The organism is Shewanella kaireitica (genome assembly GCF_023284045.1).
Classification (GTDB): domain Bacteria; phylum Pseudomonadota; class Gammaproteobacteria; order Enterobacterales; family Shewanellaceae; genus Shewanella; species Shewanella kaireitica.
In genome coordinates this window covers 1-57,671 of the sequence record NZ_JAKIKQ010000019.1, presented here as the reverse complement: position 1 = coordinate 57,671, position 57,671 = coordinate 1, and the positions used below count along the sequence as shown (strand labels likewise).

The 57,671-nt window shown below is 41.5% G+C and carries 43 protein-coding genes and 2 pseudogenes (1 of these 45 running past the window's edge); 18 read left to right on the top strand and 27 right to left on the bottom strand.

Annotation, left to right across the window (positions count from 1 at the left end; genetic code table 11):
• From L2730_RS18700 to L2730_RS18680, 5 genes are all read left to right on the top strand, one after another.
• On the top strand, positions 1-265 hold the end of the coding sequence (locus L2730_RS18700) for a cupin-like domain-containing protein (protein WP_248975978.1). The gene continues 752 nt to the left of window position 1, outside the view; the window shows 265 of its 1,017 coding nt (coding positions 753-1,017); the start codon falls outside the window, past its left edge; the stop codon is at positions 263-265.
• A gap of 31 nt (positions 266-296) precedes the next feature.
• Positions 297-1,790 carry a tryptophan halogenase family protein gene (locus L2730_RS18695; protein ID WP_248975998.1) on the top strand — a complete coding sequence of 498 codons (1,494 nt, stop codon included), beginning with the start codon at positions 297-299 and terminating at the stop codon, positions 1,788-1,790.
• 93 nt (positions 1,791-1,883) lie between these two features.
• The gene (locus L2730_RS18690; protein ID WP_248975977.1) at positions 1,884-2,597 is read left to right on the top strand and encodes a DUF6445 family protein; all 714 of its coding nucleotides are present in this window, start codon (positions 1,884-1,886) and stop codon (positions 2,595-2,597) included.
• A gap of 65 nt (positions 2,598-2,662) precedes the next feature.
• The gene (locus L2730_RS18685) at positions 2,663-5,263 is read left to right on the top strand and encodes a glycoside hydrolase family 3 C-terminal domain-containing protein (RefSeq protein WP_248975976.1); all 2,601 of its coding nucleotides are present in this window, start codon (positions 2,663-2,665) and stop codon (positions 5,261-5,263) included.
• A gap of 238 nt (positions 5,264-5,501) precedes the next feature.
• On the top strand, positions 5,502-6,968 hold the full coding sequence (locus L2730_RS18680) for a capsule assembly Wzi family protein (RefSeq protein ID WP_248975975.1): 1,467 nt from the start codon (positions 5,502-5,504) through the stop codon (positions 6,966-6,968).
• 151 nt (positions 6,969-7,119) lie between these two features.
• Here L2730_RS18680 and rfbD (L2730_RS18675) read toward each other — a convergent pair whose 3' ends face one another.
• The 5 genes from rfbD (L2730_RS18675) to L2730_RS18655 form a co-directional block, all read right to left on the bottom strand.
• Positions 7,120-8,235, bottom strand: coding sequence for a dTDP-4-dehydrorhamnose reductase (rfbD, locus tag L2730_RS18675; RefSeq protein ID WP_248975974.1), 1,116 nt, complete (start codon positions 8,233-8,235; stop codon positions 7,120-7,122).
• A gap of 43 nt (positions 8,236-8,278) precedes the next feature.
• Positions 8,279-9,022, bottom strand: a complete 744-nt coding sequence (locus L2730_RS18670) for a phosphatase (protein WP_248975973.1) — start codon at positions 9,020-9,022, stop codon at positions 8,279-8,281.
• Positions 9,023-9,114: 92 nt separating this feature from the next.
• A complete protein-coding gene (locus L2730_RS18665) occupies positions 9,115-10,614 on the bottom strand; it encodes a sigma-54-dependent transcriptional regulator (protein ID WP_248975972.1) in 1,500 nt (499 codons plus the stop codon).
• A gap of 179 nt (positions 10,615-10,793) precedes the next feature.
• Positions 10,794-14,372 carry a PAS domain S-box protein gene (locus tag L2730_RS18660; protein WP_248975971.1) on the bottom strand — a complete coding sequence of 1,193 codons (3,579 nt, stop codon included), beginning with the start codon at positions 14,370-14,372 and terminating at the stop codon, positions 10,794-10,796.
• Positions 14,372-15,301, bottom strand: coding sequence for a phosphate/phosphite/phosphonate ABC transporter substrate-binding protein (locus tag L2730_RS18655; protein ID WP_248975970.1), 930 nt, complete (start codon positions 15,299-15,301; stop codon positions 14,372-14,374). Before L2730_RS18655 ends, L2730_RS18660 begins: the two co-directional genes overlap by 1 nt.
• Before the next feature lie 326 nt (positions 15,302-15,627).
• Between L2730_RS18655 and L2730_RS18650 the strand changes: the two genes are divergently transcribed.
• The 12 genes from L2730_RS18650 to L2730_RS18595 all read left to right on the top strand — a co-directional run bounded on the left by L2730_RS18650 (position 15,628) and on the right by L2730_RS18595 (position 30,612).
• Positions 15,628-16,869 (top strand): SpoIIE family protein phosphatase, encoded by a 1,242-nt coding sequence (locus L2730_RS18650; RefSeq protein ID WP_248975969.1) that lies wholly within the window; start codon positions 15,628-15,630, stop codon positions 16,867-16,869.
• A 46-nt stretch (positions 16,870-16,915) separates the two neighbouring features.
• A complete protein-coding gene (locus L2730_RS18645) occupies positions 16,916-17,308 on the top strand; it encodes an ATP-binding protein (protein WP_248975968.1) in 393 nt (130 codons plus the stop codon).
• A gap of 428 nt (positions 17,309-17,736) precedes the next feature.
• The gene (locus tag L2730_RS18640) at positions 17,737-18,087 is read left to right on the top strand and encodes an STAS domain-containing protein (RefSeq protein ID WP_248975967.1); all 351 of its coding nucleotides are present in this window, start codon (positions 17,737-17,739) and stop codon (positions 18,085-18,087) included.
• A gap of 25 nt (positions 18,088-18,112) precedes the next feature.
• The gene (locus tag L2730_RS18635; protein ID WP_248975966.1) at positions 18,113-19,444 is read left to right on the top strand and encodes a polysaccharide biosynthesis/export family protein; all 1,332 of its coding nucleotides are present in this window, start codon (positions 18,113-18,115) and stop codon (positions 19,442-19,444) included.
• Between the two features lie 25 nt (positions 19,445-19,469).
• Positions 19,470-20,879, top strand: a complete 1,410-nt coding sequence (locus L2730_RS18630) for a GumC domain-containing protein (protein WP_248975965.1) — start codon at positions 19,470-19,472, stop codon at positions 20,877-20,879.
• Positions 20,834-22,093 carry an O-antigen ligase family protein gene (locus L2730_RS18625; protein ID WP_248975964.1) on the top strand — a complete coding sequence of 420 codons (1,260 nt, stop codon included), beginning with the start codon at positions 20,834-20,836 and terminating at the stop codon, positions 22,091-22,093. The genes L2730_RS18630 and L2730_RS18625 overlap by 46 nt, the downstream gene beginning before the upstream one ends.
• Before the next feature lie 357 nt (positions 22,094-22,450).
• Positions 22,451-23,878 carry an oligosaccharide flippase family protein gene (locus tag L2730_RS18620; protein WP_248975963.1) on the top strand — a complete coding sequence of 476 codons (1,428 nt, stop codon included), beginning with the start codon at positions 22,451-22,453 and terminating at the stop codon, positions 23,876-23,878.
• Positions 23,875-24,954 (top strand): glycosyltransferase family 2 protein, encoded by a 1,080-nt coding sequence (locus L2730_RS18615; protein ID WP_248975962.1) that lies wholly within the window; start codon positions 23,875-23,877, stop codon positions 24,952-24,954. The genes L2730_RS18620 and L2730_RS18615 overlap by 4 nt, the downstream gene beginning before the upstream one ends.
• 316 nt (positions 24,955-25,270) lie before the next feature.
• Positions 25,271-27,301 carry a WecB/TagA/CpsF family glycosyltransferase gene (locus L2730_RS18610; protein WP_248975961.1) on the top strand — a complete coding sequence of 677 codons (2,031 nt, stop codon included), beginning with the start codon at positions 25,271-25,273 and terminating at the stop codon, positions 27,299-27,301.
• Between the two features lie 9 nt (positions 27,302-27,310).
• A complete protein-coding gene (locus L2730_RS18605) occupies positions 27,311-28,801 on the top strand; it encodes a sugar phosphate nucleotidyltransferase (protein ID WP_248975960.1) in 1,491 nt (496 codons plus the stop codon).
• 93 nt (positions 28,802-28,894) lie between these two features.
• A complete protein-coding gene (locus L2730_RS18600) occupies positions 28,895-29,359 on the top strand; it encodes an adenylyltransferase/cytidyltransferase family protein (RefSeq protein WP_248975959.1) in 465 nt (154 codons plus the stop codon).
• Positions 29,359-30,612, top strand: a complete 1,254-nt coding sequence (locus L2730_RS18595; protein WP_248975958.1) for a CDP-glycerol glycerophosphotransferase family protein — start codon at positions 29,359-29,361, stop codon at positions 30,610-30,612. The genes L2730_RS18600 and L2730_RS18595 overlap by 1 nt, the downstream gene beginning before the upstream one ends.
• A 27-nt stretch (positions 30,613-30,639) precedes the next feature.
• Here L2730_RS18595 and rfbC (L2730_RS18590) read toward each other — a convergent pair whose 3' ends face one another.
• A complete protein-coding gene (gene rfbC / locus L2730_RS18590; protein WP_248975957.1) occupies positions 30,640-31,188 on the bottom strand; it encodes a dTDP-4-dehydrorhamnose 3,5-epimerase in 549 nt (182 codons plus the stop codon).
• A 169-nt stretch (positions 31,189-31,357) separates the two neighbouring features.
• Here rfbC (L2730_RS18590) and L2730_RS18585 point away from each other — a divergent pair, with 169 nt between their 5' ends.
• Positions 31,358-32,851: an MBL fold metallo-hydrolase RNA specificity domain-containing protein gene (locus tag L2730_RS18585; protein ID WP_248975956.1), complete on the top strand. Its 1,494-nt coding sequence runs from the start codon at positions 31,358-31,360 to the stop codon at positions 32,849-32,851.
• Positions 32,852-33,003: 152 nt separating this feature from the next.
• On the opposite strand, the gene rfbB (L2730_RS18580) is transcribed toward L2730_RS18585, so the two are convergent.
• From rfbB (L2730_RS18580) to L2730_RS18480, 21 genes and pseudogenes are all read right to left on the bottom strand, one after another.
• On the bottom strand, positions 33,004-34,068 hold the full coding sequence (rfbB, locus tag L2730_RS18580; protein ID WP_248975955.1) for a dTDP-glucose 4,6-dehydratase: 1,065 nt from the start codon (positions 34,066-34,068) through the stop codon (positions 33,004-33,006).
• 260 nt (positions 34,069-34,328) lie between these two features.
• A complete protein-coding gene (locus L2730_RS18575; RefSeq protein ID WP_248975954.1) occupies positions 34,329-36,278 on the bottom strand; it encodes a nucleoside-diphosphate sugar epimerase/dehydratase in 1,950 nt (649 codons plus the stop codon).
• An 819-nt stretch (positions 36,279-37,097) separates the two neighbouring features.
• Entirely contained in the window at positions 37,098-37,646 is a 549-nt protein-coding gene (locus L2730_RS18570; RefSeq protein WP_248975953.1) for a sugar transferase, read from the bottom strand.
• Between the two features lie 9 nt (positions 37,647-37,655).
• Positions 37,656-38,600, bottom strand: a complete 945-nt coding sequence (locus L2730_RS18565) for a UDP-glucose 4-epimerase family protein (RefSeq protein ID WP_248975952.1) — start codon at positions 38,598-38,600, stop codon at positions 37,656-37,658.
• On the bottom strand, positions 38,597-39,337 hold the full coding sequence (locus tag L2730_RS18560) for a glycosyltransferase family 2 protein (RefSeq protein ID WP_248975951.1): 741 nt from the start codon (positions 39,335-39,337) through the stop codon (positions 38,597-38,599). Before L2730_RS18560 ends, L2730_RS18565 begins: the two co-directional genes overlap by 4 nt.
• Before the next feature lie 46 nt (positions 39,338-39,383).
• Positions 39,384-40,808: a mannose-1-phosphate guanylyltransferase/mannose-6-phosphate isomerase gene (locus L2730_RS18555; RefSeq protein WP_248975950.1), complete on the bottom strand. Its 1,425-nt coding sequence runs from the start codon at positions 40,806-40,808 to the stop codon at positions 39,384-39,386.
• Between the two features lie 47 nt (positions 40,809-40,855).
• The gene (locus tag L2730_RS18550) at positions 40,856-42,268 is read right to left on the bottom strand and encodes a phosphomannomutase (RefSeq protein WP_283105790.1); all 1,413 of its coding nucleotides are present in this window, start codon (positions 42,266-42,268) and stop codon (positions 40,856-40,858) included.
• A gap of 28 nt (positions 42,269-42,296) precedes the next feature.
• Positions 42,297-42,767 carry a GDP-mannose mannosyl hydrolase gene (locus tag L2730_RS18545; RefSeq protein ID WP_248975948.1) on the bottom strand — a complete coding sequence of 157 codons (471 nt, stop codon included), beginning with the start codon at positions 42,765-42,767 and terminating at the stop codon, positions 42,297-42,299.
• 59 nt (positions 42,768-42,826) lie between these two features.
• The gene (gene fcl, locus L2730_RS18540) at positions 42,827-43,792 is read right to left on the bottom strand and encodes a GDP-L-fucose synthase (RefSeq protein WP_248975947.1); all 966 of its coding nucleotides are present in this window, start codon (positions 43,790-43,792) and stop codon (positions 42,827-42,829) included.
• Positions 43,793-43,794: 2 nt separating this feature from the next.
• Positions 43,795-44,901 (bottom strand): GDP-mannose 4,6-dehydratase, encoded by a 1,107-nt coding sequence (gene gmd / locus L2730_RS18535; RefSeq protein ID WP_248975946.1) that lies wholly within the window; start codon positions 44,899-44,901, stop codon positions 43,795-43,797.
• Positions 44,902-45,166: 265 nt separating this feature from the next.
• Entirely contained in the window at positions 45,167-45,703 is a 537-nt protein-coding gene (gene rfbC, locus L2730_RS18530; protein ID WP_248975945.1) for a dTDP-4-dehydrorhamnose 3,5-epimerase, read from the bottom strand.
• Positions 45,704-45,705: 2 nt separating this feature from the next.
• The gene (gene rfbD / locus L2730_RS18525) at positions 45,706-46,602 is read right to left on the bottom strand and encodes a dTDP-4-dehydrorhamnose reductase (protein WP_248975944.1); all 897 of its coding nucleotides are present in this window, start codon (positions 46,600-46,602) and stop codon (positions 45,706-45,708) included.
• Positions 46,577-47,491 (bottom strand): glucose-1-phosphate thymidylyltransferase RfbA, encoded by a 915-nt coding sequence (gene rfbA / locus L2730_RS18520; protein ID WP_248975943.1) that lies wholly within the window; start codon positions 47,489-47,491, stop codon positions 46,577-46,579. The genes rfbD (L2730_RS18525) and rfbA overlap by 26 nt, the downstream gene beginning before the upstream one ends.
• The gene (gene rfbB, locus L2730_RS18515) at positions 47,491-48,585 is read right to left on the bottom strand and encodes a dTDP-glucose 4,6-dehydratase (RefSeq protein ID WP_248975942.1); all 1,095 of its coding nucleotides are present in this window, start codon (positions 48,583-48,585) and stop codon (positions 47,491-47,493) included. The genes rfbA and rfbB (L2730_RS18515) overlap by 1 nt, the downstream gene beginning before the upstream one ends.
• Before the next feature lie 631 nt (positions 48,586-49,216).
• Positions 49,217-50,123: pseudogene (locus tag L2730_RS18510) on the bottom strand (IS5 family transposase).
• A gap of 134 nt (positions 50,124-50,257) precedes the next feature.
• Positions 50,258-51,702 (bottom strand): annotated as a pseudogene (locus tag L2730_RS18505) (IS4 family transposase).
• 316 nt (positions 51,703-52,018) lie between these two features.
• Positions 52,019-53,074 carry an EpsG family protein gene (locus L2730_RS18500; RefSeq protein WP_248975941.1) on the bottom strand — a complete coding sequence of 352 codons (1,056 nt, stop codon included), beginning with the start codon at positions 53,072-53,074 and terminating at the stop codon, positions 52,019-52,021.
• Entirely contained in the window at positions 53,064-53,939 is an 876-nt protein-coding gene (locus L2730_RS18495) for a hypothetical protein (protein ID WP_248975940.1), read from the bottom strand. The genes L2730_RS18500 and L2730_RS18495 overlap by 11 nt, the downstream gene beginning before the upstream one ends.
• Positions 53,939-55,135, bottom strand: coding sequence for a hypothetical protein (locus tag L2730_RS18490; protein WP_248975939.1), 1,197 nt, complete (start codon positions 55,133-55,135; stop codon positions 53,939-53,941). Before L2730_RS18490 ends, L2730_RS18495 begins: the two co-directional genes overlap by 1 nt.
• Positions 55,136-55,163: 28 nt before the next feature.
• Positions 55,164-56,570 (bottom strand): lipopolysaccharide biosynthesis protein, encoded by a 1,407-nt coding sequence (locus tag L2730_RS18485; protein WP_248975938.1) that lies wholly within the window; start codon positions 56,568-56,570, stop codon positions 55,164-55,166.
• Positions 56,567-57,511: a glycosyltransferase family 2 protein gene (locus tag L2730_RS18480; protein ID WP_248975937.1), complete on the bottom strand. Its 945-nt coding sequence runs from the start codon at positions 57,509-57,511 to the stop codon at positions 56,567-56,569. Before L2730_RS18480 ends, L2730_RS18485 begins: the two co-directional genes overlap by 4 nt.
• Between the last annotated feature and the right edge of the window lie 160 nt (positions 57,512-57,671).

The following is a 57,671-nucleotide window of genomic DNA, read 5'->3' as shown; positions in this document are numbered from 1 at the left end:
GCTAGTCACTCACTGGTGGCGAGACTCAGCAGCGTATATGGGCAGGCCAACTAATGCATTGCAGCACGCTATTTTAAGCTTGCGAAGCTTACCAATAGCCCAACGTAAAGCGTGGCAAGCGATGTTTAACCACTATGTTTTTGAACATGAACTGCACGACACTGACCATATTGCTGAGCATGCCCAAGGAATGCTGTCGCTGCCTATTGATGAATTATCAGCACGCAAATTACGTGCTGAATTACAGAATAAATTAAAGCGCTGAGCCATTCGTTTACGCTGATAGAGGACATATGATGAATACAAATAAACCGATTAAAAATGTCGTCATTGCCGGTGGCGGCACCGCAGGTTGGATGGCTGCGGCGGCGCTGTCAAAACTACTAGGTAAAAACCTTAATATCAGCCTAATTGAATCCGACGATATTCCAACCGTCGGTGTGGGTGAGGCCACTATCCCTACATTGCATGTATTTCATCGCTTACTGGGGATTAACGAGCAAGAGTTTATGGCGGCGACCAACGCCACCTTTAAATTGGCGATATCTTTTGAAAACTGGCGCGATGAGCAACAAGACTACCTACACTCTTTTGGTTTTTTAGGTAAGGATTGTTGGGCAGCTGGATTTCAACATTTTTGGCTAAAAGGCCGTAAAAAGGGCTTTGCCAGTGAAATTGGTGACTATTGTGCGGAACATCTTGGCTCTCGCACAGGCAAATTTGCAGTACTGCCGAATCAAGACTTAAACCATGCTTATCACCTTGATGCGGGGCTATACGCAAAATTCCTTAGAAAAATTGCTGAGCAACATGGGAGCAACCGCATTGAAGGTAAGATCACGGAGGTAAACCTCAATCAACAAGATGGCCAAATCGAGAGCCTATTGTTGGCCTCTGGTCAGTTAGTTGAAGGCGATCTCTTTATCGATTGTACCGGTTTTAGAGGCTTGTTGATTGAAGATGCATTGCATACTGGCTTTGAAGATTGGTCCCATTGGCTGCCTTGTGACAGCGCCATTGCCGTGCAAACAACCACCACCAACACGCCAGTACCCTATACCCGTTCAATAGCACGTGAATCAGGTTGGCAGTGGCGTATTCCACTGCAAAATCGAACTGGTAACGGACTGGTATTTTGCAGTAAATATATGACGGATGAGCAAGCAAAGCAGTTATTACTCGAAAATATTGAGGGCGACCTACTTACAGAGCCTCGGGTCATCAAATACAAGACCGGAACCAGACGTAAGCACTGGAACAAAAACTGTGTCGCTATCGGGCTATCAAGTGGCTTTATTGAACCTCTTGAGTCCACCAGCATTCACCTTATTCAACGGGGCATTGTGCGCTTAATGCAGATGTTTCCAGCGCAAGGTTTAGTACAAGCCGATATTGACGAATTTAACGCACAGACGAAGTTTGAAACCGATAACGTGCGCGACTTTATTATCTTGCACTACCACGTTACCCAAAGACGAGACAGCAAGTTCTGGCGTTATTGTTCAAGTATGCCAATACCTGAATCGCTTGCCCATCGGTTAGAGATGTTTGCCGCAGCAGCCAAAGTATACAAGTATCCTAACGAACTGTTCGGTGAAAGCTCTTGGATCCAAGTGATGCTAGGCCAAGGTATTGAGCCTAAGCAATATCACCCTATTGTTGACATGATGGAAGATGAAGAGCTTAAAGCCTTTTTGAATAACATTAAGAGTGTGGTGAAGCGCAAGAATGACAACCTACCACACCATTATGATTTTATTCAGCATTACTGCAAATCACCAATGATGTAGTCATCAGAGTCGTTCAATGTAGCCTTAAACCATAGGGCTACATTGAACTCTATACACAATACAGCTAATAACAGTTAAGCAGGTTACATCAAAATGCAGCAAAATATGATTAGCGTTAACCCTGCAGCCATGCCCAAAGTAATCTTAATCGGTGAGGAAAAAACGCCTGTCGTCATCATAGATAACTTTAGTTTAAGCACTGATGATATTATTACTTATGCCACCACAGAGGCAGATTTTAAAGACGACCTTAACTCCTATTATCCTGGGATCAGGGCAAAACTCCCCCGTGAATACGTCAAAGCAGTGATCGACGCTGTTTTTCAAGGGATCTATCGGTGTTATAACATTCCGCGGCAGTTACGACTCAAGCCTCAAAGCCTATTTTTATCGCTGATAACCCGTGAGGAATCAGCGCTTTCGACCTTACAAAGAATGCCGCATTTCGATACGCCCAAGCCCTATTACTTTGCCATCATGCATTACTTAAACCCTAATGAGCATGGGCCTACGGGTTTCTTTCGGCATAAACCAACTCAATGGGAGCGGATCAGCGAACAACGCTGCCAGCCCTATTTTGATTCGGCGCAAAAACACAATGAGTTAAATGGAGCACCCAAGCAAGGTTATTGCAACCAGAGTGATCATCATTTTGACCTATACCAGCAGATAGAATACCGCCCAAACAGACTAGTGATATATCCAGGTAATTTACTACACTCCAGCATAGTAAACCCAGCTAAGGATATCGATAACAGCCCTGATACAGGCAGGCTTACCGCCAATATATTTATCGACTTTCAATAACCGCTAGTCGAAAAATAACGGCTTTAATCCCATCACCACTTCAACAAACTAATATGGAATTTAGAATGAAGCGTCCTATAACTAATAAATTAGCCCTTAGCAGCTTGGTTATCTCAACCTTTCTAGTTACAGCCCCTATGGCCTTGGCTGAAACTCAAGTGAAACAAACCATTTATGAAGATATAGGCTTAGTTGAACCTAGTCGCCCACTTCTGCAACAACGTTTAGATTTAGTCGAGCAAACAATTCAAACGCTATTACCACAAATGACACTGGCCGAAAAAGTATCTTTAGTTCATGCCAACGGAAAATTCACTACAGCCGCTATTGAGCGCCTTGGGATCCACGAAATGTGGCTATCTGATGGCCCACACGGTGTTCGCCATGAGATAGAGCGTAATAGCTGGAACTCGGCAAATTGGACTAGTGATTACTCAACTTATCTACCGGTATTAACCACGGTAGCCGCCAGTTGGAATACCGACATGGCTATCTTGCATGGCGCAGTGCTCGGCAGTGAAGCCCGCCATCGCGGTAAAGATCTTATTCTCGGACCTGGCGTTAATTTGGCAAGATTACCGCTCTATGGCCGTAACTTTGAGTATTTAGGTGAAGACCCCTACTTAGCATCTAAGCTTGTGGTGCCACAAATTAAAGCCATTCAAAAAAATGATGTTGCCGCCACCATCAAACATTATGCGCTCAATACTCAAGAACTAAATCGCACAGGAGTCAATGCTAAACCCGACGAGCGTACTTTGCGTGAAGTATACCTGCCCGCCTTTGAGGCGGCAGTAAAACAAGCCAATGTTTATGCCATGATGGGTTCATACAACGAATTTAGAGGTACTAACGCTAACCAAAGCAAACACCTCGTCATGGATATCCTTAAAGGAGAATGGGGTTATAAAGGATTACTGGTGACTGACTGGAATGTAGATATCAATACCTATGACGCTGCCGTCAACGGTTTAGATCTTGAAATGGGCACTGATGTCCCACATTACAAAGACTACTTTCTAGCCGAACCACTGATTAAAATGATTAACGCAGGGAAAGTACCTGTCGCCGCACTCGATGATAAAGTCACGCGAATACTCCGGGTGCAACTGAGCATCGGCATGATGGATAACTACCGCCTTGCTGGCCAACGTAATATTGCTTCCCACCGCGCTGCAGCCAAAAGAATTGCCGAAGAAGGCATCGTACTGCTTAAAAATAGTCGCCAAGTATTGCCACTTGAACAAGATAAAGTGAAGAACATTCTCGTCCTAGGCCCTAATCTTGATAAGAAACATGGCTTAGGTGGCGGTTCATCAGAGGTAAAATCACTTTATGAGGTCACGCCACTGCAAGGCCTTAAGGACAAACTAGCGGGCAAAGCTAACATTACTGTCATGCGTGCTCAAAGCAGTAAACTAGCGCCAATCAGCAACGATTATCTAGCCACTCGTCATTGGACAGGTACGCCATCGTGGAATATTAGCTACTTTACCGATGAAAACCGTCAACAGCTTATCGAAGAGTCATGGATAGCCGATTCTGAGTTTAAACCGTCTAATTTAGTCGCTAAAGGTACGCCACAATTTATCACCATGAAAGCGGCTATAAAGCCGCTAAAATCCGGTGTACATACTTTAAAAGTGGCCGCTAAAGGTAAAATAAATATCAAAGTCGATGGTAGTTCAGTCTTACAGTTTGATAGCAGTTCAACAGAAGTACTAAACAAGAACATCTCACTGGTACAGGACAAAGATTACCAGTTCGAAATAGAATACAGCGGTAGTGATGGCTATACCCTAGGTTGGGATACGCCTAATAAGCTATTTAACAGTGAAGAAGAATACTTAACTGCAGCAAAAAATGCCGATGCGGTGATCTACTTTGGTGGCCTTAGTCATAGTGATGACAGAGAGTCTATCGATAGAACCGATCTCGTTCTTCCTAATCAACAAGATGAGATGATAGCAAAGCTGATTGCCGCCAACCCTAATACCGTGGTGTTCATCACCGCAGGTAGTGCAGTAGAAATGCCATGGGTCGACAAAGCATCCACCATAGTTTGGAACTCCTATAGTGGCATGGAAGGCGGTCACGCTGTTGCTGATATGCTGTTTGGTGATGTAAACCCAAGCGGTAAAATGCCCTTTACGCTGCCTAAGAAACTAGAAGATACCGCGCCTATAGCACTGAATGATTACAATGCTGTTGAATCTCTCTATTCAGAAGGCGTCTTTATAGGCCACCGCTGGTTTGAGCAGCAAAACATCAAGCCACTGTTTAGTTTTGGCCATGGTTTGTCCTATAGTAACTTCACCCTTAGCGGTATTAAGCTTTCTAAAAAGGCCATTAACCTCGATGACAGTCTAGATGTGTCAGTGACGGTGACCAACATTGGCAAAGTAAGCGGCGCCGAAGTGGTGCAGCTTTATCTACATGATAAAAAGGCCAGCGTTGAGCGACCAGTAAAAGAGCTGAAAGGCTTTGCTAAAGTCATCCTACAACCAGGTGAAAGCAAGCAAGTTATCATGCAGCTTAACCGCCGTGACCTGTCTTTTTGGGATGAAAAATCAAACGATTGGTTGGCAGAAGCTGGAGAGTTTGAAGTGTTAATTGGTACTAGCTTAGATTACATCCATCTGCTTGACACTTTTACCCTTAAATAACCTGTAAATAGTCGCCTAGCATCGCTTTAATATTGTCTATTGATATTAGAGCGATATCTACGCACCTTCCTCCCCGATAACCCCCGCTTTACAGTAACTGTAAAATCTATCAATATTTTTGAATAACTTAGTAACTAATTGAGTGTTAACCCACCTTATATTCAATAACAAATCACTCTACACTGTCAGCTTTTAGTGAAATACTCTAGAATGCGCTTCATTGACAAAAGGGATCACAATGAAACTCAAATTATTAGCAGGACTCTTTATTTTTGGCTGTAGCTCAGTACAAGCTGCATGGTGGGTAGAACCTACAGATCTGGCTCTTAGAGCCGATATCCAACTACTATCCGATACTGGCATTATTGTTCAGCCTATTACCACTTACCCATTGATGTGGGACGGGTTAAAGCAGGATTTGGACAAGGCCGATCCAACTAAGCTTTCCAATATTCAACGCAGTGCTTTTGACCGAGTCAATCAAGCTTATGCTAAAGATCATCGTGGCTTTAGCACTAAAGTAGAGCTAGCGGGTAGCACCGATACCACTCGATTTATTGGCTTTGGCCAAGATTATCGTGATAAAGGTGAAGGCACTGTTAGCGCAGAAGTGACCAAAGATTGGTTCAGTGGCCGTCTTTCGGCAAGCTATCATGCAGATCCAATTGACGGTAACAGTACCCGTTTGGATGATAGTTTTGCAGCTGTGATGTTAGGAAACTGGATCGTTAGCGCTGGCGCACAACAAAAGTACTGGGGACCAGGCTGGGACAGCGGTTTAATCCAAACCACGAACGCTCGCCCAATGCCTGGCATTACCTTAAGCCGCAATAACAGCCAAGCCTTTGAAACACCCTGGCTTAACTGGATTGGCCCTTGGACTTTCACTACCGCATTCAGTCAAATGGAAAGCGACCGCTATGTGCCAGATACTCAACACTGGGGCGCTCGCGGCACAATAAGACCGATTTCGAAATTGGAAGTTGGCTTCTCATGGACCATGCAATGGGGCGGCGAAGGGTACGGTAATAGCCTGAGTGATTGGTGGGATGGACTGTTTAATGGCGGTAAACATGAAGGTGAGCTAGAGAACGGCCAAGAAAACATGCTCGCAGGCTATGATTTTCGCTGGTCAGATACCGCCTTTGGCATTCCTTATGGTATCTACTACGAGCGTACCCATGAAGATTACCACAATGGTAAAAACAAACTGATCAATGCGGCTAACATGGGCGGTATCGACTTTGTATTGGCCGACATCAACACCCGAGTATTTATTGAATACTCGGACACTAAAGTCTCTTGTGGTATCGATCCACAGAAATACAACTGCTTATATGAGCATGGCTTTTACAAGAGTGGTTACCGCTATTACGGCCGCAGCTTAGGCAGCACCTATGATAATGACTCTGAGACTTTAGTTGTCGGTGGTATCACTCAGCTGGGTGGTGGTCAAAATATTACCAATAAACTACGTTGGTTGCGCCTCAATACAGATGGTGTAGATGCAAACGTAGGAATTGGTGGTAACCCAGTATCACCAGGCGAATATGAGCGGGTATACCAATATGATACCAGCTATCATAGACCTTTTTATCAAGGTACTCTGAAAGTGGGTGGCACTATTAGCTACAGTGAGTATGTCACCTCTGGTGGCGACGACTGGGATGCTACATTATATGCCGGATGGGAAAGAAGCTTCTAGGCTTGAACCATCGTTCTAGAATTGGGTATTAGAGGCTCTAAGCTTGAATATTAAAACGTCTAGGCTCTAGCAATATATAAAGGCAAAAGTAACTATCTACTTTTGCCTTTTTTGTTTTTCATCTTTTAAAAAAGAGGAGTTCTTACTCGTATCAATTAGCGATGATAATTTTTTGAAAATCTAGCATTCCTTTGAGCTGCAGTTGCCATTTAGCCTTCAACAAACTTCCCTCTCTTAAACCCAACTGCTGGCATATTCTTTGATTATTAAGCGCGCTCTGTTTCGGCCTTCTGGCCAATATCTGTTCATGACCAGCTTGCCAAGATAAAGTGCTAATCGGTCTAATGTTGCAATGAGCTTTTTTGGATTTATCACCCACTAGCACCAATCTCTGAATCTCTTGCGCAAATTCAAGCCAAGAGCAGCTGTTCGCTGCTGCATAGTGAAACAAACTGTTGAAACCAACACTGTCGCTGACAGATTGACCAGTAAACTGAGTGCTAAAGTTTGCATCTATACTCGTTCCTAGGTAAGCACCAAAACGAGTCACTTCTTTTTGCTTAATCAACTTAAAGATAATGACAGCTAGAGCTTCACTCCACGTGGGACTGCCATATTGATCGGCGATAACTGATACTTGCTCCTTTGCTGCAAACAACTTCTGCATTGTATGAACAAAATTATCCCCTTGGCAGCTGTAGAGCCAGCTGGTTCGAATAATATAAGCTTGCTCAGCTAAAACTTGCCGTACAGCCAATTCACCTGCGAGCTTACTTTTACCGTAAACAGATAACGGAGCTGGAGTATCTTGCTCATTATAAGCAGAACTTTTCTCACCAGAAAATACAAAGTCTGAAGAGATATGAACCAGCATTACTCCGTCACGTTTACAGCGCTCTGCCAGTAATTTGGGCCCCTCAACGTTAACCTTAAATGCGCTTTCAGAGTCAGTTTCAGCATTATCGACTGCGTTATATGCCGCGCTGTTAATCACCACATCGGGTTTAACCTGTTTAAAAGCGGCGTCTATAGCAACAGAGTCGCAAATATCTAACTCTCGGTGAGAAAGCAGGTACAATTCATCTTGCTCGCTCAAGCAGTTGCTCACTTCAGGTAAAATATTGACTAAGGCGTGCATAATTTCAGCAGTTATACGAGTAAAAGAGCCTGCTTTCACTTTTGCATCACTTAGGTGAGCGATTAATGCTAACGACTGAGCGAGTTGGCCATTGCCACCAGTAACCATTATTTTTATGGGAGCTTGCATAAGAGTTTAGAGCGTAGCCTTTATAGAATTTTTTCAAGAACGTTCATACAAGCTCGGCATACTCATCAAGTGAGTCATGGCCTCTTGCGGATAAAAAACACAACAAAGCTTCTGGGCTTCTGTTAAGTAACCGCTCTATTGGAAATTGCACTGCTTCAATCACCTCCTCGGCTTTATCAAAATCACCTAAACTGAATGCAACATGAGAATCTGAGCCCATCACTAACAATCCGCCCGCTTCTTTCACCGCCTGAGCAATTGCCGTACAGCTTTTTTCACTGCCTTTGCGTGAGGTTAAAAATGAAGAGTTATTGATCTCTAGCGCTACATTATGCTTTGCTGCAGCTTGAGCGACTCTCTCAATATCAATCGGATACGCTGGATTACCTGGGTGGCTAATAATATCTACCTTGCCACTTTCAATACAATTTATAAGAGCTTGAGTATGGTTTTCTGCTGTTGATGGCGGAAAAACGGGTTCATGAAAGCCCGCTAATACGATATCTAGCTGCTGTAAATAATCACCGAAGAAATCAATTTCACCCTGCAGGTTTTTGATGTTCGCTTCGATCCCTCTAAGTACTCCGACACCATCAACAATCCGTGGTAATACTCGCATATTTACAAAATGCCAAAAATGCGGCGCATCAGCCATATCTGGCCCATGATCCGTAATGGCGAACAGTTTAATACCTTTCTCTTTGGCGACATTTAAGTAGTCGTGCAGCGTACTGTAAGCATGAGTAGAAGCTATGGTATGGGCGTGGGTATCGACTAGAAACTTCATCAGCGGCCTCGGGCTCAAACAAAAAAGAGTAGACTTGAAGTCTACTCTTATCGTGTGTTTAACTCTATATCGTAACAAGATAAAAGTAAGCGCTAGCCTTCGTGGCTTAAGCTGCTTTCTAACTCTTCCCAACTTTGCCGTTTGCGGTAAATAGTCGATGCGCTGATATCTAATAAGGCTGCGGCCTTTGGAACATTACCATCACAAAAGGCTATTGCATCTTCAATGGTTTGCTTCTCGGTGATCCATAAAGGGACGATATCAGCAGCTGGTGCAACGGCACCTGTGTCTTGAGCTTCAGTTACACTGCCTTGAACCTCAATAGAGCCTTTGACTAAGGAAGGCGCTGCTGGTTCAGCAAACAGTGCCGTAGCGCTTTGCGCTTGCGGCGCAACCTGCTTCACGTTGATATTGGCTTTCACCTGTATCGGAAGCATATCAAGTTCAACATTTTCAGCATCATTGAGCACCACAACCTGCCTAATCACATTCTGCAGTTGCCTAACATTACCAGGCCATTGATAGTGCTTAAGGCATTGCTTTGCCTCAGCGCTAAAGTGCTTGAACTGCTTACCTTCCTCTTTGTTATATTCTTTAAGTAACTTAGTTGCCAGCAACAAAATATCTTTGCCGCGCATTCTTAACGGCGGAAGTTCAATAGGGATTACATGCAAACGGTAGAAAAGATCTTCTCTGAAACGGCCAGCTTTAACCTCATCCCACGGTGCTCGGTTGGTGGCACTGACAAAACGTACGTCGACTTTCTCCTCTTTGGTACCACCTACTCGTTGGAACACGCCAGTCTGAATAAAGCGCAGCAATTTACTTTGCAGTTCAAGATCCATTTCGCAAATTTCATCAAGAAATAGAGTACCATTATGTGCTCTTGTCGCAGCGCCATCACGGTTAGCAACTGCGCCAGTAAATGCACCTTTGGTATGACCAAAAATCTCACTTTCGATTAAATCTTTAGGAATTGAAGCACAGTTCAATGCGACAAACGCTTCATCACGGCGACTGCCCGCATGATGAATAGCATGGGCGCATACCTCTTTACCGGTACCACTTTCACCGACGATAAATGCCGATGCTTTACTGTTTGCTACACAATCAATCGTTTTATAAACCGTTTGCATCGCTAGTGATTCGCCAACGAACCCCATGTAGTGAGGCTTAGGCAGGCTGCTCTCATACTTAGCCACCAAATTAACCAAGTGGCGCTGCTTAAGGGCATTTCGAACCGTAATAGAGAGGCGTTTAGCATCAAAAGGTTTGACTAAAAAGTCAAAAGCACCCGCTCGCATAGCATCTACGGCGAGATCGATAGTGCCATGGGCAGTGATCATAATAACGGTAATGTCGGGATACTGTTTTTGGACGATATCCAGAATATCCATTCCAGACATATCGGGTAATTTAATATCTAGCACCAGCAGATCGGGTTGCCACTGCTTTAACTCGTTAAGAGCATCACCACCATGATTAACATGAGTGACTTTGGCTCCATCTGCACGCAAAAACTCAGTGTATAATGCTCCAAGCGACATGCTGTCTTCTACCAGTAATGCGGTAAACGAGCTAGATATATCCATATAAAAATCAACCTATTCAATAAGTATTAAAAGCCAAAAATAGATAATCCATCATAACCATTGAGATAGCAGATACCAAGGCTTGTTAATCAAGTCTAGCAGTTTTATCTTCTTCTGGTTTTCCTACCTCGCATAAGTATTCACCTTAAGCGCTGGAAAACATTTCAAACCTTAATCCCTTAAGTACTAGGGGCTAAGTGAGCCTTAAATACCTGTAATGTCCGCTCACCAACTTCAATCACATTACTAAGTAATTTGGGCGCGTCTTCAAGATTACCCGCTTTAGCACTAAGCTCTAATGATTTTGCCGCTACACTTAACGCTTTAGCACCAAAGCTGCCAGCACTACTTTTAAGCGTGTGCGCCTGTATATCGACTTCATCTAAATCACAATGTCCTAACGATTCATAAGCATGAAATAATGATTTTAATACCGTTATCCTCTCTTCAGCCTCATTGAGGAATACGCTGAACATTCTTAGCATCGCCTCCTCACCTAGCATATTTGAAAGTTCTGCTAGTGTTGCTTCATCAAGTATTTCACTGCGCGGAATATCGGCTGTATTATTCAAAGATTGTTGCAATGATGCATCCGTTTCAGTCAAATTATTCTCTCCATTAGAAAGACTCTCTTTTCTTCCTGACTCTGCACTAATTGTAGACGGAGCCACAGCGCTTGTTGCAATCTTATCTGCGCCAGCAATCGTCACTTGCTCGCTGTCAGTCACCACATCAATATGAGTCACTGAGTTCTCATCGCCTGCCCCCTTTGCAGCAGCCATCCAATGATTAACTGACTTTATCAATTGAGCGCGATTGACAGGCTTAGGCACAAAGTCCTTCATCCCTGCATTCATGCATAAATCAACATCCTCTTTCTGCACATTAGCAGTCATTGCAATAATGATCTGCTGTGGATTGTGCTGCAAAATATGCTCTGTCGCTTCAACACCATCCATTTCAGGCATTCGCATATCCATCAGGATCAAGCCATACTTTTTGGCTAGCGCCATAGTGACCGCTTCTTTACCATTATTTGCAATCTCAACAGTAAAGCCAGCCTTATTTAACAGTGCACTAGCCACAATCTGGTTTGCTGGGCTATCTTCAGCTAACAATATTGGCAAGTTTGGTTGACTCTGAAGACTCGAACATTCCTCTATGGTAGCAATATCAGTACTAAAGCTATGTTCACCGCTCAACATCGCCAACATCATATCCCTGCTGAGCGGCTTGTTAACGACCTGTTCAAGACCAACCTTTGCTAGCAATTTTGATGCTTCAGGCACGACAACGGTCATTAATGCCGCCATTAAGCCTTCTTCATTAAGGTAAGCTCCTTCAACCTGTTTTGCTTGCTGTTCAGTCAATTCAACCAGACTGCGCTCATCAATCAACACTAAGCTAAAACGCCCTTGCACTTTTAATCGATTAAAAATATCTTCAACCCGATGAACACAATTTACTTGAACACCATATTGACGGTACTGCTTTTCAAACAATGCACAATAGGTCAGGTTTGGGTGGACTAATAATACTCGCGCATCTTCAATCATTTGACTAGAGACTGGTTGCACAGTTTTATCAAGCTCCAAGTTGACATCAAAACTAAAGCAACTTCCCAGCCCTTGCTCACTCCTTACTGCAATACTTCCACCCATTCGGGTGATCAGTTCAGCACAAATAGCCAGCCCAAGTCCGGTGCCACTATAGTTAGTATTGTGGTCATCATGCACCTGACTGAACTCTTTGAATAAGGTGAGTTGTGCCTCGTCAGAGATCCCTATTCCTTGATCAGTAACAGTGCAATATAACTGAGCTTTATTTTGCTGACTTTCAAGCAACCACATCTCTACTGATATACACCCACCCGCGGAAAACTTAATCGCATTATCAACCAAATTATGCAGAACTTGACGTAAACGCTGACCGTCACCGATAAGACTTTCTGGCACATTACAATTAACAAAGCTGGCTAAAGTGATGCCTTTATCTTGCGCCTTAGGCGATAGTATCTGTAGCACCTGATAAACCAGTTTAGCTGCTGAGAAGCTACTTTTCTCCAGCAACATTTGCCCTGCTTCAATCTTAGAAAAGTCCAAAATATCATTAATTGTGCTCAACAAAGCTGTGCCCGCTTCTTTAGCAGTATTGGCATAGATCCTTTGCTCTTTATTGAGTTTAGAATCCAGTAATAACTCAACACTACCCAATACCGCATTGAGTGGAGAACGAATTTCATGGCTCATAGTGGCTAAGAATCGTGACTTCGCTTTACTGCCCTGCTCAGCTTGTTCTTTCGCCAGCTTAAGCTGGGTTTCATACTCCATCCGCCTTGAAATATCACGAATAAATGCGGTTAGCAGCATCTCATTGCCTAACTGCACCGGGATCAGAGTTAGCTCAATAGGCAGCTGTTTACCATCAAAGCGAGTAGCATATATTTCGGTGGCATTTTTAAATGCTTTACCTGCGCCAGTACGATGATACTCCTCCAGAATTTCTCGAAAAGCTACCTGCGCTTCCCCTTGAAACAGGCAAGACTCCATTCTTTTACCTACCAATGCACTTGCGTGCGCATGAAACATCAAACAGGCAGAGTCATTGACCTCTTGGATCTCTCCAGTAGTGTCGATGGTAATGAGTCCATCTTTACTGCCCTCTAATGTAGCGAGTAAGATTGACTCAGTGCGCTGCGCGGCGACTTGGGCTCGCTTAACATCCGTTAAATCTTTAACTAAGCCCAAAAAGAGGATTTCACCATCAAGCTCCATTTTCGAAATAGATAACTCAATGGGAAACAACTCACCCGCTTTATGTTGGGCCAATAGCTCTCGTCCTTTACCAATGATTTTTGATTCCCCACTTTCAAGGTAATTACGGATATAAACGTCATGCATTCCTCTCTCTGACATCGGCAGTAATAGCGACACGTTTTCTCCGAGTAACTCACAATCCTTATAACCAAAAAGACGACTGACTGCGGGGTTAACTTCGCTTATTTCTCCCTGAGTATTAATAATGATATAGCCATCTAACGCCGTGCCTAAAATGGTGCTTAAGCGAGTATTAGCATTTTCAAGTGCGTGAGTTTTTATATCGATTTGTTCAACCATCTGGTTGAATGCAAGAGCTGCTTGACCAATCTCGTCTCGGGAGATTACCGGTATTTTAACTTGCTTCTCCCCAGCAAAAACCCGGGTAGAGGCTGACTTTAGTTGCTGTAGATTGCGGGTTAAATAATGACCTAGCAACCAAGAGAAAAGCGCGACTAGCAGCATTTCTAAGGCAGCAATCAACATAAACTGCTTAGTGGCATCTGCAATAAATATATCCAGTTTGGCGATCTCTACGCCCAGCTCTACTCGGCCATAGACAATCCCAGACTCTGCTACCATCGCCTCGATATCTAATATTCCGTCATCAACGCTACTGACATTAATATCTCGCATTGCTAAATGTGCGCCGTTATCCACTCCAGCAGTGACCAGCAAATTGTCCTGATTGAATACATTGACATATAAGACTTGTTTGGTTGAAATCAGCTCGTTGGCAAGGTTATTTAACGTAGACAAGTCTGTACTCAAGACGGCATCTTTGGCCGCGGCGGCAAACAGTGAAGCCGTTGACTGGGCACGCTTTTCAATTTCAGATTCATTCGAAGATTTTAAATAGCTAATACTGGTATACACCAGCAGCATTAACAGCAAGCCTTCAATAATAGCGATACCTAGAATCGTTTTTAATCGAAATGACATTAGCGCTTCTCCTGCAAAGGAGTTTCATCAATGATCGGCACTGACAATTGGTCCAACTCTAGCGATCTAACATCATCCCAATCACTGTCAACTGCAGGCTCTAAGCGCTTAAAACCAAGGTTGTTAAGTAGAGAACGTCCAAATTCTGATTGCGAAAGCGCCACCAATTCAGCAATCAAAATCTTACGAGTATGAGCGGATACTCGAGGATGTACCGCTATTGCATGGGGAGTATATTTAGGCGTAGTCCAAAGGATCCTTAATTTGGATTGAGTCTCAATCGGTAAATTGTTAAAAGTTCGGCCTACGCCGCCGCCAGCATTAAATAATCCTTGCGAAACAGCGAGGTAAACCGAATCATGTGAGCCTACATATTGCGGCTTAAATTCAATATTTCGCTGTTTTAAGCTAGCTCGAGGGATCATACTGGCAGCAAAAGCACCAGGTGCAGGAAAGGCAATAGTCTCTCCCGCTAAGTCATCTAAACTCTGAAAGCTGGCATCTTTTGCAACCACGATAATCCCTTTAAGCTTTTTATCTTTCTCTTTGACTAAAGCTTGATACCCTTGTGACTGATGAAACTGGGCATAATGATGCGGATTCATATAAGCAACATCATATTCTCCTTTTGCTACTCGTGCTTCGAAAGTCGGAATATCCGGTGCAGTTGCAAAACGCAAATCAACTTTTGCATTTTGCGACAGCTCTTTGAGTAAAGGGCCCCAGGCTTTTGCCAATGTACTTGCAGCCTGTTGTGGAACAACGCCAAACACTAGCGTCTCAGCTGAAGCCTGAGCTGCATCTTCTGCGGCGTTTACGCTCCAGACAAGCAGAGAAAATACCAAGGTTGCACTCAAAAGCAGTCTCGCAGCTACAGCGCTTTTACTGCACTTCACTATATTAATAACTTCAGCTAACAGTAAATACATGTCGATCCCTTACACGTGATCTCAACTTATTATCTACTGAACAAAGCAATAAATACGCCAAGCACTCAATCATCCCCACGCTGAAACCAATCCGCAGGAATACCAACTGAAAAACAATCAGTTACAACACCCCTTTCTGTTTTATCAATCTGCTAAACCTTTTTGCAAAATGCAATTAGCTCATGAATATGACAAAGTCAAAAACGCACCTAAAATGACGTGATTTTTAAAAGACTTAGTTTATACAGTCACTTACCTTGCCGGAAAATAATGTGGCATATCGTTTGCTGTCTAGCTACATGACCCAACGAAATGCGAATTGACTCATGACGGTATTTAGCAACAGGCAAGCAGAGCACCAACTAAGCATTATGCTTGTCGAAGATTGCAACAGCGAACGCTGTTTATTAGCGTCTTTGATGAAAGCGATGGGTCACAAATGCGTAGATTTCTCTAATGCTGTCGAGGCAATTGCATACCTTAAGACACATCAGATTGATCTGGTCATCACCGATTGGATGATGCCAAGTATGAGCGGCATAGAGTTTTGTAAAGTCATTAAACACTTCCCCAATTGCCCTTACATCATTCTACTCACAGGCAATAGTGAAAATACTCACATAGTAGAAGGGATTAACTCCGGTGCTGATGACTATCTGGCTAAGCCTTTTAATAGTGCAGTGCTAAAAGCGCGTGTTCATGCAGGCCAGAGAATAATTGAGATGCAGCAACAATTGGCACAGAAAAATGAAACACTCAATCAACTACTCGTAAAAGAGCAGCAATACTTAAGTGTCGTTAAACAAGATTTGGCGTTAGCCGCGCAATTACAACAAGCACTTTTACCCAATAACAGTCAGCTCAATCAACAATGGCAAGTGACATGTGAGTTTAAGCCAGCGCATGATCTCGCAGGCGATATTTTTCAATGCTTCAATATCGACGACCAGCATATTGGTTTTTATCTACTTGATGTCAGTGGTCATGGCACTGCAGCCTCTATGCAGAGTTTTACCTTAGCGCAAAACTTAACCAATAACCGAGACGCCTGGCAAGCCTTAGATGTGTGTCGCCTCGCGAATACTCTCAACAGCGAGTTTGATGACCCACAAAACAGTGGTCGCTTTGCCACTATGGTAATTGGTATTGCCAATACGGTGACGGGTCAAGTCGAGCTGGTCAATGCTGGTCATCCTGCCCCAATTGTGATTAGTCCACAACACGCTTACTTTGCCGATGAAAATAAGCTAAATATTGCACCGCAACTGCCTTTAGGGATCCGCAATAATTATCAGTATCGCAGTAGTCAATTATCATTAACTCAACACGAACATCTATTGCTTTACTCCGACGGGATCTATGAATGTCGTCACCCAAAGCATGGCTTCTTTGGCCAACAGAGGCTGCTGAGAATTATCAATGATGCCAGAGAACTTAAGCCTGACAGCTTGCTACATCACTTAAGTCATAGCAGTGACTTGTGGCAGCAACAACAGGCGCAAGATGATATTTCACTGATGCTTATTTCAAGCCAGTCATCAGTAACGTCAGGCACCGCTCACTTTTAATTTAGTACTCAGCTAACGCAAATTGGATTTCAACAAGGAATAAACGATGAACAGCCTACAGATAAACCTTAACAAAGCACTATTAGCCAAGCACTCGCTGTGCTTGGAAATCGATCAGTTTATGCTGCAGAACCAAATCAGCACCTCACAAAGATTTAAAATTGTCACTTGTGTTTTAGAAGCTGTAGCCAATGTCATTAACCATAGCAATAGTCACTCAAAAGAGATGATTTTAATTCTCCACAGTGGCGACGATAAGGTTGTGATTGATCTGCTCGATAATTCTGAACTACAAAATAACCAAGCCCCAAAACAATGCCCAAATACGGCAACAGAATCAGGCCGAGGTTTATGGATAATGCACAGCTGGATGGACAATGTCAGAGTGCAGCAGTCTGTAGCAGGCACTCATTTACAATTGAGCTTATCAACTCAATGAAGCACTCAATATTCAAACCAACTCAAGAATTTCTAATGGTCAATTCAACATTTGCAAAGCAATCACTTGATAATAGTACGCTGTGTTTATACTTATAATTAAACACACCAAAGCTAAAGCACAGCGTATTAACCTGCTCATTACAGCACACTAAAATACACATCCGCCGCTAGCCCATCGAACTCCAGATTTTCCGAGATTTGCAATCTGCTCATTATGCTTTGCATTTTAAGAACTCAGCGATAGCAACCAAATCCATTTATGCTACAAATCACATTAAAACAATAAAATACAACAACTTAAAAACTGGCATTAGAGTTGCAACCTTTAAAGTAATGTTAATGAAACCGAGTGCAAAATCAAAAGGACTCAGTGCTTATTAGCAAACTATTTAGCAAGCTGTCTAACAGCAATTTAAGGAGCTCACCATGAAATTCTCCCAACTCGCACAGAATAATGCATGCAAAATCACCTTGCCAGTTGAAATGGTAATGACCCAAACGCCAACATTACGCGCGGCGATTTTACAGCAAATTGATATGGGAATGACCCAGTTGGTTATCGATCTACACCAGGTTCATTATATCGATTCAAGTGGATTATCAGTATTGATCTCTGCGCTCAAAAAAGTGGAAGAGCACGATGGCGAAATCGTATTGCTTTCACCCACTTCCGGCGTTCGTGCACTTATCGAGCTCACCCGTCTGCATCAAGTGTTTGCAATTTATGAAGATGAAGCCGCGGCAATTGACTACATATGCAATGAACTTGTTAGCTAACAAGTAGAGCATTAAGGATAACGCTATGAACCCCAATCACAGCATGAAATTTTCAAGCACAATCCATAGCTGCGCAGAGCAAAACATTGCCACAAAATCGACAACAGGTGCACCATTAGGCCAAGGGTTGTCGACATTGCTAGCCATCACTCTAGCTACGATATTATCTGGCTGTGTGCTGCCACATCATCCTGAAGAGGTTGATATCTGTGACAATGTTGAAGATGACATGACTCAGTGCCATTTTTACCCTAGCGACACGCCTTATATGCGCAGCAAAACCAGTGAACGAGCACCTAAAAATATAGCTCAGCAAGCCAATGACCCTATGGGCACCACCTGGTTAATGGATACCGCTCAAGCACAGCAGGCATTGCATTTACCGCAAAATATTCGTTTATCGGTAGGTGATAGATTGAAAGTCAATGTACTCAATGGTGACGAGTTTAGTGGCAATGTAGAGATCAATAATGATGGTTATATCTACCTACCTTATCTGCAACCTATTCACGCTAAAGGGCTTGATGTGCAGCAACTAACCGCCGCAATAAGCAAGCACCTTGTTGATGAAGATTTCATGCTAAAAAATAGTGTGCGGCTCAGCATCACGCCACTCAAATGGGCTCCCGTTGAAGTCACCGTTTCTGGTGGTGTATTTGAGCCAGGACAGCATCAGATCAATAAGAAAACAGACACAGAGATCATCGATGACGATGGCAATCACAGTGGTGATCAGGCATCAGAAAGAAGTATTGCAGCAGCTCTAAGAGCCTCAGGCGGTGTGCGCCCTGATGCTAATATCAGTGAAATCATCGTTATTCGAGAGCAACACAGTTTCAAACTTGACCTATCAGGTGTGATCCACGGTTACCCGGTGCCTTCAATGACGCTGATGTCTGGGGATCATATCCATGTGCCGCAACATGACTATTTTGACGATGCATTAGCGCGCCCCTCGCAAATAACCGCACCAGGGATCCGCGTGTTTTTATCCAACCTAACTCAACCGGCGAGCAGTAACTCGCAATCGGCGGTAGATACTGACGCGACACGCTTTCCCTATGGCACCCGTCTACTCAATGGCGCAATTGCTGCAAACTGCGTCGGGGGCGCGCAATCAACTAACGCGAGTCGCCATCTGCTACTGATAACTAAGAATCCATTAACAGCCGAGGTGGACGTGATTGAACGCTCGATGGACTCGCTCATCCGTAACTCTTGGGAGACAGGCATGAACCCTATTTTGATGCCAGGTGATGGCATAGCCTGCTATGACTCACGTGTAACCAATATGCGTGAAATTGCTCGAACCGTCACCGAAATACTGGTTCCTGCAACGTTACTTGAATTGCTTTAACGGCGCATAAAGAAAGGAGGCTATTATGAAAAATCAACAACTAAGACCTCTACTTTGGCTGAAGCGCTTATTGGTCGATGGCAGCCAAATGTCAGCAAAAGAGCGAAGAAGTGCTTATCTAAAGCTAACTTTTACCCTGCTGGCATCGATTTGGCTATTAGTGCTGTTATTTATATTTATCACACCTAGCCGCTACGTTAGCCAATGGACATTGATTTTGCCTGGTGCAGGCGCAGGTGCAGTGGTGAGTTTAGACAGTGTCGGCCAAGCCAATAGCTCAGTGAGCTCGCCCTATTTGAGTTCAGCAATCGATCCCAGAATCAATTACAAATCGATTGCCACCAGCAAAACACTATTAAATGCGGCAGCAAAAACCATGAATATAAAGAACAGCGAATTCACTAAGCCAAAGTTAAAGCTACCTAATCAAACAGGTTTAATGCAATTTAGTATCAAATCAACCACTGCCGAAGATGCACAGCAGCGTGGCTGGGCGCACTACCACAGCCTGCAAGCACTGCTTTCGCAGCTACGAAATGACGAAGTACAACAGCGCGAAGATGCTATCCGCGTGGGCATGGCAAGCTTTGCCAATAAAGTCAGTCTGACTCAAGAGAAGTTATTGGAGTTTCAATCAGAGCATGGCTTAGTGACCTTAGATCAATTCAAAGAGCTGGCGCTCACAATGGAGCGCTTAAGACACAACCGAGTCAACTTAGAATCTGAGTACCAGGGCGTGATTGCTAGCCAGAAAATGCTCGAAATACATCTGTCACTAACCCCAAAACAAGCGGCGGGACTACTAACACTCAAAAATGACCAATTGTTTCAGCAGCTACTTATCGGTTATACCAATGTCACTGCGAAGCTGACCGAGTATTCAAGCCGTTATGGCAAGCGTCATCCACAAGTGGTGACCCATAGAGATGAACAGAAATCGATCCTTGCCGCGATATCAAAACGTTGCATGGTATTACTGGGCTACACAGATAAACGCCTAATGTTAATGCTATCGGCTGATGATTTAGATGGTCGTGCGCAATTGATGCAGCAGCTACTAACATTAGACACACAGGCAAAAGGATTAAAACGCCAGATAGGTTCACTATCTCAGCAGATCCATGATTGGGACCATCGTTTATATGACAGCAATGACGATGCCGCCAAGCTTGAAGATCTTCAAAGAGAACATCAAGTTGCAACAGCCGTATTTACCTCAGCATTAGCCAAAATGGATGTCGGTAAAGCCGATATATATTCTTCGTTTCCTTTGGTACAGTTAATGTCTGCGCCAACATTAGCCGAGTCAACGGATAAGCTCGCTATCTTACTGGCGCTCGTGGGCGGTTTTGCCGCATCGATATCAATCATCGCAGGGATGGGAATGCTATGGATCCGCAAGCCTATGCTCCAGAAAATTCTGACGAACGCCTAATTTGGTGCGCCATCACTGGCACTTACCTATTTTGGTTACTCGGTGCCATGTATGTGGTTGCCCCAGTGATTGCTTGGGTCCTACTACTAAGACTGATTAAGCGTCTATTACTTAAGCAACAAACATATGTCATTAGCAACACTCAGCTATTTTGGATAGCGGCAATGATGTTGATGTTACTCGCGTTAGTCGTTGCTCATTTAACAGAAGGCCTTGGCCTAGCCAAGCTAGTAAAATCAAGCATTGGCTGGGCAAAAGGCTGGGCACTGCTCGCCATATTTCCATTAATTGGCTCACTCAATATACGCCCTCAAATTATCTATCGTGCAGCTTGCATAGTCTGTAAACACACGCTTATTTTACTGCCCATTTTTGTGCTGGCCTGGATATTAAAACTCCCTAGCACCCTGTATACCTCGCCATTAAGTATTATCGGAGGACCCGGGCCTGAGTTTTTTAGTGTCAGCCTGTATGAGTTAGATCCTGGTAGCGGTGTACCAAGATGGCGATTGTTTACCCCCTGGGCACCCGCTTTGGGAATGATGGGCAATCTGTTTTTTATCTTTGCCACACAAGAGCAGTCAAAGCGATTTCGCTTTTATGGCTTTAGCGGCAGTTTATGCATGATTTTGCTATCGCAATCTAGACTGGCGTTAGTCTGCTACGTGCTGCTGATTGGCTTTTTTATGTTCATTCGCTGGCACCGTTCTCCCTGGTTATATTTTGCTGCAAGTCCAGCTTTACTGCTACTTGGTTTAACTGGCTATAGTGTGCTTGAAAAAGTAGAGCAAAGTATCGATGCCTTTAAAAATGCCCGCGCGGGTTCAACCAGAGTCAGACAAGAATTGGCTAACATTGCGCTAGAACGCTGGGCAAACGAAGCCGTTGTTTGGGGACATGGCATTGTTGAGCGAGGTCCGCATTTAGTCGAGTACATGCCAATTGGTTCCCACCACACTTGGTATGGATTGCTATTTGTTAAAGGCATAGTGGGGGCGATAGCCCTTGCATCAGCAATGATTGTCACCCTCATCAGCCTGTTGCGTTATATCTTTAGCAACGCCATATCTGCAGTTGCCATTGCCATTATTTTGCAGATATTTTTGTACACCTTTGGTGAAAATCTTGAAATTTTAGCCTACCTATTTTGGCCAGGTCTTGTCATTGTTGGTATTGCGCTTAAGCAAAATAAGTCAGCATCTAACACTAATTAGAATCCCAAACGACTCAAATAGCTTAGGTTGATGCCATTCAAGCCCACAATAACTGCGCTCAATTTGATTTGCATTATGCAACAGATAGCAAGCCTCTGTTAGAACCAGCTTCAGCCCTCACCTCCCCCACAATCAGCTCAACAAAAATAGAGCTTACAATCAACAGCTTAAACCTAGTCTATCTCAATATGTAAAGTTGGCACGATACCTGTAACTCCTAGCTATAACTGTCGGTGTTGAGCCTAATACACATGTCACTATGGCAAACGTGCTGACTTAATTGAATCGAGTTGACAATAAGAGCTGATAGAGAATTTTAACTGCCATTCATTGTCAAACCCAAAAGCAGGTGGCTTTATGCAAACGATTTCGCAACTAAAAAGCACTGTAACCACTTTGTTTAGCAGCGCGCTAGGCAAGAGTCTGTTCTGGCTTGGTTCGGCACAAGTGCTAGGGCGAATCGTACGTTTAGGTTCTAGTATCATTATTGCACGCTTGCTAACACCAGAAGTATTTGGTCTGGTGGCGATCATCCTCACCACCTTCGAAGTCATTTGCACCCCCACTCGCAGAATTTCATCTGCCGCATTGATTCAAATGGATGATGAAAAATTTAAACACGCGCTAGCCAGTGCCAATCAAGTGAACTGGTTAGCCGCAATAACCGCCTTCGTTGCCATGAGCTTACTCAGCTGGCCGCTTGCCATCTACTATGATGACATGCAGCTCATACCACCTATGATACTCATGGCAACAAGCTATTTGTTACTCCCCCTTGGCATGCTTTACGCTGCACAAAACCTGCGACAAAACCGTATGCGGGTGGTTGGCCGTGCAGTGCTTTGGCAAACCGTTTTTGACGGACTGTTAACCGCAACACTTGCTTTACTCGGGCTGGGGATCTGGGCAATTATTTTGCCGAAGATTATTGTGATATTTGTTTGGATTGGGGTTCATCGATATCACAATCCCCTGCCCGAGACCTCTTCAAGCTCTGCCGAGGTTAAACAGCTTGTTAATGCCGAAAAAACTAATAGCCTCACCAAAACACTAAGACTTGGTCTAGCGCCTCAAACGATTGAAATGCTCAAATTTGGTGTACAGGTAGGCTTGGGCGACTTGGCTATCGCCATGCGCCAAAACATCGATTATATACTGGTGGGTTACTTTCTCGGGGTTGAAGCTTTAGGAGTCTACTTCTTTGCCTTCAATGCCAGTCTAGGCATTAGCCTTGGTTTGATCCAAAGCTATGGCACGGCGCTTTATTCCCATCTATGCCAAAAAGAATCCAACAATAGCGCCACCAGAGTCAGTCAACAAGATAAATACTGGCAATCGCTCAAATTTATTATGCTACTCACCGTGCCGATAATTACGCTGCAAGCAGCATTGGCGCCTTTTTACCTGCCATTAATTTATGGCCAAAAGTGGCTTGATGCCGGCGCACTACCTGTCTTCATTTTACTTTGTTTAAGCGGGCTAGTCAGACCCCTTGGTGAGGCTGCTAGCCAATATCTAATTAGTTCTGGTCAGAGCAAATTTAACCTTATCTGTAATAGCACTTTTACCGTAATGCTGGCAGTGACAATAACGTTATGTAGCTTTTCAGGCTTAACCACGGTGGCACTCGGTATTTTGCTGGTACACCTATTTGTGATGCCCAGTTTTACTATTTACCTAAGACTAACTCAAGTGCCAGCTAATGCTGAAAACACCATGAACAACCAAGCTAACAAGCCGTTGATACCAGCGATGACCAAAAAGCTCACCGGAGACTCACTATGACTGCTAATGACCGATATACCAAAGCACAAACCGCAAAAGTGTCAGTGGTAATGCCAATCTATAACGTTGAAGCCTTTGTGGAAGATGCAATCAAATCCGTGCTGGCTCAAACTTTTAGTAATTTTGAACTGATCCTAGTGAACGATTGCTCACCTGATAATAGCCTTGCACTTTGCCTAAAATTTAAAGACTCACGTATTCGCATCATCAGTCATGAAGTGAACCAAGGACTTTCAGCTACGCGTAACACTGGGATCCGTCACGCTATTGGTCGCTATGTAGCTTTTATCGATTCTGACGATATGTGGCACCCTGAAAAGCTCGCGCAACACGTTGAGCATTTAGACAATGCTCCAGAGGTTGGAATTAGCTTTTCTCGCTCACTATTTATCGATTATCAAGGTAACGCTATTAATGTGTTTCAAATGCCACAACTCACTAATATAAGGGCCAGAGACCTACTTTGCCGCAACCCTGTGGGTAATGGCTCAGCACCAGTCATCCGCCGAGAAACCCTGTGTGATATACGCTATCAAGCGCTTAATAAAAGCCATCCCCACAGCTGTTACTTTGATGAGAACTTCCGTCAATCTGAAGATATCGAGTGCTGGCTTAGAATTGTCGCCACCACCCATTGGAAAATGGAAGGCTTACCTGCGCCGCTCACCTATTACCGCCTTAATAACCAAGGCTTATCCGCTGACTTTAATAAGCAATATGCATCATGGGAAAACATGATCAACAAAGCTAGCCGTTATGCCCCTGCGCTATTAACTAAGTACGAGAGTCGCGCTAGAGCCTACCAATTAAGATACCTCGCAAGACAAGCCATACGTAATAACGATGGCAAAGAAGCCGTTGAGAGGATAAAACAAGCACTGAAAACCTCGCCATCGATAATGAGACAAGAGACAGGGCGCACCATCGCCACACTTGCAGCCGCATACTTATTAAAGCTACTCCCTAAAAATGCCTACAAAGGCATTGAATCAATGGCGCAATCTGTACTCGGTCGCATACAGCGAGCCAAGATCTCAAAAGATGGTGTAACACCAGAGCTGATGAAAAGCCTGTAAATAACCTCACTTATATCCATACTCGCCATCGCGCCTAGCGCTTTGGCTAGCTCCTTTCCTTATTCACTTCCGCCTCAAGTAAACACCCAAAGCTATTTGCAAGGCGCAATGCAAGATGCAAATACCCTTTCCATCAATGTTTAAACCATCCAACAAAACCAACCTAAACCACTGTTAATAAAATGAATATAACCTTTGGCCTATAACCTGCAATGCTATAACTAACGTTAGCACTATCTACAAGCGGAACCGTTGCTAACCACCTTAAGCAATAGAAAGAAGTCACAACATCACGCAATAAACAATGAGGCCGACTATGACAAAACCACAAACGCGCCCCACCAGCACAACAGCTTTAGCAATGCGTATTGTTGATCTATTGGCTGCTAGCGTAATGATTACAATCACCTGCCCACTGCTAGCTTATGGTTTGCTTAGAAGCGCAATAGTAAACATTAACGCTTTTGAGTCGGTGTTTATTTATGGAGCCAACAACAAAATTGTTAGCCTTTATCAGTTCAGCTACTCAGGGACATTTAAGACCTTACCCATGCTCATTAATTTGCTTAAAGGTGATATTAGCCTTTTAGGTAAAAAGATGGAGTTTGCCTTTGATGTAACAGATGCAAATAGCCAGCTATTTAGAAAAAGTGAAAACGTACAAGTTGGTCAGGATTCAGAAATCGTATCGATTAAACCAGGCCTTAGCTCTATTGAGCAGATAAATAGCGCCACGGGGCTGAGTTTTGAAGCATCACAACGCTCACTATTAAAGGCACATAGCAGCTTATTCAATTACCTTTCGGCCTTAGTTAGAGGCCTATTTGTCACTATTCTTACCCGCAGTTTCATGCCAAAAATTAAGCATAGCAATGCAGCAATATCGGTATTTGGGATCACCTTAGATAACTGGACCATGAGCGATCTATTAAACGATATCAAACGAGCCTGCCAAATAGATAATAGCGCCAAATTGCAGCAATACAGCTTTGTTAATGCCGACTGCCTAAATATCAGTTGCAGCAGTGAAGCTTACCGCTGCAGCTTAAAGCAGAGCGCAAGAATTTTTGCCGATGGGATTGGTGTCCGGCTTGCGTGCCTTTCAAAAGGCCATCCACTTAAAGACAACCTAAACGGCACAGATATGTTCCCTAGACTGTGTGAACTAGCAGCAGAGCAGCAGCTATCAATATTCCTATTGGGTGGCGAAGAGGGTGTGGCCGCGGCTACGGCGCAAAATATGCAGCAGCGTTATCCAAATCTGAAGATAGCTGGCATCCACAATGGCTACTTTGATATGAGCAGTGATAGCGAAGAAAATAACCAGGTACTAGCCCAGATTAATCAATCAGATGCAGCCATCCTGCTGGTTGCGATGGGCGCACCACTGCAAGAGCAGTGGCTTGAAGATAACAAGCCGCAATTGAATTGCAGTGTTGGTATTGGCGTCGGTGGCTTGTTTGATTTTTACTCCAATCGGATAAAGCGTGCCCCTTTATGGTTGAGACAAATGGGCATGGAGTGGACCTATCGCCTCTCGCAGGAGCCTAGCCGCATGTGGCAGCGTTACATTGTCGGTAATCCAATATTTATATTTAGAGTGTGGCGTGAAAACCGTCAGCTTAAAAAAGTAAAAACTACGCAGCCGCAGACTGCGAAAGCTAAAACCAATGTTGGCTATACACCTCGCTTTAATGCCAAACAGGCCAATACTCGCCGCGCTATACACAACCTACGTAGACAGCTAAATCGTACTTGTAAACGCCTTATTGATGTGACGGTATCAGCAATACTACTCACCGCTTTACTGCCATTTTTTATCGTCATCTCACTGCTCATTCGTATTGAGTCCAAAGGAGCAGTGCTGTTCTGTCAGACCCGTGCTGGGCGCAATAACCAGCCGTTTACCATGTGGAAATTCCGCTCAATGTACCAAGACGCCGAGCAAAGACTGGCGGCAGTACAACACGATAATGAGATGCAAGGTGGCGTGCTGTTCAAAATGAAGCATGATCCAAGAATCACGCTCATTGGCAAGTTTATCCGTAAAGCCTCAATCGATGAACTGCCGCAGCTTTGGAATGTACTAAAGGGCGATATGTCGCTTGTCGGCCCTCGCCCACCTTTAGTCAGTGAAGTTAAACAATATAGCCAACATGACAGAAACAGACTCATGGTCAAACCGGGGATCACCTGTATTTGGCAAGTCACTGGTCGCTCAAATATTCCATTTGAGCAGCAAGTCGAGCTTGATATCGATTATATCTACCAACAATCAGTTACAGCAGATCTTTGGCTACTGATAAAAACCATCCCTGCAGTGCTGTTCGCCCGCGGCGCATATTAGGAGCCCACTATGCAAGCAATTATATTCGCCAACCGTAACGGCAATGAACTGGCTCCTTTAGATTCACATTACTGCCCTGCACTGCTACCAGTGGGTAATAAGCCAGTGATTGAGTTTACTCTTGAAGATTTAGCCGCAGCACAAATTGACAAGGTTAGGATTGTTATCTCTTCACAATCTGCGCAAATAGAAAAGCTCGTTGGTAATGGTGAAAAATGGGGCTTAGAGGTTGAGTATTTTCTAAGTAGAGAGCAAGAAGCTGTATCAACTATCTTGCCTCGCCTTTCACTCAATGCTGATGAGGCAATACTGCTCGCCCGAGCAGACATGCTAAGAAGTCCCTGCATTAAGTCATTTGTGGAGTTCAGCAAACAAATGGCCAATAACCATGTTATCGCCAAACTAGCCAACCAGAACGCGGGCTTAATGATGCTACCTGGCGCCAAGTTATTTACTAAAGACTTAAACTGGCCAATCACCAGCAATGAGACGTCAAGCGATGATCTGCAAACTATTACTCAAGTCCTGCACGGTGACTGCTACATGCTCGATTCTTTGCAGAACTATATGGATGCCAACCAAGCATTAGCCTCAAAAAAAATCATAGGAATGACTCCCAAAGGGCGCTATTTCAGTAGTGGCGCCAAAGAGCAAGGTTTCTATATTGGCGCAAAAACAAAATCAGCAGCGCTTACCATGCATAACGCCTGGGGCGTGATCGGCCAAAACACTTGGATAGACGACAGTGTCGATATGCAACAAAGCATTGTCGTAGGCAAAAACTGCCTAATTGAAAAAGCCTGTAGCCTAAAAAACTGTCTGATCTTGGATAATAGCTATGTCGGCCAAGGCCTAAACGTAACCAACGCCATAATCAGTAAAGATCTGCTGATAAAGCCTGAAAGCTGCGGTCATTTAGCACTTGTTGATGCCAGTATTATCTCTGAAAACCGCCAAGTGGTTAATGCTAAGCAAAAGGCAAAACGAGTGACAACTATCGACAGGCTACAAGCCTTAACCTTGTTTAGTATTGGTTTACTGCTAGCACCTCTGCTGTTGGTCATCTCTTTTCTGTCTCATCCTAAACAGCCGGTAGTTAAAGAGACCATTTTCATCAAAGGCGCAAAGAGAACCAGCCACCGCTGGAATATAAGCTCATTGTTCATCGCCCGCCTGCCGCAGCTTTACTGGGTTATTAGCGGAAAACTAGCGCTATTTGGTGCCAGTCCTTTCGAGCAAAAGATAACAACACCCAATCTACTTGAACACGTCGAAATACCATCATTGCCAGGCCTTTATGGCCCACTGCAATTAGTTATTGATGTACAAGCACCGACTGAAGAACGACAGCTTATCGAAGCCGAATACCTTTGTATGAATCAACGAAATAAATACTGGTTATTAGTGGCTAAATCCATGAGTGGCAAAACGTCTCAACCCGCAAGAGATGGCACGCATTCAGCTCAGTTAAAAACGCCTAAAAGTGCAATTAACCAATAACTAACTAAACAGACGCTCCCGATAACCCAGATGAGTTTTATTACTGGCTGACACTGTTACCAATTTAATACTTTGAAAATAAGAGAGAACATTATGAAAACAATCATTACTTACGGCACGTTCGATCTATTTCACTATGGTCACGTTCGTCTATTTAAGCGCCTTAAAGCCCTAGGCGACAAACTAATTGTGGCTGTATCAACCGATGAGTTTAATGCGCTGAAGGGCAAAGCCGCTTTTTTTAGCTACTTGCAACGCGCCGAAATTGTAGAGGCATGCAAATACGTAGACATGGTGGTACCGGAAACTCACTGGCAGCAAAAAGCCAAAGATATCTGCAAGTACGATATCAGTATTTTTGGTATGGGAGATGACTGGAAGGGGGAATTTGATGAATTATCAATACTGTGCGATGTTGTCTACTTAGGCAGAACGGGTGAAATATCATCTACTGAGATTAAAAATAGTCTTGCGGACAATGGCGCCCCAAAAAACCAGCTCACTAATGGTACTGATGACGATAGATTGGATAATATTGACAACAAGGCCAGTAAATAATGCAACGCTCTTTAAGCAATAATGCACTGCTTTGGCTGAAAGCCTGCACTCGAAAGCTGGTATATCAACTTTCGCGGCTACTGCCGCGTAACCCGAATAAAGCGGTGTTTGGTAGCTACAAAGAGTTATTTTCAGATAACAGTAAGTACCTTTATAAATATTGGCAACAGCAGCATTTTATTCGATGTATCTGGATCTCTGGCAATCAAGAAATCATCAATCAGCTAAATGAAAATAAGCAAGAAGCTTACTATCGCTGGTCTCTACTTGGGGTTTATCATGCGCTCACTGCCAAGTACTACTTCTATAACAGTTATATAGGCGACATTAATCAATGGCTTGCTGGCGGCGCCACCAAAATAAACCTTTGGCATGGTTCGCCAATGAAAAAAATTGAGTTTGATATCGACAATGGCCCCATGGCTGAAGTGTTCAATCCCCATGGCCCTTTAGCTCAATTGAAGCAATCGATGCTTGCCCACCAGCAACACGTAAAGCCTGACTTAATGCTAAGCCCAAGCCCTTTAGTCGATTCGCTCTTTAGCAGTGCATTCAGGCTTCAAGCATCACAGCTAGTGCGCTGCGGCAACCCAAGAACGGACTACTATCGCACCGAAACAAATCAACAACGGTCATCGCAACAAACACAAACTCACTCAACAGAGTTAGCAGCGCTTCGCCAACAAATCCAAAGCCAGCAGTATCAACAAGTCATCTTGTATGCGCCTTCATGGAGAGACAGTTACCAAGGTGATAACCCATATCGCAATGCATTTGACTGGGCTGCGTTATCTGAGCACTTACAACGACATAATCAACTGTTTCTACTGCGGCTGCACCCAAATGAAGCCGCGCTTGCAAAGCAGTTTAGCCATTCCCCTAACATCATCAATATTTCAGCGATGGAGGATGTCTATGGATTACTTGATAGCGTCGATCTGCTCATCACTGACTATTCATCGCTGTTTATCGATGTATTGCCACTAAATATACCTGTTAGCTTTTACCTATTCGACAAAGCCCATTATCAACAAAACTGCCGCAACATGTATGACTACGCCAGCTCAATCCCTGATATAGGCCCTGAAAGCCTTACGTTTGCAGCGTTACTAACAAAGCTCCAGCCAGCATCAATTAATGAGCTAGCAAGTCAGTCCCAAAGCAACTATTTAACAGTAAGTAAAATGTATTGGGGAGAATCAGCCAAAAGCTCATTTAATGTGCTTGAGGATTGGATCAAAAGTCATCACTAACTTAACTCGCCACTCTAGCAGCCAACTCTAGCGACTAAGCTTAGAATCTCGGCTATCTTTATCCGATAGTATTGGCATAACACTTTTTGCTAACGGCCAATCAATCCCTATGTTAGCGTCATCCCAAGCCACATGCCTTTCATCTTCTGGTGCATAGTAATCGGTACATTTATAGATAATGTCAGCATACTCACTTAAGGTTAAAAAGCCGTGCGCAAATCCTGGGGGAATATACATCTGCAAACGATTCTCGGCGGATAAAACCTGCCCAACCCAATGGCCAAAGGTAGCCGAACCTTGGCGAAGATCGACCGCTACATCAAAAATCTCACCAGTAACCACTCGGATCAATTTGCCTTGAGGTTTAGTTTGTTGAAAGTGTAGCCCGCGTAGCACATGTTTAGCAGAGCGACTCAAGTTCTCCTGCACAAAAACTGGCGCTTTAGTGCCTATGCTCGCGAACAAAGCATCAAATTCAGATTGACGGTAAGTCTCCATAAAGAAGCCACGTTCATCTGCAAAACATTTAGGTTCGAATAACAATACATCAGCAATAGCTGTAGCAATCAGGTTCATAATATCTCAACGTAACAAAAGTAAAGCAAAGTTAGCCACAACGTAAAACCATTGCCCTAACAGCAGCGGTAGCATCATTAAAATAACTCCCGTTGCCCGGCTATGCATCCTATTATATTTACATTACTCTAGTTAAATCCACGGAAGGATTGAGATACGGAGATAAAACATGCAAATAATCCATCACGGCGCAGTCAACGGCGTCACAGGCTCATGCCACAAGCTTGATATCAATGCTCATTCAAGCGTTCTTATTGATTGTGGATTATTTCAGGGCGCAGAAACGGCAGGCAAAACAGCGATCGACCAACTGCCGATAGAGTTTGATATCAGCTATATTCAAGCACTGATAGTAACTCACTGCCATATTGACCATGTAGGCAGAATACCCTATCTGCTTGCCGCCGGTTTTAATAAACCTATCTATGCAACGGTGGCAACAGCGGCGCTATTACCGATGGTAATTGAAGACGCGTTAAAAATTGGTGTCACCCAAAACCACCGCATGATAAAGCTTTATCTTAAAAAGCTTACACAGCTCATTAGGCCTATTGAATACAACCAATGGTTTGCCTTAGAACTCGGCTCAGTATCTACTAACGACAGCTCAGTTGATGCAAATAGTTCTGCAAATGCCATTCACCAAACAGCCAGTACCTTAATAGACAAGCGCTATACCCAAGCAAAAGCCAAGTTTAGAGCCGCTGGACATATTTTAGGCTCAGCCTATGTTGAGATAGAGCTATTTAATGACGCTACGACGCTAAAAAAAGCAAAGCACAGAGCTAACCATAGAGTGGTTTTTTCTGGGGATTTAGGTGCAACTCACACGCCACTACTCGCAAGTCCTAAGAGCCCTTATAGAGCAGACACACTGGTGATAGAGTCAACATACGGCGATAAAAATCATCAAGGACGAAAACAGCGCAGCGAGAGCTTGAGAAAGGTAATAGAAAAGTCTGTAGCAGATAATGGTGTAGTATTGATCCCGGCCTTTAGTATTGGCCGCACCCAAGAGCTACTCTATGAGCTCGAACAAGTTATCCATCGGTATCAGAATAGGAGTGAGATATGGCGACAAATCGAAGTCATCGTCGACTCGCCAATGGCTGCAAAATTTACCGAGCGCTATTTAGAGTTTAAGACATTGTGGGACAAAGAAGCCAAGCAGAGATTAAGCCAGCACAGACACCCTTTAGACTTCGAGCAACTTTACACTGTAGGCAGTCATCAAGAGCATTTAGCCACTATAAAATACCTAAGTAAGCGCAATAAACCTGCAATCGTCATCGCCGCCAGCGGCATGTGCACTGGCGGAAGAATTCAAAACTACTTAGCCAAGCTACTAAGCAATCCTACCACCGACATCATATTCGTCGGTTATCAAGCACAAGGCTCTACCGGACGAGAGATCCAGACCTACGGCCCCAAAGGCGGTTACTGCGCTATAGATGGTAAGAGAGTAAACATTAAAGCAGGCGTGCATACAGTGAGTGGTTACTCCGCCCACGCAGACCAACGTAACCTAGTTAACTTCGTCAAAGGTATGCGAGTTAAGCCAACGCTTATACGTATAGTGCACGGTGATACAGAGGCAAAGTCGGCACTGGCGAAGGAATATAAAAAGCTATTACCAGCAGCAATCGTTGAGATAGGGAAATAATAGAAGCGTAGAAAATTTACAAAACACAGGCTACGCAGGCCAACATTTTCCCTTTTTAGGTTGCCCCTGTAGGTTGGGCTTTAGCCTATCAAATACCATAATTGACCGCCGCCGCTGTCGACATAAATACCGACCTACAAAAGAATCGAACTCTAATCAGCACCTAACTGCCCAGCCTTAAACTGCCCAACATACCACTCAACTGTTTTACGTAACCCTGTTTCGAATGACTCTTGCGGCTTCCAACCCAACGTTTTTTCAATTTTGCTAGCATCAATAGCATAACGCTTATCGTGGCCTGGACGATCAGTGACAAACTCAATTAAGCTTGCAAAACCTACCTCGGCACTAAACTTACCCATTTTAGAATAAGGGTTATCTGGCGCGAGCTCTTCAAGAATATTACAAATGCTTCGAACTACTTCTATATTCTTTCTTTCAGCATTACCACCTATATTATAAGTCTCACCTAATTGCCCTTCACTCATCACCGAATAAAGTGCCTGCACATGATCTTCAACGTATAACCAATCTCTGACTTGTAATCCATTTCCATAAATTGGAATCGGCTTACCAGCTAAAGCATTCATGATTGTGAGAGGAATAAGCTTTTCCAGGTGTTGATACAAGCCATAATTATTTGAGCAGTTTGAAAGCACAACGGGTAAACCATAAGTCCGATACCAAGCACGTACTAAATGGTCGGCAGCGGCTTTGCTCGCAGAATATGGCGAACTAGGCGCATAGCTTGATTGTTCGGTGAATTTACCTTTATCAGATAAGTCACCATACACTTCGTCTGTAGATACATGATGGAAGCGAAATGCTTGCCGTTTCTCACCTTGCAAGGCTGAGTAATAATCACGACAAGCTTCCAACAGCGTAAACGTGCCAACAATGTTAGTCTGTATAAACTTATCCGCACCGTTAATGGAGCGATCAACATGACTTTCAGCAGCTAAGTGCATAATCACATCAGGCTGAAATTTTTCCAACACGCGCTTAAGTAACTGCTGGTCACAAATATCACCTTCAAAAAACTGATAGCGCACGCTATGTTCAATGCTTGCTAACGCACAAGGAGAGCTTGCATAGGTCAGCTTATCGATATTGATAACACTATCTTGTGTATGTTCAATAAGAAAACGTACTAGCGCAGAACCTATAAAGCCAGTGCCCCCGGTAACCAGTACGACCCTATTTTGCTTGTTATTCATTACAACAGTGACCTTTAATTTACGACTAACAGCACTATATCTGTAGCGACTTGTTGACTGATAACCGTCTCGCTTTTAAATATCTTTACCGTGAGCGCAGCGTTCTGTCAGAGAGCCTGCGAACGTTCCGTTAACCGCTTACCAGCCTTTTCCTGCTTCTACGGTCTTAGCCTGGCCGGCTTTTAATCGGCTTTCCACACTTGGTTTAAACAAAAAAGGCCAATTCAAAGAATTGGCCTTTAAATCAATCTGTTCGAGAGTTAAGAAACTAACGGAACCACTTTCCCGCTATCGGTTACAGAATCAACCTCAGCTTCACACACTCGTTGCTGCCATACCAAATCACAAATACCATCTGTTGGAGCAAAGCCTGTCGGCGTTGTAAGTAAAATATCGCGAATGACTTCGTGTTGGAATTCATGACAGGCTTTATCAAGTCTATCCAAAATTTTCGAATAATCGCTCCAATCTAAGAATGATTCATTTGCCGTCATTATACGTTCATGCTCTGTCCCAGTAACATCATCACCAATGAGCAACTCTTCATACAGTTTCTCGCCTGGACGTAATCCACTAAATTCAATAGCGATATCACCATCTGGGTTCATTTCGTTTCTAACTTCAAAGCCACTCAAACGGATCATCTTTGCAGCTAGATCAACAATTTTAACTGATTTACCCATATCTAATACAAAAACATCGCCGCCTTTACCCATTGCTCCAGCCTGAATAACGAGTTGTGATGCTTCAGGAATGGTCATGAAAAAGCGAGTGATTTCAGGGTGAGTCACTGTCACTGGACCACCATTGGCAATTTGAGTTCTAAATAATGGCACCACTGAACCGGAAGATCCTAAAACATTACCAAAACGCACCATACAAAAGCGAGTTTGATTATTCTCTTTAGCGAAAGCCTGTAACACTAACTCCGCCATTCGTTTTGTTGTGCCCATTACATTGGTTGGCCTTACTGCTTTATCCGTTGAAATCAATACAAAGGTTTCGACCTTAGCAGCGATTGCCGCCCTGGCAGTGTACAACGTACCAAAGACATTGTTTCGAACGCCCTCTACAACATTGTGCTCAACCAGCGGCACATGTTTATACGCAGCAGCATGGTAAACGGTTTGAACGCCAAAAGACTCCATCACAGCCTGAATTCGATTTTCACGCTGAACCGAGCCCATAAGCGGGAAAATCGGCACATCTATATTTAGCTCAAGCGCAATCGACTTTAATTCACGTTCAATTGCATATAAGGCAAATTCAGACAGTTCAAAAAGCACTAACTTAGCGGGCGATTGCTTGAGGATTTGACGACATAATTCAGAGCCAATAGAACCACCGGCTCCGGTCACCATAACCACTTTATTGGTTATGTTAGCGGCAAGGAGATCATTACGAGGAGAAACAGAATCGCGTCCAAGCAGATCGTCAATCTCGACCTCTTTTATATCACTATAAAGCTTATTACCATTCACCAAATCAGCCATAGCGGGAATAGTTAACACCTGTACAGCCAACGATTCGAGAGTTAATAATATTGCCTGACGCTTAGTTCTACTCGCACTAGGAATTGCTAACAGTACTTTAGTTGCTGACTTTTGCTTAATAAGCTTACGAATAATAGAAGGTGAATGAACATGCACTCCCTGAATAACAGTACCGTGCAAACTTTCATCATCATCTACAAACGCAAAAGGGTGATACTCGTGGCTTTGTACTAAAGAACTTAACAACTGTCGTCCACTAACGCCTGCACCATAAATAATCACAGGCTCACCGACACGCTTAATGCCGGTACCAACCAAAGAGCGAACCATTGCCCGCGAACCACCGATAAACACGAGAGCAAAAGCAGCGTAAATAAGCGGAAAAGTTCTAGGTATATTAGCTTCGGTATAAAACGCAACTAACACGAGCATAATGGTCGATATCACGACTCCAGATGCGATAGCAACCAGCGCTTGTAACCCCATATATCGTAACACCGCACGATAGAGGCCAAATTTTGCAAATACAAATAAGCTAACAGGTAGGACACACATTAAAACTAACCAATAACCACTATCTGTCAGAACAGCGACATCATCTACACGAACTAAAAGCGCAGTCCAAAATGCAAACACTAAAAATAAAGAATCAACCAACAAACTCACAATACGCTTCTGAGCACGAGGTAAAGTAAAAATACTTTGCAAAAATTCCATTTTCCGCCCCAAGTTTATAAATTTCATAATATAAGAGATCTTAATAAAGATTACGCTGCTATTTATCATAGCTAATGACAAGGATTTTATCATACACAACGCTATTGAGGTACAAATTTAAAATGCACGTAAAGTGTTAATACCTTATAACTTTTGGTTAAATGATACACAATTACACATATCAAAGAGCGACTCACAAAAAATGGCTTATTAATTATTCACTAAAGTTATTGCGGTTCAAAGAGTGTTTAGAAAAGTGATGTCATCATCTCTTAGAAAGAGCAGCGCTGAGAACTAAAGATACATGATTCAGGGTATGAAACATTTAAACGGGGAAAAGAGGCAAGCCAATCGGATTCAAGCTTTGTGTTTACCAGCCCATTAGATACACCTTTAGAGACTCACTATGTGAGCAGGAAACTTTGGTATCCAACACTTAAAAAAGACAGGGTGGAAACTCCGCCTCCCTTATGAAACACGCCATACCGCGGCTGTATTACATATAGAAAACATAAAAGCCTCTTTTATACCTCGAGAGAATAATCAAATGCTAGGACACAGTGGTACTCGGCTGCAGTTTGATGTGTATGCGCCTTATGTAGCTAATGCTTCTAGAACCGATGGTAAGGCTTTTGATTCGTTGATGAAAGATGGAAGGCTGTCTTAGGTGGAGGTGATAATTTATCGAGCGGATTAATCAGATACATTTTAGAATTTTGAAACAAAAAAGATGCTACTCATTTTAGGTTGTGAGTAACATCTTTTCTTAAGTTATTTATATCTTGGTTTGCAAGTAGAAGATAATCTAAAAAATACGACTTATTTTACTGCATCACCGGAACCACTACCTGTGACAGTCATCATGATGTATTTAAAGTAGCCTTTAACTGTTAGGCTATCAATCATCTGCTTGTCAGTTTTAGCTAACAAAGCAGGTGTGGACATATCAATATTTTGAACCTGAGCTAAACCTGTAACACCCGGTAAAACATCGTATACACATAAAGTGTCACGTTCTTTAATCAGCTCTTCTTGATTAAATAAATTTGGTCGAGGACCAACTAAACTCATTTCACCTTTAACAACGTTTATTAATTGTGGTAACTCATCAATCTTAGTCTTTCGCAGAAAACTACCTAGTTTGGTAATTGAAGCGTTGCTAGCCAAATGGCTAGCCACTGATTTTGTTTCAACAGACATAGTGCGAAACTTAATCAATTTAAATGGCTTTTTATGTCGGCCTACACGGGTTTGCACAAAAATCGGAGAGCCTGTATCAAACATGCCAATAATAGTAACAATAAGTAAAACAGGCCAAAGCAATAACAAGCCAAAAAGGGCTGCGAAAAAATCGATAAGACGAATCATGTATATACTCTATTTATTTTTATTGAGAAGAAAAGCTTCTGCAGTTTCTATAAAACCTTGTTCAAGCTTTTGTGGAGGAACCCATCCTAACGTATCTTTGGTATGTGATATATCGACTTGTAAAGACCCTATAAGCCTATTTACTACATCAGACTTACCAGTTAACTTGCCAACTAAGCGATAGCACCATAAAGGTACAGGCAGTAATCTACTTGGTTTTCCAAGTGCTGCTGACATGTGCTTAACCATTGAAGCAGTGGATACATCATGATCATCAGAAACCAAAAAAACCTGATTAGCCGCTTTTGGATGGTCAATACAAGTTAGAATCAAATCGACAAGGTTTTTTACTGAAACTAAACTGCGTTTGTTATCAGTAATACACCCAAATGGTAAAGGCAAACCTTTGGAAGTTAATTTTAATAACAAAGCGAAATTAGCCTTAACCCCAGGTCCGTAAACCAATGTTGGTCGTATAATAACGACTTCCAGTCCCGTTCTTTTAGCTAGTTCCAGTAACTGCTCTTCTGCTTCTGATTTAGACTGCCCGTAGAAGTCTTCTGGATTTCTTGCATCATTTGAGCAGAAAGCTTGACCTACGGCAGTTGATTCGCCATTCACTTTTATGGAACTAATAAATATAAAACGCTTTACACCGGCTTCAAATGCTTGGCGAGCAAGATTCATTGTTCCAGCAGTATTCACTTCGCGATAGCTGCTTAATGGATCTTCAGAAACATCATTCATCACATGAACACGTGCTGCACAATGAACCACTGTTTTTATATCTTTTAGAGCATCTATATAAGACGTCCGACTATCTATACATGCTTCACAAAAATCATACTTTAGATTATTAATATTATTTCGACCAACTAAGCGTACTTCTAATTGAGGGTTTTCCTTCAAGAAGTATGAGCCTAAAAATCCATTATAGCCCGTGACTAATATCATTTAAATATATACCCCAGTATTTTAGAAGGGTACTTCGATAAAACAGAAAACCAAGATGCAGGTATAGAGTTAACTCGGCATGCTTTCAAAATTTCTTTATTCAAATTTATATTTGAAGACAAACCTGAAGTACTAACCCCTCCGAGCCTCATCTTAACAAACTCTTTATTTATGTATTTAAAACGACTAGCTGGTAAATTAAACATTCGAATTAACATTTCAAAGTCAGCAGCTATTTTATAGTTCGAGTCATAGTCACCTACGTTTTCGTAACAAGCTCTTCGTGCATAGAAAGAGGGATGGGCGGGCATAAATCCACGAGAAAACATTTCTTTTTTAAAACTAGAAGACGAGTAATGGCGCTTTTTCACAGAAAGATTAGTATCATAAAATCCAACATCTGCATACACGCCATCATAATCAGTTATCAGTTCAGAAATACATTGAATGACATTATTATCAAATAGAACATCATCAGAGTTTAAGATTCCTATCACATCTCCTGTCGCTAACTTTATTCCTTTATTCATAGCATCATATAAGCCCTTATCGGGCTCACTTACATGAACAGCCACAGAATCAGAGTAACGACTGATTATCGTATTGGTACTATCTGTAGAGTTACCATCGATAACTATATGTTCAATATTATGATAGGTTTGTTGAGCAATAGACTTTAGTGTATCTTCGATCGTCTTTTCTGAATTAAAGCATACAGTCACAATACTAATTTTCACGACTTAACCACCATGTAGTTCAACAAAAATGTTACGTTTCCAACCATCAATTTGAACGACCATATTTATCTTCAAACCTAACGATGTCGTCTTCGCCTAAATAACCGCCAGTTTGAACTTCAATAATTTCTAGATCGATTTTTCCTGGATTTTCCATACAATGAGTGGCAGTTATTGGGATATAAGCTGCTTCATTTTCTGAATATAATCTACCTTCCCCATTAATGGTAATTAGTGCAGTACCTTTAACGACGATCCAATGTTCCGCACGGTGGTGATGCATCTGTATCGATACTCTTTCCCCCGGCTTTACAGTGATGCGTTTAACTTGGAAGCGATCACCAGTATCTATAGAGTCATACTTGCCCCAAGGACGGTATACTTCACGAGCGAGTTTATGCTCAGTTCGGCCATCAGCCTTAATTTGGTTAACAATTTGCTTAACATCTTGAACACTATCTTTATGTGCAACAAGTAAAGCATCTTTGGTATCGACAACAACCAAGTCATCCACACCAAGTAGTGAGACTAGTTTATATCCTGAGTGAATATGGTTGTTATTAGCTTGCTTAGCCATCACATCACCATGGATCACGTTACCACTCGCGTCTTTGTCTGACACTTCCCACAATGATGACCAAGAGCCGACATCACTCCAACCTGCATCTAGCGGAATAACTGAAATACCGCCAGGTTCATTATTTGATAATGGCTCCATCACCGCATAGTCAACTGATTGATCAGGGCAAGCGGCAAACGCTTCCTTGTTAAGCCGAATAAAGTCAAAGTCCAGTGCTGGATTAGCAATTGATGCTTGGCAAGCTGATAGCATATCAGGCTTGTACTTACCCAATAACTCTAGGTAACGGGTGGCTTTGACCATGAACATGCCGCTGTTCCAGTAGTAATCACCACTAGTGACAAAAGCTTGAGCTGTTGCCGAATCAGGTTTTTCAACGAACTGTTCAACTGCGAAACCGTGTGATTGTTTACTGCCTGCATGTATATATCCATACCCCGTTTCAGGTGCAGTTGGGACGATACCAAATGTTGCTACACCACCACTTTGCGAGACTTGTTTTGCTTCTGCGATCGCCTGGGTAAATGCTGCTGTATTTTGAATAACATGGTCAGCGGCCAATATCAGTAAATTAGCATTTTCATCTATTGCTTGTGCTTGAATAGCTGCAAGGGCGATCGCTGGGGCAGTATTTCGACCAAATGGTTCTAAAATAATACCACTGTTGTCTATACCTAACGCACGGATTTGTTCTGCTGCAATAAAACGATGTTCTTCATTACAAATTAATATTGGCGCTGCGGTTTCTACATCAGCTAAACGCAACAATGTGCTTTGGAGCATAGTCTCAGTATCGCTTACTAGCGATAAAAACTGTTTTGGGTACATACTGCGTGATAATGGCCACATACGTGTGCCATTACCGCCAGCCATAATAACTGGAACAATCATTTTAAAACCTCTTTAAAATCCATTTCTATTGTAATACAGTTCTGTATTTATTTGATTATGTTTATGAGTACTTGAGTCACTAACTGTTGTGCTACTTCAATGCTACTCGATTCGGCATAACAACGAAGCTCTGGTGCATTACCTGATGGGCGTAGATGTACAACATCATCATTACTTAGCGTAATACGTAGCCCGTCCGTCACATCCATTGATACTATGGATTCAGTTATGCTTAACTTAGTTAATAAAACCTGTGGTTGCTCCGCTGCTTCAGCTATGATTTTTTGGCTTGTTTCAGTTGCAAAATTTTCTATACGATCGCTATGGGTAAAACGCTTTGGTAACTTATCCACTAATTGTGTAATTGTTGAGTTTTTTGCAGCGCTTAATAGCATGAAAAACGGCAGTAGCGCGTCACGGGTTGGTAAGGCTTTCAAAGTACTACCAGCCACTTGTACATCACTGCCTAGCAAAAATCCGCCATTGGCTTCAAAACCCGCTACGCCATCAAACTGAGTATTCAGCTTTTCAAACTCAGCAATCACATAAGGAGAGCCAATTTTTGTTCGAGTCACTTGTTTGAATACTGCACTTTTTTCAATCGCTGTATTACAGCTTACCGGTACAGCCAATGCATCGATATTTAATACATTTGCACATAATAACCCTAAAATGTCGCCACGCAGCCAATTGCCATGCTCATCCGCTACTAATGGACGGTCACCATCTCCATCTGTCGAAAAGATGGCATCAAAACCATATTGCTTTGACCATGCTTTTGCTTTCGCGACATCTTTAGTCGATACTGCTTCAGTATCGATAGGCACAAACTCATTACTGCGTTCTAGCGCAACGACTTCAGCTCCTAAGCTCTGAAACAAATCTGCATATAAATCACGACCAGCACTTGAATGCTCGTAGATACCAATTTTTTTCCCCGTAAGCAAGTTGGCATCAAACAATGAAGCATAACGCTCTACGTAGCTTTGTTTTGCATACTCGTTTGCCTCTAAAACTGGGAGTTCAGTAATCGGCTCAAATACAGCCGGCGACTCGACAATAGCCACTTCATCCGCTTTAGTGATCTCGCCATCAGGGCGATAAAACTTCAATCCATTACGGTCAAAAGGAATATGACTGCCCGTTACCATAATGCATGGGATATCATCTTGCATGGCACGATAAGCCAGTGCTGGTGTCGGGATGACACCGTAATAGACTGGAGCGAGTCCAAGTTGCTTAATAGCCGCAACACAAGCCATCGCCATTGAAGGGCTACTTGGGCGATTATCAATGGCAATAGCAACACTATCAAAAGTAAACTGTGATTGAATACCTGTAATAAATGCATGCACAAAAGCTGCACATACATCGTTAGAAAACTGAGTTACTAGTCCACGCGCGCCACTAGTACCAAACTTTACACCCGATGAAGCTAATATATCTTTGCTCAGTAGCATCATGCATCCTAGAGTTTATTGATTATTATTAGGTTAAGCTGGACGAAGACAAGAAGTATGCCTTGGTATTATCATGTACGTTATTCGAGGTAAGAAGCGTTTTTACGTCCCACCACCGATAACCATTATGCTGATCTTCTGGCAAATCCGATAAATCACCGTTAAACGTTATTAAGTAAGCCAACACCACATAATGAGTGGTAAAGTCTACGCCTGATAAGTTGTCACTATATAAATGCTCATAAGGGCCTAAGAAGGTGGCATTACTTAAGCTATAGACTTTACCAATCTCGATCTGTGTTAAACGAGAGAATGCATTATTGAAGGTTTCATCTTTGACAATACGACCACCGGGCACGAACCAATAACCTTGCGCAGGACGGTTGTTACGTTTTCCCAGTAAGACTTGCCCTGCATTATTCTTAATAATTAAATCGATAGATATAAGCGGCGTATTTTGAACGACTTGTTTAAAAACGTCTAGTGGTAAATGTGACATATCGGCCTTCTAAGTACCCATCGGCTTAAACCGACTGGGTACATATACTTAATTGCTCATTACTTACGAAAATTATCCTGATTAGCTAAGAACCATTCATAAGTAGACGCTAAACCATCTTTTAACGATACTGAATAACTCCAGCCTAACGCCTTTAAACGGTCTACGTTCATGAGTTTACGAGGGGCACCATCTGGCTTAGTGGCGTCAAATGTAACCTTACCCTCAAAACCGACGACTTCCGCCACGGTTTCCACCAACTTGCGAATGGTGCAATCAATGCCTGTCCCAACATTAATATGACTTAACATTGGTTCAGTATTTGCCTCGTAAGTGACCGCCTCTAAGTTCATCACATGAATACTAGCTGCTGCCATATCGTCTACATGTAAAAACTCACGCATTGGTGTGCCACTCCCCCATGCAACAACTTCTGTATCTCCAGCAAGCTTCGCTTCATGAAAACGACGTAACAATGCTGGTATAACATGAGAATTTTGTGGATGAAAGTTATCATTTTCACCATATAAATTCGTTGGCATCACACTGCGGTAATCACGACCGTATTGTCGGTTGTAACTTTCACACATTTTAATGCCGGCGATTTTGGCAACAGCGTAAGGTTCATTAGTTGGCTCAAGTGGACCCGTTAATAATGCCTGCTCAGCCATTGGTTGCTGTGCAAGTTTTGGGTATATGCAAGACGAACCTAAAAACAGCAACTTTTGTACGCCATTGATATGAGCACTATGGATTATATTGTTTTGAATAGTCAGGTTTTCATATATAAATTCAGCAGGGTAAGTATTGTTTCCCACAATACCGCCAACTTTAGCTGCGGCTAAATATACTTCATCAATATTAGCGGCTTCAAAAAAAGAATTAACATCATCTTGTGATAATAAATTAAGCTCAGTGCGTGTGCGGGTAATAATATCTACACCGCCTTTAGCAATAAGTTGCCTAACAATCGCACTGCCTACCATACCACGATGACCGGCGACAAAAACTCGTTTCTGACTCATGCTTAACTTTCCAAAGATATTGAAACATCAAAGCCATGGGATTTCAATAACACATGCTGCTTTGCAATAGACACATCTGATTGAACCATTTCCTGACACATCTCTTCTACTGTAATCTCTGGCACCCAACCTAGCTTTTCTTTGGCTTTTGTTGGATCACCTAATAACGTTTCGACCTCTGCAGGGCGGAAAAACTTAGGATTAACTTTAACAATGACATCACCAACCGATACAGCAGGTGCTTTGTCTATGTCGACTGCTGACACGGTAGCCACTTCGTCAACACCTTCACCGGTAAACACAAGGCTAATACCAGCTTCAAGAGCTGACATTCTTACAAATTCACGAACTGATATCTGCTTACCTGTCGCTATGACAAAGTCATCAGCCACTTCTTGTTGAAGCATCATCCACTGCATACGAACGTAATCTTTAGCGTGACCCCAATCACGAAGTGCATCCATATTGCCAAGCTCTAACTGGCTTTCCAACCCTTGAGAAATATTGGCAAGGGACCGAGTAATCTTACGAGTAACAAAAGTTTCACCACGACGCGGAGATTCATGGTTAAACAAAATGCCATTACACGCATACATACCATAAGATTCACGGTAGTTAACTGTAATCCAGTATGCATACATTTTGGCTACAGCATAAGGAGAACGGGGATAAAACGGAGTTGTCTCTTTTTGCGGGGTTTCTTGTACTTCACCATAAAGTTCAGAAGTAGATGCTTGATAGAATTTAGTTTTACTCTCCAAACCATTAATACGAATAGCTTCTAGCAACCGCATAGTCCCCATTCCATCGATATCCGCGACATACTCGGGGGACTCAAAGGAAACCGCCACATGAGACATTGCACCCAAATTATAGATCTCATCAGGTTGAATTTCCTTGACCAAGCGAATAAGGTTCGAGGAATCCGACAAGTCACCATAGTGTAAATGTAAGTTTGTATTACTATTTAAAACTGTATCGATACGCACTGTGTTATAAGAAGATGCACGACGAATTAGACCGTGTACCTCATATCCTTTTCCTAACAAAAGTTCAACAAGATATGAACCATCTTGACCCGTCACACCTGTTATTAATGCTTTTTTCATGTCTATTTCCCAAGTAATTTCAATGGATAAGATTATGAAACCTCTAACCATTAAAAAGTAGCATTAGTCGATTCGATTTCTGCTTGATTTGTTCGTTTCACACTGGCTTTAAGTGTTTTTTGCATTTAAAGATTGAATGCTAAGTACCTTGCAAATACAAGGGGTTTACCTACCTGACCACAATTGATTGGGCTACCACCCAATCTCACTTCAAGGAGATAGGTTTCCCTCTGTTTTATTAAACTACTATCAAAAAACAAACCAATTAAATTGTACTTAGTTGCTGCGCATTTTTATCTTTGTCGGATAATATAGGCAAACCATCTAATGGCCAGTCTATCCCTATAGTTTCATCATCCCATGCAATACTGACTTCTGATTTAGCATGGTAATAGTTTGTACATTTGTAAACAAACTCAGCCTCATCACTTATTACATAAAAGCCATGAGCAAACCCTTGAGGTATCCATAATTGTCTTTTATTTTCATCAGAAAGATATACGCCTACCCATTTACCTAAGGTTGGAGAGTCTTTTCGAATATCAACAGCCACATCAAATACTTCACCAGAAACTACTCTAACTAATTTTCCTTGAGTATTTTCAGATTGATAATGTAAGCCTCGTAATATTCCTTTTTTCGACTTTGAATGATTGTCTTGTACAAACTGAGTTGGTTTGCCAGTGACTAGCTCCTCAAACTGCTTTTGATTCCATGTTTCCATGAAAAAACCACGTTCGTCACCAAAGACTCTTGGTTCAATTATTTTTACATCGAGAATTTCGGTATCAATAACTATCATGATTAACTCTTGTATAGTTCAATATTATTCAATGCGGCTTTCCAATCACTTGCTGTTATACCAAAAATCGCATTAATCTTGTCGCAAGATAGTTTGGAATTTTCTGGCCGCTTGGCTGATGTAGGGTACATATCGGCTGCAATACCATTAATCATTGGAGTTTGAATTAAATTCGTTTGGTCAGCCAGTTCAAAGATAACCTTCGCAAATTCACACCAACTCACATGTGGGTAACCGGCAAAATGAAATACACCAAACTTGTGATTTTGCGCAACTCTATTAATACTCATCACCATAGTGATTAACGCATCTGCAATATCCCCAGCATAAGTAGGGCCACCAAACTGATCTGCAACTACATTGAGCTTTTTATGAGCAGCGCCAACTCGAAGCATCGTTTTTACAAAATTATTACCGTGTTCACTAAAAACCCATGCAGTGCGTAAAATTATGTGTTTGGAATTGGCATCAATTACTGCTTGTTCACCGGCTAATTTACTCTGTCCGTAAACACTCAAAGGACCTGTTTTATCCCTCTCAGTATAGACACCCTCTTTATTGCCAGGGAAAACATAGTCAGTGGAGATATGTAACATTACCGTGCCAAGAGCATTGGCTGCTTCGGCAAGAAATTTGGGGCCATCACGATTGATGGCATAAGAAAGCTCAACTTCTTCTTCAGCTCTATCAACTGCGGTATGCGCTGCAGCATTAATTATAAAATCAGGTTTAAAACTTTCAACCACCTGAATTACAGCAACTTGATTCGTAATATCCAGTTCATTTCGGTCCAATGCTAGGAACTCAATTGCTTCTTGTGAATTAGCTTTTAGGCTATTTAGACATTCAACCAAACTGCTCCCTACTTGACCATTAGAGCCGGTGACTAATATTCGCATTAATTTGACCTTTACTTACTTCCGTCACTATACGCATTAAATACTGCCCATAGTCATTCTTTGTCATAGGCGCTGCTAATCGTATCAAGTCTTGAACGGATAACCAACCATTGTAAAATGCAATTTCTTCTAAACAGGCTATTTTTAAACCTTGAATATTTTGGACAGTTTGGACAAAAGATGAGGCTTCGTGCAAACTTTCATGGGTACCGGTATCTAACCAAGCGAAACCACGACCAAGTAGTTCTACATTTAAGGAACCATCATTGAGATACATTTCATTCAGTGAAGTTATTTCAAGCTCCCCACGTTGTGAAGGCTCAACTTTTTTTGCCATTTCGATTACTCGATTGTCATAAAAATACAGACCTGTTACCGCATAATCTGATTTGGGTAGAGCTGGTTTTTCTTCGATTGATACTGCTTGCATCTGCAGATTAAACTCAACAACACCAAAACGCTCTGGATCTTTCACTTGGTAACCAAAAACAGTTGATACACCAGAATCGGCTAATTTAGCAGATTTTTTTAGCTGTTCACTAAAATGTTGCCCATAAAAGATATTGTCACCTAACACTAAACAACAACTATCATCGCCAATAAAATCCTCACCAATAATAAACGCTTGTGCTAAACCATCTGGATTTGGCTGAATCGCGTACTCAATTGAAATACCATAATCTGAGCCATTACCTAATAAACGTTTAAAACTTCCATTGTCTTCAGGTGTAGTGATGATAAGTACATCTTTTATTCCCGCTAGCATGAGTGTAGATAGCGGGTAAAAGATCATCGGTTTATCATATAAAGGTAACAGTTGTTTAGACACGCCTTTAGTTATAGGGAAAAGTCGACTGCCTGAGCCCCCCGCTAAAATAATACCTTTCATTATTCCGGATCCTTTGAATTTGCCGCCATTATACCTAACTCTCCTTGATAACTACCATCTTGAACATTCTGACACCAGACTGGGTTATCTATATACCATTGAACAGTCTTTTTTAGACCTGTTTCAAAAGTTTCGATTGGCGCCCAAGCGAGATCACGCTGCATTTTACTTGAATCTATTGCATAACGACGATCATGACCAGGGCGGTCTTTAACATAAACTATTTGCTGCGCATATTTCGTTTCTTTTGGGACTAAAGTGTCTAAAATAGAACAAATTGTTTCTACTACTTCTAGGTTTTGCTTTTCGTTATGACCGCCAATATTATAGGTTTCGCCCACGTCACCTTGGGTAACTACTTTATATAGTGCACGAGCATGATCTTCTACATATAGCCAATCACGAATTTGATCACCTTTTCCATAAATTGGTAGTGGTTTACCTTCGAGTGCATTTAATATCACTAAAGGGATTAGCTTTTCTGGAAAATGATGTGGGCCATAGTTATTTGAGCAGTTGGTCACCATGGTTGGTAAACCATAAGTGCGAAGCCATGCTCGAACAAGGTGATCACTTGATGCTTTAGACGCTGAATAAGGGCTTGATGGCTCGTAAGATGTAGTCTCTAAAAACAAAGGTAGATTTTCATCTCTCTCAATTTCATCAGGATGTGGCAAATCACCATAAACCTCATCAGTTGAGATATGATGAAAGCGAAATATTTTTTTAGCATCATCAGTCAATTTATTCCAATATTTACGAGTCGCTTCTAATAGCGTGTAAGTACCTATAATATTTGTTTCAATAAACGCAGCGGGACCTTTAATGCTTCTATCCACATGGCTTTCAGCTGCGAGGTGCATAACGGCATCGGGCATATAAGTATTAAATACTCGGTCAAGCTCGACTCTGTCACAAATATTGACCTTCTCAAACACGTAGCGGTCGTTTGCTTCAACAGAAATTAGCGACTCTAGGTTGCCTGCATAAGTTAGACAATCAATATTAACAACACTATCATCTGTATTTTCAATAATATGACGCACGACCGCTGAACCGATAAAACCTGCGCCTCCGGTAACTAGAATTTTCACTTAGTTAATCCTATTTAGAATGTATATATTTTCGAAATCGAAAACAGAGTAAGATTACGAAGTCATGCAGCACATAAGACTCGTGATAGAAACGGAAACCGATTCAATGTCCTTTTCATATAAGGCTTCTAAGCAAGTTCACATCCGTTGCACATTTAATTTGTTTACGTTGAATGCTAACTTTAAAGCTTATTTCTTGCTTCAAGAGATTTAAACACGCTTACCAAACTCTTGAGCCCCAATGATATTGTCAAATGTTATGCACGAAGATAATACAGTACCCTGTCGATGTTTTTCAAGCTAGCTAAACCCTTTCATAAATATTAAGCTACATTTCTTTCCGCCGTTTCCGACTCTTTATCTGCATTGAGCATCACCTCACCAACCGCCTCGCAGTTTTTGATATAGCCTGAACATCTTTTGGATTTTATTTTTTACAGCGTAGTGTCAACATCGCTTCGATTATGTCGAGAGTCGAATCCAGTGTTAAAGCCAGAATAAAATAGAAACCTAAAGATCGGTCGAGCGAATAATAACCACCTTGAAATATTTTTCTAACGAGCTTATGGAGTATGGGGCGTTGTTGATCAAATAACTGCTTGAGATGCCGCTATACCAAGGTTTTCTGTGTTTATGGAGTTATCTGTCTAACAGGCATGCCTAGCTCTATGACTTTGTTCATCGCCTTTACACCAGCCAAAGCTTCACCTACCTGTGCATTGTAATCACGAAAGCTTAACTTGGAGCTGATGAGTTGTTTGTCGCGATACATCGCAGTCTCCGATAGCGAGCTTTGATGGTAACCATTGTCATCTTTCCATTGTTTTAACGTCCCAGATTTCAATGCTTCAACAGCTTCATTTCGCGGGTGACCATCTTCCCAGTATCCTGCTTTGAACGCGGTGGAATCGTTGGTTTTGCACCTTTGCGTTGCAGTAATATATGGCACTCTTTTGTGTCGTATGCACCATCAGCTGAGAACTGATTTAGCTTTCGGCGAAGCGGGTTGAGCATTGTCGGTAATACTTAGTTATCAGCGACTTTAACGAGCCTGACTTCGGCTGATACAACATCGAGAGTCTCTGCGTCAATCCCGAGGTGCAACTTACGCCATGTGCGCCGGCACTCCTTACCGTGCTTCCGCGTTTTCCGTTCACCTTCACCGTAAATCTTCTATCCTGTTGAATCAACGACAAGATGAGTAACGGGACCTCTACAGAGGTTACGATACTTAACCTCAACAGTCTTTGCCCGCTTGCTTATACAAGTGTAATCCGGTGCAGCTAATGGCACATCCATCAGTCGAAAAAGAGAATTTATGAAGCCTTCAGTTGCCCGCAAATACGCCTTTGAACATGAGGTCGGTTTCAATCGCTGTATCACTAAATTGAAAACCTCTACCACGACCGCCGTGATGGGCTTTGCAGTGCAAAGCATTGATGGCTGATTCACCCAGCCGAAAAAGCAACCGAACCTTAATTGACTAATACTTGATTGTCCTGTTTCCAGTTAATTATTTTACGTTTAGATTTGCCCATGAAGCCTGTCTCGTTGTAGTACTAACAAGATCAGATCACAGAACGGCCAAATGGTTCCTTAGATTTAGGCGACAACGCCGAGCATGGGTAAAAAACACTTATGGTCCGACCCTGTCTCTTGATCACATTTCAGTCTAAAAACCTATCAACTCAGCCGTTTCCTTGCTCAGATAGTATCCACTCAGCATATCCTGCAGTTTGTCCCAGCCAAGCCACATGGTTGCCCAACTGGCAATGCCTGTTCGCTTAGAATCGTAGAAGCCGCCAAGCTTGGATATGGCTTTGTATGCCCATTTGAGCGTAGTGACTTCACTAGGTAGCTTTTTAGGATAGCGGCCACCTCTCTTGTTAGCATTAAGATAGAGAATGCGCCACTCATCTTGTGTGAGCACGTTTCTGCAGGGCTGTAACTCAATCGCTTCGGCTTGCTCCTTCAGGCCGCGAGCTTTGAGCTGCACAGCTAAAGTCTGGATTTCACGCAGTTGCATCAGCCTGATGGCGACAAAGGCTAAGATCAAGACAATTCGCTCAAGGTTTTCAGGCTCAGTCATGCCTTGACGCTCTACGCCCGCACCGGTTTTCCAAGCTTTGTGGTAATCCTCCACGCGCCAGCGCTGCGAGTAGACGCGGATGATTTTCATGGCTTGTTTATAGGTTCTACGGGCTCACTGGTCAGCAGAAGCCACGATAATCTCGCCTCTTCATCTGCCGTACTTTGCTCTTGGGCAAAGACCGCATTGAGCATGACTTTCTGCCCTCCTTGACTAAAGGTGACATGTACAGCGTGCAGCGAAAATTCAGTTGTTCTTGCTTTGCGATTCTTGCGCGCTCCTTTGCTGTCGTGCATGCCTTTTTGTTGAATATCCAGTTGATAACGTCCAAGCTCAGGTTGAGCGGCAAGGTGTGGAAATAACTTAAGCTCGGCCTGCTCAATGCTCCTGTGGTGCTTTGCGCGAACCACGAAACGTTCTTGCAACTCGCTTTTCTCTTGCAGGTAAACAAAGATATCAGCCTCGCGGCCGCAAACGGTGATCGCCTTGTGCATTTGGTCGCCAAAACAGCGGAGAACGCTGGCTGAGGCCGCTACCTATTTGCCGCTTTCGGGCTCTGTTGTGCCATCGGCTTCGTCCGGAAGCATCCACCACTCTTAATAGACAAGACAGAGGGGGCATCCAGTAGCGGCACCAATCATAAAGCTATTGTGAACCCTCCAACCACGTGCCTTGTCAGTGGTTTTGCCCAGTTTACCCAGCTTCGTCGCACCGCCATGTCTGAAACTCAAAGAGGTTGTGTCTTCCATCAGCAAGACTTCATCACAGGAACAGCTAGTGCGGCTTTGGCATCAAAAACTGAACGACGAAAAGCTCTAGCGTCGATCTTCTAGTTGCGAATAAAACGGTAGGTGCCTTCAACCAAACAGTCCAGACCATCACAAGCGTAAACCGCTGAGCGACCTATGTTGTCAGCGAAGCTGACTGGCAATATCGACTAAGCGTTGAGTTCTTCGATTATCACCGTTCTGGGCTGTACCGAACATGGCTTGAGCCCAATCAGTTGTATTGTGAATGAGTGGAAGCATGATATTAAAGCTGTTGAGGTTAGTGATAGACTATGGCCTCTCAAATCGTTTGCTAGGTCTATCCCTAGTTGCTAAATTGTGTATAAGAGTCAGGTCCTACCCTGGCCCAGTACCTAATAAAAAATAGTCAGAAATATTCAAGAATAGATTTTAAAAAACCTTGTTATTCAAAGGAGTCTAGTGTTCTAGCAACTAACACGGGAGCTATCGATTAAAGTTTCAAATATTATAAACTAAATTCGAACCTATAAATTAAAGTAACTAAAAAAGTACTCAACTGAAGGGGCTCCCATAAAAACTTGCGACTTAGCACTCATCAACTCCAATGAAAATAACTTGTAAATAGCACATTAGTTAAAAACGCGAGCAAAGAATAAAGTACGACGATAAAACGTGAAACAAAATACCCCTTAAAAATACATATTAGATAAGGAATTAAAAAAACCTCCGAGTACATCAAAGAATAACCTAACCTGACGCCCATATGAGGAAATGAAGATAAAGAAATATAAAAAAAGATCCCTATAGAATACAATAACAAAAAAAACGGGAAGTATATATGCTTTCTAGAAAGCATCTGGTAATGATAAGAAAAAAAGCACAAAACAATTATTCTAGAGATAATGAAAAAACCAAAAACATTTATACTAGAGTCACCATTTGCAGAATAGGTAACGAGCTTACTTACAAGCCCTTCAAATGGGATTATAGAGAGTAAAATATCATAGAATAAAGACGAAGAAAAAAGAAGCATGAAGAAATATGAAAATGGAATCAATAATACGATGTAACTTCTTTTTATTCTATAAGGATCGATAAAATAAAGCAGTAAAAAAATAAACGAAGAATAGTGAAAGAAAGTAGCTGCTGCAATCACAAAAAAGTACTTATAAAAGCTTCTATGAAAAATAAAATAAAAAGAAATGAATACTAAAGCAACCGCAACACCAGCTCTTATTTGAATTAACTCATGGATAATAAAATAGTTAGAAAGATAAACAACGAATGAGTAAAATGGAAAAGGGGAGAAAAACACAATCGCTTTGAACTTTACTAAAATCGCAACAAAAGCATATAGAAAAAATAATACATAGAAATTGTCACTCGAAATTAAATTAGCCAACCGAGCTAATAAAGTAAAAGATATTTCAATGAAATAATCAGATTGCCCATGCACTACATTATGAAAAAGATGGGTGTAAGTATCATAATCCGGTAAAGAAGAGCCATCACGAAATGTCGCAAACAAGACTAAAGTAACAAATAAAAAAATATAAAATGGTGATTTAGCCAAGCCTTTTTCAAAAAATGAAAAAAATGAAAACAAAGACAGTAAAGATAAAGAAGCTAAAATCATAACGTTATTTTTCAACTACTTTTCTATAAGCATCAATGTAAGAGTTAGGAGTGCGATTAAAAATCATGACATTTCTATGTATTGCGTATTGATTTAAGATTTCATGGCTCTTGAAACAAAGAAACTGAGTATGTAAAAATGCTGACAGAGTATTAAGTGAACTATGTCTACCCAGCGAACTTTGACCGGCATAAAAATGGTCAAGACTTACACTAATTTCATTATTATCTGACACTGACAAATCTTTAATCCAAGATTGCTCTACTCCAAACAGATGAATTTTACTGTATTCATTATTGACTGCAATAAATATGGCGGCATTAATGACTGTTTGTGGAGTAGGCATACCCAATGACAAAGAATAAAATAAATAATTAAGCCGTGTTCCTGTGTCAATCGGAGTGGAATTAAAGAAAGTGAATTCCAAATTCCTATTATCAAACTTACTAAATATTATAGAACCTTTAAATTTATAAGGAACATATATTGTTAAATCCCAAGAAACATCATTAAGAGCATTGATTAAATCATTTAACTTGTTATTAGACTCCAGATCGGATGAACTATTTGGGAACAGGAGTGGATCGAGGAGAACATAACAACTGGGTTTCAAGTAATCAAAATATTTTGTTAAGGCGAAATAATTAACTACATATATATCCTTATCGTTGAAAAAAGAAATATTTTCTTCGAAGGCTGAGTTTATAGAGGGACCATTCCCAAGAACTACACACTCATCCGACTTGCGTAAAAATGTTTTTTTCAAGCCCAAAAAAACATTACTAAAAAATATGACCTTCAATAACGAAAAAACTGAAGCATATAGATAACCCACATAAAGATAACAGTGAACAAAAATGTATTTAACTTTATAAAACATCACTTTCTCCACATATCTGGTAAAGTATGATAACGAGAAAGAAACACTAGCAATCTCGAAAATGACATATACTTGTTCGGACCTAACAACCTAAGAATAATTCTCATGCAGAAAAATATAAACTTAAACTTACCTTGATTGTTACTTACATCCTTAAAGCTCATTGCTGAATAATTATCTCCTACAGAAGTCAAAAGATTATTTCTACTGGCAAATTTTCCAACTACAGACTTACTATCAAAGGGGTTTTCTATATCTTTAAACTCTTCAAAACAAGAAAAATAGGCTCGTCTTAGCGTCGGAGATATGTACTGTCCATTAGACATGTAATCGTAAGAGTATACATTATTTTCCACAGATTTTTCATATTTAACTACTTCAATTTTATATTTTTCAGATAATGCCTCTATCGAACCACTATCGTTAGCGCCAAAATCAAATTTATTTCTAGACAACTTCGAAGGAGTATTGAAGTTGAAGGAACTAAAATGAATGAAAACAAGATTCTCATTATTTACATTATGACTTTTTTCATTCTCACTAGTTACAGTTCTTTCGTGTAAGTTCCAATAAGCGACATTATAACCTGGATGCTTAATCACATAAATAAAATCGAAAAACAACTTACCTAAAGTTACCCATTTTTGATCTGTAAAGACTCCAAACTGAGGGTCATCAAATGCATTTTCAAAACAACGTTCCTCCCACCATGTAAGAAAACTTATTGAATCCATGGAATCATTTGCAGCAAAAAATCCTAAATTATAATTACCAAAACGCATTAATTGTTGATCATTTACCGCTCCATGACTTATTGGTGTAAGGTAATGCGGCGTTACAATGAATGGGTTATCATTTAGCAAATCATCTAAATAGTCGAAACTCCCATATACATATACATCAGGGTCAAGGAAGACGATTTTCTCAGTTGGTAAACTCTTAAGAAAAAATTTAGCTAACCAAGGCTTTAATGCAGTAGTAAGCTCAATAACCGTATATTTAAATGACAAAGTAGAAAAGCTTGGTACATCTAAATCCTCTATCCAATGAATATTCGCAAACTCATATTCTTTAATCTTTCTTTTTTTATCAAACAAAACGATATTTAAAACACACCCGTTTTGCATATTTAAAGAATCGGCTAGCGCATAAACTTTGGGAAGATACGCACAGTTACAAACCGTAAAAAATTCCATGATAGTAAACCTTCATATTGTAATAATGTTACTTGAAAAACCTAAGTAAATAAAATGATAATTTATTTACTTTTAAAATTGAACATATAGTTAGATAAATAGTTGCCGCGACAACTGTATTTATACAAATATTTAAAAAATTGCTTTCAAAAGAAAACCGCATCAAATATAAGAAAAAATATGAAAACAAAGCGATAAATAAATATGGTACAAAGTCCTTTATCTGGTCTGAAACCTTGTATCTTAATGTTTTTGATAAATAATAGCTACAGATAAAAAGTGTAATTACGGATGTTAATATTTGAGTTGCCACTATATATAGAAGCGAAAATTTCACAAAAACAATTAATAAAATAATGGCAATCGACTTTGAAAAAAGCTGTATCTTCATTGAAATATCACTTCTCCCAACTGAGTTTAGTGCGCTAATTGATAAAGAAAATGGGTGATGGAAACAAAAAAATAAACAGAAAAACTCAAAATAAATTACACTTTGAGACCATTTTTCAGTCAATACTATATTGATAATGTCCGATGCTGAAATTGAAATTATCATTAATATCGGTAAAATAATGAAATTTGAATTTACAATGGAGGAGCGCAGTATTGTAAGTAACTTTTCTTTATCACCTTGGTTTTCAGAGAAATGAGGGAATGTTACCGACGATATTGTTGAATTAATCGTACTTGCAAACAACGAAGGTAGTTGCTTACCATTAGTATAAAAACCTAGCTCTGTCGTACTATAAAATTTCCCTATAATAAGTGGATACATATTCAAATAAAACACATCGATTATATTTACGATGAACAGTTTATAACCATAATTAAAAAGCTTTTGAAATCTACTTAAATTAAACTTTAACGATGGGAACCATTTAAAATGAATGCTAAAAATTATAATTGAAACTAGTACCGAGGAAAGGTGATAAAAAATCAAAGAATATACGCCAAAATCATTCATTGCAAGCACTATACTAGTAGACCCCGAAATCATCGTAGTAACGAATCCAATGTTGGCCATTTTTTTAAACTGTAATTCTTTTGTAAACTTTGCTTTTTGCACCATATTGATTGAATTAAAAACAATAACTAAAGCACTTATTTTAACAAGCATTTCTATTTCCGATATCTCATAAAAATGTGAAATACTTTCTGATATCAAATAAATTACAACGTAAATGATGAGTGAGCACAATAGAGAAAAAATTAAAACCGATGAATAATCCCCGTCATCAACACCTTTTTTCTGTATTAAAGCCAAATTTAAACCATTGTTTACAAAAACATTTAAGATAGCATTAATCGATGTGAGAATTGCGATAACACCAAAATCCTCAGGTGCCAAAATTCTAGCTAGGGTTATAAATAAAACAACTTGAAAAAGGTTTACATAGACAGTTTCGAAAAATTTCCAAATTAAATTTTTAATCATACAATTTTTCTTTTTTTAATTATCGCCAGCACTTCATTTAATAAAAGATTTAACGTATTCTTTAGCTTGACATGCTTTATCACAAACAGCAGAACTTCCCAGTTATGTGATGACGGATATCTTAACAAGTATAAAATTGACCATAAAAGGTAGTTTCCATTCTTATCCTTAAAATTAACCAACACACCATAAGTATCCAAAGTTAACTCACGAAGACGACCTAAATATAAGATTCTTTCTCTAACTTGGCATTTTTGACTAATCGTTGACTTATAGTTAGTGCCGCTATCTTTAATAACTTGCCTTGATACCGCAGAATTATATTCATGAACAAAAATTTTTCCATTCAAGCATAACAGTAGATTCAAAGACATGTCGGCTATGAAGTGATGCCCATTAATAATTAGAGTTGTGTCAATTTGTTTTTCTTTAAAGATATTGCGAAAACACAGTGTTGCTAAGTGCCCAATATACAAATAAGATTCAAAATCACTTAATTGATAGTCACCATTTGATGGCTTACCCGGCCCTTCATATTCTTTCTGTATTATTTTCCCATCGTGATCAACTACTGAATACCGATGTGTGCATGCTATATATTTTGAATTACCTCTCAAAAAATTAACTTGCTCGGACATTTTATTAACATTTGTCCAGAAATCATCACCCTCTAAAACAAATATGTAGTCGCCTTTACAATGGTTAAATACATCATATAAGTTCTTTGCTGGCCCTAAATTTTGGGTCCTTGAAAGTACTTTTATGTTTGGATTACTATGTTGAAACCTATTTATAATACTTAAAGTACCATCAGTCGAACAATCGTCACCGACAATGATTTCATATTTAAATTTTACATTTTGACATATAATGCTTTCTAGCGCTTCAGATATGTATTCTTGTTGATTGTAGGTTATAACCGCTACGCTTACTAATGGCATACTAGACATCTCTACTTCATACCCTAATAGTTCAATAGTTCAATAGTTCAATAGCTTAATAGCTTAATAGCTTAATAGCTTAATAGCTTAATAGCTTAATAGCTTAATAGCTTAATAGCTTAATAGCTTAATAGCTTAATAGCTTAATAGCTTAATAGCT

What these genes read in the sequence shown, in the direction of transcription:
- L2730_RS18585 (WP_248975956.1), top strand. Translation starts at nt 31,358, where the DNA reads ATGCAAATAATCCATCACGGCGCAGTCAACGGCGTCACAGGCTCATGC.
- L2730_RS18650 (WP_248975969.1), top strand. Translation starts at nt 15,628, where the DNA reads ATGACGGTATTTAGCAACAGGCAAGCAGAGCACCAACTAAGCATTATG.
- rfbB (WP_248975955.1), bottom strand. Translation starts at nt 34,068, where the DNA reads ATGAATAACAAGCAAAATAGGGTCGTACTGGTTACCGGGGGCACTGGC.
- L2730_RS18680 (WP_248975975.1), top strand. Translation starts at nt 5,502, where the DNA reads ATGAAACTCAAATTATTAGCAGGACTCTTTATTTTTGGCTGTAGCTCA.
- L2730_RS18660 (WP_248975971.1), bottom strand. Translation starts at nt 14,372, where the DNA reads ATGTCATTTCGATTAAAAACGATTCTAGGTATCGCTATTATTGAAGGC.
- L2730_RS18595 (WP_248975958.1), top strand. Translation starts at nt 29,359, where the DNA reads ATGCAACGCTCTTTAAGCAATAATGCACTGCTTTGGCTGAAAGCCTGC.
- rfbC (WP_248975957.1), bottom strand. Translation starts at nt 31,188, where the DNA reads ATGAACCTGATTGCTACAGCTATTGCTGATGTATTGTTATTCGAACCT.
- rfbD (WP_248975974.1), bottom strand. Translation starts at nt 8,235, where the DNA reads ATGCAAGCTCCCATAAAAATAATGGTTACTGGTGGCAATGGCCAACTC.
- L2730_RS18490 (WP_248975939.1), bottom strand. Translation starts at nt 55,135, where the DNA reads ATGGAATTTTTTACGGTTTGTAACTGTGCGTATCTTCCCAAAGTTTAT.
- rfbA (WP_248975943.1), bottom strand. Translation starts at nt 47,491, where the DNA reads ATGAAAGGTATTATTTTAGCGGGGGGCTCAGGCAGTCGACTTTTCCCT.
- L2730_RS18655 (WP_248975970.1), bottom strand. Translation starts at nt 15,301, where the DNA reads ATGTATTTACTGTTAGCTGAAGTTATTAATATAGTGAAGTGCAGTAAA.
- fcl (WP_248975947.1), bottom strand. Translation starts at nt 43,792, where the DNA reads ATGAGTCAGAAACGAGTTTTTGTCGCCGGTCATCGTGGTATGGTAGGC.
- L2730_RS18480 (WP_248975937.1), bottom strand. Translation starts at nt 57,511, where the DNA reads ATGCCATTAGTAAGCGTAGCGGTTATAACCTACAATCAACAAGAATAC.
- L2730_RS18645 (WP_248975968.1), top strand. Translation starts at nt 16,916, where the DNA reads ATGAACAGCCTACAGATAAACCTTAACAAAGCACTATTAGCCAAGCAC.
- L2730_RS18575 (WP_248975954.1), bottom strand. Translation starts at nt 36,278, where the DNA reads ATGGAATTTTTGCAAAGTATTTTTACTTTACCTCGTGCTCAGAAGCGT.
- L2730_RS18565 (WP_248975952.1), bottom strand. Translation starts at nt 38,600, where the DNA reads ATGATATTAGTCACGGGCTATAATGGATTTTTAGGCTCATACTTCTTG.
- L2730_RS18600 (WP_248975959.1), top strand. Translation starts at nt 28,895, where the DNA reads ATGAAAACAATCATTACTTACGGCACGTTCGATCTATTTCACTATGGT.
- L2730_RS18630 (WP_248975965.1), top strand. Translation starts at nt 19,470, where the DNA reads ATGAAAAATCAACAACTAAGACCTCTACTTTGGCTGAAGCGCTTATTG.
- L2730_RS18625 (WP_248975964.1), top strand. Translation starts at nt 20,834, where the DNA reads ATGGATCCGCAAGCCTATGCTCCAGAAAATTCTGACGAACGCCTAATT.
- L2730_RS18695 (WP_248975998.1), top strand. Translation starts at nt 297, where the DNA reads ATGAATACAAATAAACCGATTAAAAATGTCGTCATTGCCGGTGGCGGC.
- L2730_RS18615 (WP_248975962.1), top strand. Translation starts at nt 23,875, where the DNA reads ATGACTGCTAATGACCGATATACCAAAGCACAAACCGCAAAAGTGTCA.
- L2730_RS18690 (WP_248975977.1), top strand. Translation starts at nt 1,884, where the DNA reads ATGCAGCAAAATATGATTAGCGTTAACCCTGCAGCCATGCCCAAAGTA.
- L2730_RS18485 (WP_248975938.1), bottom strand. Translation starts at nt 56,570, where the DNA reads ATGATTAAAAATTTAATTTGGAAATTTTTCGAAACTGTCTATGTAAAC.
- L2730_RS18670 (WP_248975973.1), bottom strand. Translation starts at nt 9,022, where the DNA reads ATGAAGTTTCTAGTCGATACCCACGCCCATACCATAGCTTCTACTCAT.
- L2730_RS18495 (WP_248975940.1), bottom strand. Translation starts at nt 53,939, where the DNA reads ATGTTTTATAAAGTTAAATACATTTTTGTTCACTGTTATCTTTATGTG.
- L2730_RS18685 (WP_248975976.1), top strand. Translation starts at nt 2,663, where the DNA reads ATGAAGCGTCCTATAACTAATAAATTAGCCCTTAGCAGCTTGGTTATC.
- L2730_RS18545 (WP_248975948.1), bottom strand. Translation starts at nt 42,767, where the DNA reads ATGTCACATTTACCACTAGACGTTTTTAAACAAGTCGTTCAAAATACG.
- L2730_RS18555 (WP_248975950.1), bottom strand. Translation starts at nt 40,808, where the DNA reads ATGATTGTTCCAGTTATTATGGCTGGCGGTAATGGCACACGTATGTGG.
- L2730_RS18550 (WP_283105790.1), bottom strand. Translation starts at nt 42,268, where the DNA reads ATGCTACTGAGCAAAGATATATTAGCTTCATCGGGTGTAAAGTTTGGT.
- rfbD (WP_248975944.1), bottom strand. Translation starts at nt 46,602, where the DNA reads ATGCGAATATTAGTCACCGGCTCTAATGGTCAAGTAGGGAGCAGTTTG.
- L2730_RS18610 (WP_248975961.1), top strand. Translation starts at nt 25,271, where the DNA reads ATGACAAAACCACAAACGCGCCCCACCAGCACAACAGCTTTAGCAATG.
- L2730_RS18640 (WP_248975967.1), top strand. Translation starts at nt 17,737, where the DNA reads ATGAAATTCTCCCAACTCGCACAGAATAATGCATGCAAAATCACCTTG.
- L2730_RS18570 (WP_248975953.1), bottom strand. Translation starts at nt 37,646, where the DNA reads ATGATTCGTCTTATCGATTTTTTCGCAGCCCTTTTTGGCTTGTTATTG.
- L2730_RS18635 (WP_248975966.1), top strand. Translation starts at nt 18,113, where the DNA reads ATGAACCCCAATCACAGCATGAAATTTTCAAGCACAATCCATAGCTGC.
- L2730_RS18665 (WP_248975972.1), bottom strand. Translation starts at nt 10,614, where the DNA reads ATGGATATATCTAGCTCGTTTACCGCATTACTGGTAGAAGACAGCATG.
- L2730_RS18605 (WP_248975960.1), top strand. Translation starts at nt 27,311, where the DNA reads ATGCAAGCAATTATATTCGCCAACCGTAACGGCAATGAACTGGCTCCT.
- gmd (WP_248975946.1), bottom strand. Translation starts at nt 44,901, where the DNA reads ATGAAAAAAGCATTAATAACAGGTGTGACGGGTCAAGATGGTTCATAT.
- L2730_RS18620 (WP_248975963.1), top strand. Translation starts at nt 22,451, where the DNA reads ATGCAAACGATTTCGCAACTAAAAAGCACTGTAACCACTTTGTTTAGC.
- rfbC (WP_248975945.1), bottom strand. Translation starts at nt 45,703, where the DNA reads ATGATAGTTATTGATACCGAAATTCTCGATGTAAAAATAATTGAACCA.